Source organism: Agromyces sp. NPDC058104 (assembly GCF_042884835.1).
Classification (GTDB): Bacteria; Actinomycetota; Actinomycetes; order Actinomycetales; family Microbacteriaceae; genus Agromyces.
Genome location: NZ_JBHVTD010000003.1, coordinates 54,122 through 111,792 on the forward strand (window position 1 = coordinate 54,122; position 57,671 = coordinate 111,792).

At 71.9% G+C, this 57,671-nt stretch carries 48 protein-coding genes and 1 pseudogene (1 of these 49 cut by a window edge); 42 read left to right on the forward strand and 7 right to left on the reverse strand.

Annotated features, from left to right (window positions below; all coding sequences use genetic code 11):
- The 3 genes from ACFVTH_RS14045 to ACFVTH_RS14055 form a co-directional block, all read left to right on the forward strand.
- Nucleotides 1–669, forward strand: the 3' portion of a protein-coding gene (locus tag ACFVTH_RS14045; protein ID WP_387092043.1) for an ROK family glucokinase. Its footprint begins 282 nt before the window's first position; the window shows 669 of its 951 coding nt (coding positions 283–951); its start codon lies beyond the left edge, outside the window; it ends in the stop codon at nt 667–669.
- A 49-nt stretch (nt 670–718) separates the two neighbouring features.
- Nucleotides 719–1,408 carry a lysophospholipid acyltransferase family protein gene (locus ACFVTH_RS14050; protein WP_387092046.1) on the forward strand — a complete coding sequence of 230 codons (690 nt, stop codon included), beginning with the start codon at nt 719–721 and terminating at the stop codon, nt 1,406–1,408.
- A gap of 80 nt (nt 1,409–1,488) precedes the next feature.
- Entirely contained in the window at nt 1,489–2,859 is a 1,371-nt protein-coding gene (locus ACFVTH_RS14055; protein ID WP_386941605.1) for a class II 3-deoxy-7-phosphoheptulonate synthase, read from the forward strand.
- A gap of 180 nt (nt 2,860–3,039) precedes the next feature.
- Here ACFVTH_RS14055 and pknB read toward each other — a convergent pair whose 3' ends face one another.
- The gene (gene pknB, locus ACFVTH_RS14060) at nt 3,040–4,962 is read right to left on the reverse strand and encodes a Stk1 family PASTA domain-containing Ser/Thr kinase (RefSeq protein ID WP_387092048.1); all 1,923 of its coding nucleotides are present in this window, start codon (nt 4,960–4,962) and stop codon (nt 3,040–3,042) included.
- An 82-nt stretch (nt 4,963–5,044) separates the two neighbouring features.
- On the reverse strand, nt 5,045–6,280 hold the full coding sequence (locus tag ACFVTH_RS14065) for a LysM peptidoglycan-binding domain-containing protein (RefSeq protein ID WP_387092050.1): 1,236 nt from the start codon (nt 6,278–6,280) through the stop codon (nt 5,045–5,047).
- 197 nt (nt 6,281–6,477) lie between these two features.
- Between ACFVTH_RS14065 and ACFVTH_RS14070 the strand changes: the two genes are divergently transcribed.
- The gene (locus ACFVTH_RS14070) at nt 6,478–6,816 is read left to right on the forward strand and encodes an Rv2175c family DNA-binding protein (RefSeq protein ID WP_386941608.1); all 339 of its coding nucleotides are present in this window, start codon (nt 6,478–6,480) and stop codon (nt 6,814–6,816) included.
- A gap of 38 nt (nt 6,817–6,854) precedes the next feature.
- Here ACFVTH_RS14070 and ACFVTH_RS14075 read toward each other — a convergent pair whose 3' ends face one another.
- The gene (locus tag ACFVTH_RS14075; RefSeq protein ID WP_387092053.1) at nt 6,855–7,967 is read right to left on the reverse strand and encodes a polyprenyl synthetase family protein; all 1,113 of its coding nucleotides are present in this window, start codon (nt 7,965–7,967) and stop codon (nt 6,855–6,857) included.
- 74 nt (nt 7,968–8,041) lie between these two features.
- Here ACFVTH_RS14075 and ACFVTH_RS14080 point away from each other — a divergent pair, with 74 nt between their 5' ends.
- The 24 genes from ACFVTH_RS14080 (at nt 8,042) to ACFVTH_RS14195 (ending at nt 35,140) form a co-directional block, all read left to right on the forward strand.
- Complete coding sequence (locus ACFVTH_RS14080) at nt 8,042–8,425, forward strand: DUF3040 domain-containing protein (RefSeq protein WP_387092055.1); 384 nt, start codon at nt 8,042–8,044, stop codon at nt 8,423–8,425.
- 300 nt (nt 8,426–8,725) lie between these two features.
- The gene (gene mraZ, locus ACFVTH_RS14085) at nt 8,726–9,157 is read left to right on the forward strand and encodes a division/cell wall cluster transcriptional repressor MraZ (protein WP_026378744.1); all 432 of its coding nucleotides are present in this window, start codon (nt 8,726–8,728) and stop codon (nt 9,155–9,157) included.
- A 104-nt stretch (nt 9,158–9,261) separates the two neighbouring features.
- The gene (gene rsmH / locus ACFVTH_RS14090) at nt 9,262–10,215 is read left to right on the forward strand and encodes a 16S rRNA (cytosine(1402)-N(4))-methyltransferase RsmH (RefSeq protein WP_387092058.1); all 954 of its coding nucleotides are present in this window, start codon (nt 9,262–9,264) and stop codon (nt 10,213–10,215) included.
- Nucleotides 10,212–10,805 carry a hypothetical protein gene (locus ACFVTH_RS14095; protein WP_387092061.1) on the forward strand — a complete coding sequence of 198 codons (594 nt, stop codon included), beginning with the start codon at nt 10,212–10,214 and terminating at the stop codon, nt 10,803–10,805. The genes rsmH and ACFVTH_RS14095 overlap by 4 nt, the downstream gene beginning before the upstream one ends.
- A gap of 36 nt (nt 10,806–10,841) precedes the next feature.
- Complete coding sequence (locus tag ACFVTH_RS14100; RefSeq protein WP_387092064.1) at nt 10,842–12,659, forward strand: peptidoglycan D,D-transpeptidase FtsI family protein; 1,818 nt, start codon at nt 10,842–10,844, stop codon at nt 12,657–12,659.
- A gap of 13 nt (nt 12,660–12,672) precedes the next feature.
- Nucleotides 12,673–14,220 (forward strand): Mur ligase family protein, encoded by a 1,548-nt coding sequence (locus tag ACFVTH_RS14105; RefSeq protein ID WP_387092067.1) that lies wholly within the window; start codon nt 12,673–12,675, stop codon nt 14,218–14,220.
- On the forward strand, nt 14,217–15,629 hold the full coding sequence (gene murF, locus ACFVTH_RS14110) for a UDP-N-acetylmuramoyl-tripeptide--D-alanyl-D-alanine ligase (protein WP_387092069.1): 1,413 nt from the start codon (nt 14,217–14,219) through the stop codon (nt 15,627–15,629). The genes ACFVTH_RS14105 and murF overlap by 4 nt, the downstream gene beginning before the upstream one ends.
- 73 nt (nt 15,630–15,702) lie before the next feature.
- On the forward strand, nt 15,703–16,800 hold the full coding sequence (gene mraY, locus ACFVTH_RS14115; protein ID WP_387092071.1) for a phospho-N-acetylmuramoyl-pentapeptide-transferase: 1,098 nt from the start codon (nt 15,703–15,705) through the stop codon (nt 16,798–16,800).
- Nucleotides 16,785–18,341, forward strand: coding sequence for a UDP-N-acetylmuramoyl-L-alanine--D-glutamate ligase (gene murD, locus ACFVTH_RS14120; RefSeq protein ID WP_387092074.1), 1,557 nt, complete (start codon nt 16,785–16,787; stop codon nt 18,339–18,341). The genes mraY and murD overlap by 16 nt, the downstream gene beginning before the upstream one ends.
- Nucleotides 18,301–19,560: a putative lipid II flippase FtsW gene (gene ftsW / locus ACFVTH_RS14125; protein ID WP_387092077.1), complete on the forward strand. Its 1,260-nt coding sequence runs from the start codon at nt 18,301–18,303 to the stop codon at nt 19,558–19,560. Before murD ends, ftsW begins: the two co-directional genes overlap by 41 nt.
- Nucleotides 19,557–20,657, forward strand: a complete 1,101-nt coding sequence (gene murG, locus ACFVTH_RS14130; RefSeq protein WP_387092080.1) for an undecaprenyldiphospho-muramoylpentapeptide beta-N-acetylglucosaminyltransferase — start codon at nt 19,557–19,559, stop codon at nt 20,655–20,657. Before ftsW ends, murG begins: the two co-directional genes overlap by 4 nt.
- A gap of 108 nt (nt 20,658–20,765) precedes the next feature.
- Nucleotides 20,766–22,166 carry a UDP-N-acetylmuramate--L-alanine ligase gene (gene murC, locus ACFVTH_RS14135; protein WP_387092083.1) on the forward strand — a complete coding sequence of 467 codons (1,401 nt, stop codon included), beginning with the start codon at nt 20,766–20,768 and terminating at the stop codon, nt 22,164–22,166.
- Between the two features lie 13 nt (nt 22,167–22,179).
- The gene (locus ACFVTH_RS14140) at nt 22,180–23,295 is read left to right on the forward strand and encodes an FtsQ-type POTRA domain-containing protein (protein WP_387092086.1); all 1,116 of its coding nucleotides are present in this window, start codon (nt 22,180–22,182) and stop codon (nt 23,293–23,295) included.
- A gap of 182 nt (nt 23,296–23,477) precedes the next feature.
- On the forward strand, nt 23,478–24,692 hold the full coding sequence (gene ftsZ, locus ACFVTH_RS14145; RefSeq protein ID WP_387092088.1) for a cell division protein FtsZ: 1,215 nt from the start codon (nt 23,478–23,480) through the stop codon (nt 24,690–24,692).
- Complete coding sequence (locus tag ACFVTH_RS14150; protein ID WP_387092091.1) at nt 24,689–25,360, forward strand: YggS family pyridoxal phosphate-dependent enzyme; 672 nt, start codon at nt 24,689–24,691, stop codon at nt 25,358–25,360. The genes ftsZ and ACFVTH_RS14150 overlap by 4 nt, the downstream gene beginning before the upstream one ends.
- 33 nt (nt 25,361–25,393) lie before the next feature.
- On the forward strand, nt 25,394–25,882 hold the full coding sequence (locus ACFVTH_RS14155; RefSeq protein WP_387092094.1) for a cell division protein SepF: 489 nt from the start codon (nt 25,394–25,396) through the stop codon (nt 25,880–25,882).
- Nucleotides 25,883–25,888: 6 nt separating this feature from the next.
- Nucleotides 25,889–26,203, forward strand: a complete 315-nt coding sequence (locus ACFVTH_RS14160; RefSeq protein WP_387092097.1) for a YggT family protein — start codon at nt 25,889–25,891, stop codon at nt 26,201–26,203.
- Nucleotides 26,204–26,320: 117 nt separating this feature from the next.
- Nucleotides 26,321–26,992 carry a DivIVA domain-containing protein gene (locus ACFVTH_RS14165; protein WP_386941625.1) on the forward strand — a complete coding sequence of 224 codons (672 nt, stop codon included), beginning with the start codon at nt 26,321–26,323 and terminating at the stop codon, nt 26,990–26,992.
- Nucleotides 26,982–27,608 carry a signal peptidase II gene (lspA, locus tag ACFVTH_RS14170; RefSeq protein WP_387092100.1) on the forward strand — a complete coding sequence of 209 codons (627 nt, stop codon included), beginning with the start codon at nt 26,982–26,984 and terminating at the stop codon, nt 27,606–27,608. Before ACFVTH_RS14165 ends, lspA begins: the two co-directional genes overlap by 11 nt.
- Nucleotides 27,608–28,528: an RluA family pseudouridine synthase gene (locus tag ACFVTH_RS14175; protein WP_387092103.1), complete on the forward strand. Its 921-nt coding sequence runs from the start codon at nt 27,608–27,610 to the stop codon at nt 28,526–28,528. Before lspA ends, ACFVTH_RS14175 begins: the two co-directional genes overlap by 1 nt.
- Nucleotides 28,529–28,632: 104 nt before the next feature.
- Nucleotides 28,633–32,148, forward strand: a complete 3,516-nt coding sequence (gene dnaE / locus ACFVTH_RS14180; RefSeq protein ID WP_387092106.1) for a DNA polymerase III subunit alpha — start codon at nt 28,633–28,635, stop codon at nt 32,146–32,148.
- Between the two features lie 47 nt (nt 32,149–32,195).
- A complete protein-coding gene (gene hisD, locus ACFVTH_RS14185; protein WP_387092108.1) occupies nt 32,196–33,503 on the forward strand; it encodes a histidinol dehydrogenase in 1,308 nt (435 codons plus the stop codon).
- Between the two features lie 74 nt (nt 33,504–33,577).
- The gene (gene nrdR, locus ACFVTH_RS14190; protein ID WP_387092112.1) at nt 33,578–34,051 is read left to right on the forward strand and encodes a transcriptional regulator NrdR; all 474 of its coding nucleotides are present in this window, start codon (nt 33,578–33,580) and stop codon (nt 34,049–34,051) included.
- A gap of 36 nt (nt 34,052–34,087) precedes the next feature.
- Nucleotides 34,088–35,140, forward strand: coding sequence for a quinone-dependent dihydroorotate dehydrogenase (locus ACFVTH_RS14195; RefSeq protein ID WP_387092115.1), 1,053 nt, complete (start codon nt 34,088–34,090; stop codon nt 35,138–35,140).
- 73 nt (nt 35,141–35,213) lie between these two features.
- Here the strand turns inward: ACFVTH_RS14195 and ACFVTH_RS14200 are convergent, their stop codons facing one another.
- On the reverse strand, nt 35,214–36,272 hold the full coding sequence (locus ACFVTH_RS14200) for an App1 family protein (protein WP_387092118.1): 1,059 nt from the start codon (nt 36,270–36,272) through the stop codon (nt 35,214–35,216).
- 106 nt (nt 36,273–36,378) lie between these two features.
- On the opposite strand from ACFVTH_RS14200, the gene ACFVTH_RS14205 reads away from it, so the two are divergent.
- The 5 genes from ACFVTH_RS14205 (at nt 36,379) to ACFVTH_RS14225 (ending at nt 40,303) form a co-directional block, all read left to right on the forward strand.
- Entirely contained in the window at nt 36,379–37,041 is a 663-nt protein-coding gene (locus ACFVTH_RS14205) for a TetR family transcriptional regulator (protein WP_387092120.1), read from the forward strand.
- Nucleotides 37,042–37,144: 103 nt separating this feature from the next.
- A complete protein-coding gene (locus ACFVTH_RS14210) occupies nt 37,145–37,957 on the forward strand; it encodes an ABC transporter ATP-binding protein (RefSeq protein ID WP_387092123.1) in 813 nt (270 codons plus the stop codon).
- Nucleotides 37,954–38,640, forward strand: coding sequence for an ABC transporter permease (locus ACFVTH_RS14215; RefSeq protein WP_387092126.1), 687 nt, complete (start codon nt 37,954–37,956; stop codon nt 38,638–38,640). Before ACFVTH_RS14210 ends, ACFVTH_RS14215 begins: the two co-directional genes overlap by 4 nt.
- The gene (locus tag ACFVTH_RS14220) at nt 38,637–39,380 is read left to right on the forward strand and encodes an ABC transporter permease (protein ID WP_387092129.1); all 744 of its coding nucleotides are present in this window, start codon (nt 38,637–38,639) and stop codon (nt 39,378–39,380) included. The genes ACFVTH_RS14215 and ACFVTH_RS14220 overlap by 4 nt, the downstream gene beginning before the upstream one ends.
- Nucleotides 39,377–40,303, forward strand: a complete 927-nt coding sequence (locus ACFVTH_RS14225) for an ABC transporter substrate-binding protein (RefSeq protein ID WP_387092132.1) — start codon at nt 39,377–39,379, stop codon at nt 40,301–40,303. Before ACFVTH_RS14220 ends, ACFVTH_RS14225 begins: the two co-directional genes overlap by 4 nt.
- Before the next feature lie 148 nt (nt 40,304–40,451).
- Here ACFVTH_RS14225 and ACFVTH_RS14230 read toward each other — a convergent pair.
- From ACFVTH_RS14230 to ACFVTH_RS14240, 3 genes and pseudogenes are all read right to left on the reverse strand, one after another.
- Nucleotides 40,452–41,120, reverse strand: a pseudogene (locus tag ACFVTH_RS14230) (DedA family protein); the annotation flags it as partial.
- Between the two features lie 34 nt (nt 41,121–41,154).
- Nucleotides 41,155–42,096, reverse strand: coding sequence for a M56 family metallopeptidase (locus ACFVTH_RS14235; protein ID WP_387092135.1), 942 nt, complete (start codon nt 42,094–42,096; stop codon nt 41,155–41,157).
- A gap of 2 nt (nt 42,097–42,098) precedes the next feature.
- A complete protein-coding gene (locus tag ACFVTH_RS14240) occupies nt 42,099–42,473 on the reverse strand; it encodes a BlaI/MecI/CopY family transcriptional regulator (protein WP_387092138.1) in 375 nt (124 codons plus the stop codon).
- A 90-nt stretch (nt 42,474–42,563) separates the two neighbouring features.
- On the opposite strand from ACFVTH_RS14240, the gene ACFVTH_RS14245 reads away from it, so the two are divergent.
- From ACFVTH_RS14245 to ACFVTH_RS14285, 9 genes are all read left to right on the forward strand, one after another.
- Nucleotides 42,564–43,976: a cytochrome ubiquinol oxidase subunit I gene (locus ACFVTH_RS14245; protein ID WP_387092141.1), complete on the forward strand. Its 1,413-nt coding sequence runs from the start codon at nt 42,564–42,566 to the stop codon at nt 43,974–43,976.
- 14 nt (nt 43,977–43,990) lie between these two features.
- Nucleotides 43,991–44,995 (forward strand): cytochrome d ubiquinol oxidase subunit II, encoded by a 1,005-nt coding sequence (cydB, locus tag ACFVTH_RS14250; protein WP_387092144.1) that lies wholly within the window; start codon nt 43,991–43,993, stop codon nt 44,993–44,995.
- A 10-nt stretch (nt 44,996–45,005) separates the two neighbouring features.
- Nucleotides 45,006–46,673, forward strand: coding sequence for a thiol reductant ABC exporter subunit CydD (cydD, locus tag ACFVTH_RS14255; RefSeq protein WP_387092146.1), 1,668 nt, complete (start codon nt 45,006–45,008; stop codon nt 46,671–46,673).
- Nucleotides 46,666–48,387, forward strand: a complete 1,722-nt coding sequence (gene cydC, locus ACFVTH_RS14260; protein WP_387092149.1) for a thiol reductant ABC exporter subunit CydC — start codon at nt 46,666–46,668, stop codon at nt 48,385–48,387. The genes cydD and cydC overlap by 8 nt, the downstream gene beginning before the upstream one ends.
- Nucleotides 48,388–48,523: 136 nt before the next feature.
- Nucleotides 48,524–49,987: an aminodeoxychorismate synthase component I gene (gene pabB, locus ACFVTH_RS14265; RefSeq protein WP_387092152.1), complete on the forward strand. Its 1,464-nt coding sequence runs from the start codon at nt 48,524–48,526 to the stop codon at nt 49,985–49,987.
- 89 nt (nt 49,988–50,076) lie between these two features.
- A complete protein-coding gene (gene leuS / locus ACFVTH_RS14270) occupies nt 50,077–52,650 on the forward strand; it encodes a leucine--tRNA ligase (RefSeq protein ID WP_387092155.1) in 2,574 nt (857 codons plus the stop codon).
- 148 nt (nt 52,651–52,798) lie between these two features.
- On the forward strand, nt 52,799–54,376 hold the full coding sequence (locus tag ACFVTH_RS14275) for a glycosyltransferase (RefSeq protein WP_387092158.1): 1,578 nt from the start codon (nt 52,799–52,801) through the stop codon (nt 54,374–54,376).
- A 131-nt stretch (nt 54,377–54,507) separates the two neighbouring features.
- Entirely contained in the window at nt 54,508–55,182 is a 675-nt protein-coding gene (locus ACFVTH_RS14280) for a ComEA family DNA-binding protein (protein WP_387092161.1), read from the forward strand.
- The gene (locus tag ACFVTH_RS14285) at nt 55,183–57,627 is read left to right on the forward strand and encodes a ComEC/Rec2 family competence protein (RefSeq protein ID WP_387092164.1); all 2,445 of its coding nucleotides are present in this window, start codon (nt 55,183–55,185) and stop codon (nt 57,625–57,627) included.
- The last annotated feature ends 44 nt before the right edge of the window (nt 57,628–57,671 follow it).

Sequence of the window (57,671 nt, forward strand, 5' to 3'; positions counted from 1 at the left end):
CGCGTCGGCGGCACCGTCGTGGTCGACAACGACGCCAATGCGGCGGGCTGGGCCGAATTCCGGTTCGGCGCGGGGCGTCTCGTCAGCGACATGGTCATGCTCACGATCGGCACGGGCGTCGGCGGTGCGATCGTCGCGAACGACCGGCTGTTCCGCGGCGGGTTCGGCGCGGGCGCCGAGCTCGGTCACCTCCGCGTCGTGCCCGACGGGCTCGCGTGCGGCTGCGGTCAGCGCGGGTGCATCGAGCAGTACGGCTCGGGGCGGGCGCTCCTGCGCATGGCCGGCGAGATCGCCGACGCCGGCGGCATCGGGCAGGCGCTCGCCCGTGCACGCGCCGAGCACGGCGAGCTCGACGGGGCGATCGTCGGCGGACTCATCGCCGAGGGCGACCCCGGCGCCGTCGCGGCGCTGCGCCAGCTCGGACACTGGCTGGGCGAGGCCGCGGCGAGCCTCTCGGCGGTGCTCGACCCGCAGCGTTTCGTGTTCGGCGGGGGCGTCGCGATCGCCGGCGACCTGCTGCTCGACCCCATCCGCGAGTCGTATCTCGAGCACCTCCCGGCGCGCGGTTACCACCCCGAGCCCGATTTCGTCGTCGCCGAGCTCCAGAACGACGCCGGCGTCGTCGGTGCGGCCGATCTCGCCCGCGTGTGGGTCGCCGAGCACGCCTGAGCGGGCCGGCGGTAGGCTGATCGATGCGCCACGAGAAGGGAGCCGCGCGGTGTTCTACTGGATCATGAAGAACCTCGTGATCGGGCCGATCCTCCTCTCGATCTTCAGGCCGTGGGTCGTCGGGCTCGAGAACGTGCCCAAGGAGGGCGCCGTGGTGCTGGCGTCGAACCACCTCTCCTTCATCGACTCGATCTTCCTGCCGCTCGTCGTCGACCGCCCGGTGGTCTTCCTCGCGAAGAGCGACTACTTCACCGGCAAGGGGCTCAAGGGCTGGGCGACCCGCGTGTTCTTCCAGGCCGCCGGTCAGCTGCCGATCGACCGCTCCGGCGGCAAGGCCTCCGAGGCATCCCTCAACACCGGTCTCCGCGTCCTCGCCGAGGGCAGCATCCTCGGCATCTACCCCGAGGGCACCCGCAGCCCCGACGGCAAGCTCTATCGCGGGCGCACCGGTGTCGCGCGCATGGTCCTCGAGTCGGGCGTCCCCGTGATCCCCGTGGCGATGATCGGCACCGAGCACGTCATGCCCATCGGCAAGCGGCTGCCGAAGGTGCGCCGCATCGGGATCATCGTCGGCCAGCCGATCGACTTCTCCCGCTTCGAGGGGCTCGAGGGCGATCGCTTCGTGTTGCGTTCTGTGACGGACGAGCTCGTCTACCGTCTCCGGGCGTTGAGCGGCCAGGAATACGTCGACGTGTACGCGAGTTCCGTGAAGGAGCAGCGGGCCTCCCAATCGCGGTAGGCTCGAGGCGCGGCGGCGCGAACTGCGTCGCCGTTCCGCATCACGGCGCACCAGCGCCCCTCACCCCTCAGGACACACCCGTGGTACAGCTTGTCGAGCCCTTCGTGAACGCAGATCCTTCCGTGATCGCGGGCCTCGACTATTGGCGCGAGCTGCCGATCAAGCAGCAGCCCACCTGGCCCGATGCCGAGGCGGCGCGCGCGGCCTCGGCCGAACTGGCCACGCTGCCGCCGCTCGTCTTCGCGGGCGAGGTCGACACGATGCGCGAGCGACTCGCGGCCGCCTCGCGCGGTGAGGCCTTCCTCCTCCAGGGCGGCGACTGCGCCGAGACCTTCGCCGGTGCGACCGCCGACCAGATCCGCAACCGGGTGAAGACGGTCCTGCAGATGGCCGTGGTGCTCACGTACGGCGCCTCGATGCCGGTCGTGAAGATGGGCCGCATGGCGGGCCAGTTCGCGAAGCCGCGCTCGAGCGACCACGAGACCCGTGGCGACGTGACGCTGCCCGCCTACCGCGGCGACATCGTCAACGGGTACGACTTCACGCCCGAGTCGCGCGCCGCCGATCCCGGTCGCCTGATCCGCGGCTACCACACGGCCGCGTCGACGCTGAACCTCATCCGCGCCTTCACCCAGGGCGGCTTCGCCGACCTGCGCCAGGTGCACTCGTGGAACCAGGGCTTCGCGAAGAACCCCGCGAACTCCCGCTACGAGTCGATGGCGCGCGAGATCGACCGCGCAGTGAAGTTCATGGATGCCTGCGGCGCCGACTTCGAGGCGCTCAAGCACACCGAGTTCTACACCGGCCACGAGGGCCTGCTGATGGACTACGAGCGGCCGATGACGCGCATCGACTCGCGCACCGGCACCCCGTACGTGACGAGCGGCCACTTCATCTGGATCGGTGAGCGCACGCGCGAGCTCGACGGCGCGCACGTCGACTTCCTCTCGCGCGTCCGCAACCCGATCGGGGTGAAGCTCGGCCCGACGACGAGCCCCGAGACGATGCTCGAGCTCATCGAGAAGCTCGATCCCGAGCGCGAGCCGGGCCGTCTCACCTTCATCACGCGCATGGGCGCCGGCAAGATCCGCGAGGCGCTGCCGCCGCTGCTCGAGGCGGTCAAGCAGAGCGACGCGAACCCGCTGTGGGTGACCGACCCGATGCACGGCAACGGCATCACGACGCCCACCGGCTACAAAACCCGTCGTTTCGACGACGTCGTCGACGAGGTCAAGGGCTTCTTCGAGGCGCACCGCGCGGCCGGCACGCACCCGGGCGGCATCCACGTCGAGCTCACCGGCGACGACGTCACCGAGTGCCTCGGCGGCTCCGAGCAGATCGACGAGGCGACCCTCGCGACGCGCTACGAGTCGCTGTGCGACCCCCGCCTGAACCACATGCAGTCGCTCGAGCTCGCGTTCCTCGTGGCCGAGGAGCTCGCGGCGCGATAGCCCGCACGATCAGCGAGTTCGGCGCGGGGCATCTTCATTCTCGGGGGATGCCCCGCGCCGAACTCGTGCTCCCGGGGCGCACGCCGACGACGGGGCGGGCCGGAACGCCGGCCGGCACGGTCGAAGTCGCTGCACGCCGCCACGCCGGACTGACGCGCGGAGCCGAGGCGCCGGTGCCGCTCAGACCGTGAGGGTGGCGACGAGGGTGATCGTGCTTCCGCGGACCGCCTGCGTCTCGGCGGCCGGGTTCTGCTCGTTCACGGTGGCGAAGGCGATGAACGCCTCGGGGAAGCTGTGGGCGACCTTGAACCCCGCCGCCTCGAGCTCGTCGATGGCGTCCTGGAGGGGCTTGCCGACGACGTTCGGCACGGCGACCAGGTCCTGGCCCTTCGACACCGTCAGCTCGACGGTCGACCCCGGGCGCATGGGGTCGCTCAGCCAGTCGGCGGTGACGACGTGGTCCTTCGGGACGTCGTTCGAGAAGACCGGGTCCTTGTAGGTCACCTCGAGCCCGGCGTCCTTCAGCTTCGCCTCGGCATCGGCGACCGCGAGGCCCTCGACGGGCGGCACCGGGCCGACCGAGACGATCAGGGTGACCTCGCCCCGTTCGGGGTAGCTCGACGGAAGCGCCTCGCCGTCGGCGCCCAGGGCGCCGATCACGGAGCCGGGCGGCACGTCGGCCGAGAACTGCTCGACGGGGTCGAGGAGCGTGAACTCGGCGAGGAGCTCGTTCGCCGCGTCGACCGGCTGGCCGACGACGTCGGGCACCTCGAGGATGCGCGGCCCTTCGGAGACGAGGAGGACCACCGTCGAGCCGTTGCGCGCCGAGCTCCCGCCGGCGGGATCGGTGTCGATGACGGAGCCTGCGGCGATCTCGGGATCGGTGCGGGTCTCCTGCTTCACCTGGAACCCGGCGTCGGTGAGCAGCTCGAGCGCCGCCTCGGGCGTCTTCGCGGTCGTGTCGGGGATCGTCACGTACGCGCCGGGGCCGGCGCCGAAGTACCAGCCCGTTCCTGCGGCGAGGCCGGTGACGAGGAGGACGAGCGCGAGGATCCAGTAGCCGCGCCGCTTGCGACGTGCGGCGCTCGTCGAGAGCTCGGCGGCGTCGTCGCCGTCGGACGCCTCGGCCGTCGCGACCGCCGCGGGACCGGCGAGCGCCGCTGCGCCGAGCACGCGCGTCTCGGCCGTGGCGGTGCCCAGCGGCTCGCCGGCGGTGGGCAGCACCATCGTCGCCTGGGTGGTGAGCGGGACGTGCGAGGAGCGCAGCACCGGTTCGGCCTCACGCAGCCGGTCGAGCAGCTCGCGAGCGTCGCGGGGGCGCTCGTCGGGGTCGCGGCGCGTGGCCCAGAGCACGAGTTCGTCGAGCTCCGCCGGCACGGCCGGGTTCTTCGAGCTGGGGGCCGGGACCTCGTCGTTCGCGTGCTGGTACGCGATCGTCATCGGCGCCTCGCCGACGTAGGGCTGCTCGCCCGTCAGCATCTCGAACATCATGATGCCGACGGCGTAGATGTCGCTGCGAGCGTCGGCGACCCCGCGGGTCACGAGCTCGGGGGAGAGGTAGGCGATCGTGCCGAGGAGTGCCTGCCCGGTCGCGGTGTTCGCGCTGGCGGCGCGGGCGAGCCCGAAGTCGCCGAGCTTGATGCGGCCGTCGTCGGCGAGCAGTACGTTCTCGGGCTTGAGATCGCGGTGCACGATGCCGGCCTTGTGCGCAGCGGCGAGACCCGAGAGCACCGCGTCCATGATGTCGACGGTCTGCTCGGGGGTGAGCTTCTTGTAGTCCTTCAGGAGCTCGCGAAGCGTGATGCCGGGCAGGTACTCCATGACGAGGTACGCCATGTCGGCGTCCTGGCCCTGGTCGAAGACGTTCACGACGTTCGGGTGCGCGAGCCGGGCGGCCGAACGGGCCTCCTGCACGAAGCGCGTCTTGAAGGTGTTGTCGTCGGCCAGATGACCGTGCATGATCTTGATCGCGACCCGCCGCTCCAGACGGAGGTCGGTCGCGAGGTAGACGGTCGCCATGCCGCCACGGGCGATCCGGGAGCGCACCTGATAGCGGCCGTCGATGAGACGGCCGATCATCGGGTCAGCGGGCGCGTTGGTCACTGTCCGAGTCTACGAAACGGCATATGCCCCGATCTGAACAAACGCCGCAGACGCGCCGATCGAAACCCCATCGTGATGCGGGTCAGCCGAGCTCGGCGAGCCAGGCCTTCGCCTGCGCCTCCCACTTGGCGTAGTGGTCGGGGTGCGCGCTCCGCTGCACCGATTGCGCCGCCTCGGTGAGCGACATCGATTCCCAACCGGGAATGTCGAGCAGCCCGGCGGTGACGCCGGGGTTGGGATTGGTCGGGCCGCCGTAGAAGGCGGTCGCGGCGCGCACCGGGTCGAGCACCTCCTCGACCGTGCCCCAGCCCTGGCTCGGTCGCTGCTGGAACAGCCCCTGCGAGTCGCGATCGCCGTGGCGGACGTTCTTCAGGCCGGACTCCTGGGCGGCCGCCGCGAGGGCGACGACGATCCCCGAGTCGGGAACGCCGAGCTCGCGGCCCACGTCGACGATGAGCTGGGCGTTGGTGCGCATCTCCTCGGTGAGCACGACGCTCACGGACGCGACGGCGACGACGGGGACCGGCCGGGGGATGGCGAGCCGTTGGCCCGCCCTGATCGTCGCGTTCGCGTCGAGGCCGTTCGCCGCGATGAGCGCGGCGACCTCGACGTCGTTCCGCGCCGCGATGTCCCACACGGTGTCGCCGTCGACGACGAGGTGCGTGTCGGCCGGCGCGGTCGCCCCGGGCTCCGCGGCGGGAGGCGCGGTGATGGGCGGGGGAGCCGACGCCCCCGCCGAGCGATCGTCGGCGTCGGGCGGCAGCACGATCGCCTCGCCGGGGAAGATGAGGGACTGGCGGCTGAGGCCGTTGACCCTGAGCAGCTCGCCCAGCGCGACGCCGTATCGATCGGCGATGCCGCTCATCGTGTCGCCGTCGACGACGAGGTGCTTCGCGATGGCGTCGCGGGCGGGCGGCGCCGCCGCCGCACGGCCGCCGGGCAGTGCGAGGCGCTGGCCGGGGAAGATCAGGCTCGACCAGCCGAGCCCGTTGTGCGCGAGCACCTCCGCGGTCGAGAGGCCGTATCGCTCGGCGATGCCGCTGACCGTGTCGCCCTCCGCGACGACGATCTCCGCCGGGACGGCGCCTGTGGCCGAGGCGGCGCGCACGGCCGCCCCGGCGGTCGACGCCTTCGCCTTCGGCTGGCGCTTGACCGGCTGCGGCGCGGCCTCGGCCGGCTGCGCGATGCCCAGGGTGACGGCCACGGCGCTCACGACGGCGAGCGGCACGGTCAGCAGCCCGCGGATGCCGCGAGCCGGCCCGCGTCCGCCGGGTCGACGCGGTTCGCGCCCGCCGGCGTCGTCGACGTCGTACGCCATGGTTCCCCCTTCGCCGGCCTGATGCTCCGGCTCTCGCCACCGTCGCACAGGCGTCGGGGCGAGTCAAACACCCGGCCGCGAGTCCGCCGACTCGGGGTGGACGCGGGCCTGGGGACGTTCGGCGCCCGTTCCGCCGATCGCCGTCGGCTCCGTGGCCCCACTTCCCGGTCGGCCCCCGGACGTGGCAGGCTTGTGCTGTGACCGATGCCGCCCAGACCACCTGGCTGACCGTTCCCGACCTCGTCGAGCTGCTGGGCGAGAGCCCGAGCCGCGTGCGCCGCATGATCGACGACCGGCATCTGCTGGCCGCTCGGGTCGACGGCGTGCTGAAGGTCCCCGCCGTCTTCATCAAGAACGACGCGCCGATGCCCGAGATCCACGGCACCGCGATCGTGCTCGCCGACGCGGGCTTCAGCGACACCGAGGCGCTCGAGTGGTTCCTCGCCGAGGAGGACAGCCTCGGCACCACTCCGATCGACGCCCTGCGCGCCGGCCGGAAGGCGGAGGTCCGACGGATCGCCCAAGCGCTCGCCTGAGCTGGAGTGCCGGCCGGTACACGTGAGGTCCGCGCCGCTCAGCTCGTACGGCGGGTGACCGTCTTCGCCATCGCGGCGAGCTCGTTGCGGGCCTCGTTCCCGAGCGGTGCGTCGTCGAGGGCCGCGACCGCTCGGGCCGCGTTCCGGGCGATGAGGTCCTCGACCTCGTCGACGGCTCCGCATTCGGTGATCGTGCGCTGCAGCATCCGCACCTGCTCGGCGCTCAGCGACGGGTCGCCGAGGAGTTCGTCGAGCAGTCGCCGCTGTCCGGCCGCGAGCCGTTCGCGCGCGATCGCGATGAGCACGGTCCGCTTGCCCTCCCGCAGGTCGTCGCCGCTCGGCTTGCCGGTGACCCCGGGGTCTCCGAACACCCCGAGCAGGTCGTCGCGCAGCTGGTAGGCGATGCCGAGCGGCAGGCCGAAGTCGCGGAGTGCGCGGAGCTGCGCCTCGTCGGCCCCGGCGATCGAGGCGCCGATCAGGAGTGGCGCCTCGATGCTGTACTTCGCCGACTTGTAGACGATGACGCGTTCGGCGCGGACCCGCTGCTCGTCGTCGGGCTGCACGTTCCAGGCGCGCTCCTCGAGGATGTCGAGGTACTGGCCCGCCGTGACCTCGGTGCGCATCCGCATGAACTCGCGACGCGCCGCGCGGGCGGCCGCGCGGTCGCCGAGGGCGTCGAGCCCCTCGTCGAGGATCTCGTCGCTCCAGCCGAGCAGGAGGTCGCCGAGGAGGATCGCCGAGTCGACGCCGAAGTCGGCGGAGTCCCCGGCCCAGCCGGAATCGGCGTGGAGCCCCTCGAAGAGCCGGTGCGCGGAGGGGAGGCCGCGGCGGGTGTCGGAACGGTCGATGAGGTCGTCGTGCACGAGCGCCGCGGCGTGGAAGAGCTCGAGCGCGGCCGCGGCCGAGACGACCGGGAACCGGTCGGGTCCCCCTGCGGACTCGAAGGGGTCGAAGCCGCGCGTTCGCACGGACTCCCAGCCCCAGTAGCAGAAGAGTGCGCGGAACCGCTTTCCGCCGCTGAGAAAGCGCCGAGAGAAGCCGTCGAGCGGTTCGAGATCGGCGCTGATCGAGCGGAGAATGGAGGTGCGTTCGGCGAGGAATTCCTCGATGCGTTCGTGCACCATATCGACCAGTCGGGAGCTGTGAGCCACCCGCCTAGCCTACCGACGCAACGCAGGGCTAGAATGGACTCGGATGCGTCGATCCCGAGCCTGAGGGGAAAGAGATGCCGCTTTCAGAGCAGGAGCAACGTCTTCTCGAGGAGATGGAGCGGAACCTCTATCGCAACGATGCCGATTTCGTGCACGCCGTCGGCGGCGTGCGCGGTCGGCGACCGAACTACCGCGCCATCGTGCTCGGTGTGCTGCTCGCCGTCGCCGGCGTCGGTGCGCTGATCGTCGGCGTCGCCACCCAGATCCTGATCGTCGGCATCCTGGGCTTCGCGCTCATGTTCGCCGGCGTGCTCGTCGCGATCACGCCGTCGAAGCGCGGTGCCGCGGCGCCCGCTCCGAACGAGCAGTCCTCCGGTGCGGCCAAGCCGCGCTCCGGCTCGGGCTTCATGGACCGCATGAACGAGCGCTGGGACCGTCGCCAGGACGGGCACGAGTAGCCACTCCACTTCGCACCACCTGAACGGGCCGATCGTCTGATCGGCCCGTTTTTCGTGTCTCAGGGGCCGCTCGTCCGGTCGCCCCGGCCCGTCGCCGAGGCATCCGGCCCGTGATCGACCCCATTTCCCCCCTCCGGCGTGTCGATCTCCTCCACCTCCCTCCACCCGCGTAAATCCGCGTGAACACGGGGGTTCCTCGACTGATCCTCAGCGAATTCGAGCGAATGTCGTTGATCGGTGGATGGAGGTGGAGTAAAGTGGGGGCACCTGGATTCTGGCCGGAGGAAAGGGGGTGGTGCGGTGTTCCTCGGGAGTTACGAACCAAAGCTCGATGAGAAGGGTCGCGTCATTCTTCCGGCGAAATTCCGGGAGGAGCTGTCGAACGGGCTCGTGCTGACACGCGGGCAGGAGCGCTGCGTCTACGTGTTCAGCGCTCGCGAGTTCGAGAGCATGAGCGAGAAGATCCGCCAAGCCCCGGTCACGAGCAAGCAGGCACGCGATTACATGCGCGTGTTCCTCTCGGGGGCGTCCGCGGAGACCCCCGACAAGCAGAACCGGGTCACCATCCCCGCCATGCTCCGCAGCTATGCGGGGCTCGACCGGGACCTCACGGTCATCGGCGCCGGCAGCCGGGTGGAGATCTGGGACCAGGCGGCGTGGCAGAGCTACCTCGCCGAGCAGGAGGCGGCCTTCGCGGAGACGGCGGAGGAGGTGATCCCCGGACTCTTCTGATCCACGGGTCCCGACTCCCAGCCGGCCGGGCCTGGTGCACTTCCCCGCATCAGGACGAACGGATGGGGATCAGGGCTCGAAGGCCCGGAAGGCAAGGCGGAATCATGGACATCGAACGCATTCACACCCCGGTCATGCTCGAGCGCACGCTCGAGCTGCTCGCCCCGGCGCTCGAGCAGCGCGGCGCGGTGATGGTCGATGCCACCCTCGGCATGGGCGGCCACACCGCGGCGTTCCTCGAACGCTTCCCCGAGCTCACGGTCATCGGCCTCGACCGCGACACCGACGCGCTCGCCATCGCCCGCGAGCGCCTCGCGAAGTACGGCGACCGCGCCCGCTTCGTGCACACGGTCTACGACGGCATCGCGAAGGCGGTCCGGTCCGAGGGGTTCACCGAGGTGCAGGGCGTGCTCTTCGACCTCGGCGTCTCCTCCTTGCAGCTCGACCGCGCCGAGCGCGGCTTCGCCTACTCGAAGGACGCGCCGCTCGACATGCGGATGGACTTCACGAAGGGGCGCACCGCGGCCGACGTCATCGCGGAGTCGAGCGAGGACGAGCTGCGACGCATCTTCCTCGACTACGGCGAGGAGAAGCTCGCGGCACGCTACGCGCGCGCCATCGTGAGGGCGCGCGAGGAGGCCCCGATCACGCGATCGGCCGAGCTCGTCGCCGTGATCCAGGCGGCGACCCCGGTGGCCGTGCAGCGGCAGGGGCACCCGGCGAAGCGGGTCTTCCAGGCCCTGCGCATCGAGGTGAACGAGGAGCTGTCGGTGCTCGAGCGGGCGATGCCCGCGGCCCTCGACTCGATCGCCGTCGGCGGCCGCATCGTCGTGCTCGCCTACCAGTCGCTCGAGGACCGCATCGTCAAGCGGGTGCTGCAGGCCGCAGCGAGCTCGTCGGCACCCGCAGGGCTGCCGATGGAGCTGCCCGAGCACCGCCCGCAGTGGAAGCTCCTCGTCAGGGGAGCGGAGCTCGCGAGCGAATCCGAGCAGGCGGAGAACCCGCGTGCGAAGCCGGTGCGACTGCGCGCCGCAGAACGAGTGAGGAGGCCGTCATGAGCGCTGTGCCGGCCCAGTCCCTTCCCGCGCCCCGGCGCGCGCCCGAGCGGCCCCGCTGGCTGCGCCCCGCGCCCGAACCCGGCGGCGGTCGTGCGAAGCCCCGGCTCGCGTACGCGATCATCGCGGTCGCCGGAGTCGCGGTCATCGTCGTCGCGCAGCTGCTGCTCTCGATCGCCATCACGCAGGGCGCCTACGACATCGACGCGGTGACGATGCAGCAGTCCACCCTCGATCGCCAGGAGCAGCAGCTCCGCGAGGACCTCGACCGGGTCGAGTCGCCGCAGTACCTCGCCGCGAACGCCGAGGCGCTCGGCATGGTCCCGAACTCCAACCCGGTGCTGCTCCGGCTCTCCGACGGATCCGTGAGCGGCGACCCGTCCGCGGCGACCGGGGGAGCCGCGGCATCCGCGCCGCTCGTCCCGAATGCGCTCATCGACGGCGTGCCGCTCGTGACCGAGCGGCCCGCGGAGGAGACTCCGAAGGGCGAGACCGCAGCGGGGGCGGCGGGCGGAGCGGCGGCCGAGGTCCCCGCTCAGGCTCCGGCACCTCCGCCCGCCGGCGAGGGCCTGCCGACGCCGGCCACCCACTAGCACGAGCACCACGAGCACGAACGAGGACCGCAGCGGATGAACCGAACGAGTCGCCACCCGATGCGCAGGATCCTCGCCTCGGCGGTCGTGCTCCTCGTGCTCGTCGGGGTGTTCGTCGTGAAGCTCGTCGACATCCAGGTGGTGCGCGCCTCCGCGCTGAACGCCAAGTCGCAGGATGCGAGATCCCAGCCGGTGAAGGTGTGGGGCGCCCGCGGCGACATCGTCGACGCGAACGGCACCGTGCTCGCCGACAGCGTGATGCGCTACGACATCGTCATCTCGCCGAAGCAGGCGCAGCTGGCGGTCGTCGAAGAGAAGCAGAAGAAGGATCCGAAGCACAAGGCCGAGGTCACGACCGAGGAGCTCGTCGCCGCGCTCGCGCCGGCGGCGGCGGAACTCGGGCCCCTGCTCGGCCTCACGGCCGACCAGGTGGTCGGGGTGATCACCTCGAAGCTCGCGGAGGACCCCGACTCCGACTACGCCTTCCTCGCGAAGCAGGTCGACACGGAGTCGTACGAAGCGGTCAAGGCGCTCGACGTCCCATGGGTGTACGCCGAGAAGCACCCCAGCCGGACGTATCCGAACGGCGCGGTCGGCGGCAACCTCCTCGGGTTCGTGCAGCCCGACGACGGCACGCCGCTCCAGGGCCTCGAACTCGCCGAGGACCAGTGCCTCGCAGGCACCGACGGCGAGGTCAGCTACCTGCACAGCGCGGCCGACTGGGTGCCCATCCCCGGCAGCGAGATCGTGCACAAGCAGGCGAAGGACGGCGGCACGCTGAAGCTCACGATCGACGCCGACCTGCAGTACTTCGTGCAGCGCGTCGCCGAGGAGCAGCGCCGGGCCGTCGGCGCCGACTGGGCCACGGTGACGGTCATGGAGGTGAAGACCGGGCGCCTGCTGGCGATCGCCGACGTGCCGACGGTCGACCCGAACGACCCGTCGGCGACCGACGCCGACGACCGCGGCTCGCGGGCGTTCACGGCGCCGTTCGAGCCCGGCTCGACCTTCAAGGCGCTCACGGCCGCCTCGGTGCTCGACGCGGGCAAGGCGACGCCGGTCGACCAGATCATCGCGCCGTACCGGTACCTGCCGCCGAACGGCGCGAACATCAACGACAGCGCGTATCACGACGACTCGCGGCTCACGCTCACGGGCGTGCTCGTCGACTCGTCGAACACCGGGATGTCGATGTTCGGCGAGCGGATCAGCGACCGGCAGCGCTACGAGGACATGCTCGACTTCGGGCTCGGCGAGCCGACGGAGGTCGGATTCCCCCAGGAGGCCGCGGGCGACCTGCACGGCGACCCCGACGACTGGGACAACCAGACGAAGTACGCGACCATGTTCGGGCAGGGCCTCACCACGACCGCCGTGCAGATCGCGAGCGTCTACCAGACCCTCGCGAACGGCGGCGTGCGCATGCCGGTCACGCTCGTCGACGGGTGCACGACCGCCGACGGGGAGACGACCTCCCCGCCGGCGCAGGGCAGGAGGGTGGTCTCCGAGAAGGCCGCCGACGAGACGAGCGCCATGCTCGAGCGCGTGTACGCCGAGGGCTGGCTCGCCGACCAGTGGGAGATCCCGGGATACCGCGTCGCCGCGAAGACGGGCACCGCGCAGGTCGCCGGCCCCGACGGGCAGTACCTGCCAGGCTACCTCGTCTCCGTCTCCGGCTTCGCTCCGGCCGACGATCCCGAGTTCGTCGTTTCGGTGAGCTTCCAGAATGCCGTTAAGATGAACTCGTCCGCCGCATCCGCTCCCGTCTTCCAAGAAGTGATGAGCCAGGTGCTGAAGAAGTATCGGACCGTTCCATCCGGCGCCCCGGCGCCCGATCTGCCAGCCACCTGGTGAGAAAGTTGGGTTCGTGACCGGATCGCCTCCAACGGCCCTCCGGCCGCAGCACCCGAGCCCCCGAACGCTCCGCGGCCTCGCCGAGGAGTTCGGGTTCGACGTGCGCGGCGAGCTCGGCGACCTCGAGGTCACGGGCGCGGGCCTCGCCTCCGGCGCCGTGCGCCCCGGCGACCTCTACGTCGGCGTGCCCGGGCGCAACGCCCACGGTGCCGGCTACGCGGTCGCCGCCCGCGACGCGGGTGCCGTCGCCGTGCTGACCGATGAGGCCGGCGCGACGCTCGCCGCCGAGTCCGGCCTGCCGATCCTCGTCACCCCCGACGCCCGTGCCGCGCTCGGCGAGGTCGCCGCGTGGATCCACCGCACGGCCGAGAACCCGGCGACCACGTTCGCGGTCACCGGCACGAACGGCAAGACCAGCGTCGTGTACCTGCTCTACGGCATCCTCCGCCAGCTCGGCGTGACCGCCGGACTCACCTCGACCGCCGAGCGCCGCATCGGCGACGAGGCCGTCACGAGCTCGCTCACCACTCCCGAGGCGAGTGAGCTGCACGCGCTGCTCGCCCGCATGCGCGAGGTCGAGGTGCGCGCCGTCGGCATCGAGGTGTCGGCGCAGGCGCTCTCGCGGCACCGGGTCGACGGGCTCGTCTTCGACGTCGCCGGCTTCACGAACCTCACGCACGACCACCTCGACGACTACGCCGACATGAGCGAGTACTTCGAGGCGAAGCGCGAGCTCTTCCAGCCCGATCGCGCCCGCCGCGGCGTCGTCACGGTCGACTCCGAGTGGGGCCGCCGGCTCGTGGCCGAGTCGCGCATCCCGGTGACGACGCTGACGAGCGACGCCGAGGTTCCGGCCGACTGGCGACTCACGATCCTCGACGAGGCGGCCGCGTACACGGCGTTCGCGCTCGACGCGCCCGACGGGCGCCGGCTCGAGACGCGCGTGCCGCTGCTCGGCTGGTACATGGCGGCGAACGCCGCGCTGGCGATCGTCATGCTCACCGAGGCGGGCTACGACCTCGATCGCATCGCCGCCGCGCTCGAGCGCGACGGCGGCATCGACGCCTACATCCCCGGTCGCGCCGAGCGCATCTCGGGCGATCGCGGTCCGATCGTCTACATCGACTACGGGCACAGCCCCGACGCGTTCCTCCAGACGCTCGGCGCGATCCGCCGCTCGACCTCGGGTCGCGTCATCATGGTCTTCGGCGCCGACGGCGACCGCGACACGACCAAGCGCGCCGAGATGGGCGCGATCGCCGCCCGCGGTGCCGATGTCGTGGTCATCACCGACTTCCACCCTCGATTCGAGGATCCGGCGGCGATCCGCGCCGCGCTGATCGCCGGCGCGCGCGAGGCCGTGCCCGGACGCGAGATCCACGAGATCGCCGACCCGAGGGCGGCGTTCCGCGCGGCCCTCGCCCTCGCCGACGACGGCGACGCCATCCTCTACGCCGGCCCCGGCCACGAGGACTACCACGAAGTGAAAGGCGTGAAGATCCCGTACTCGGCACGCGAAGACTCCAAGCAGGCGCTCCGCGAAGCGGGGTGGCTCGAATGATCGCGCTCACGCTCTCCGAGATCGCGTCGGCCGCGGGCGGCACCCTCCGTCTCGACGGCGCGTCCGCGACCGCCGAGACCGTCGTCTCCGGCGCCGTCACGACCGACTCGCGCGAGATCGACGCGGGCGACGTGTTCGTCGCCAAGCGCGGCGAGTTCGACGACGGCCACCGCTTCGCACCGTCCGCGGTCGAGCGCGGCGCCGCCGTCCTGATCGTCGAGCACGCCCTCGAACTGCCCGTGCCGCAGATCGTTGTCGCCGACTCGATCGACGCGCTCGGCGCCCTCGCGACCGAGGTCGTGCGCCGGGTGCGCTCCCTCGGCAGGCTGCGCATCGTCGGCGTCACCGGCTCGAACGGCAAGACCACGACGAAGAACCTCCTGCGCGCCGTGCTCGAGAAGGTCGGCCCGACCGTCGCCGCGCGCGCCTCCTACAACAACGAGGTCGGCGCGCCCGTCACCATGCTCGAGCTCGCGGAGGACACCGAGTTCCTCGTCGCCGAGATGGGGGCCTCCGGCGTCGGCGAGATCGCCCGCCTCATCCGCATGGCACGCCCCGACGTCGGCATCGTGCTGAAGGTCGGCCTCGCGCACGCCGGCGAGTTCGGCGGCATCGAGAAGACCGTGCAGGCGAAGTCCGAGATGGTCACCGACCTGCTGCCCGGCGACGTGGCGGTGCTCAACGCCGACGATCCGCGCGTCGTTCCGATGGCCGGCCTCACCGACGCCCGCGTCGTCTGGTTCGGACTCGGCGACGCCGCCGAGGTGCGCGCGACCGAGCTCCGCGCCCACTCGCGCGGCACCGACTTCACGGTGACGGTGCCCGGCGGCGAGCAGGCACGGGTGCACTTCGGGGTGCTCGGCGAGCACCACGTCATGAACGCACTGGCCGCGGTTGCGGCATCCATCGAGCTCGGCGTGCCCCTCGCCGACGTGGTCGCCGCCCTCGAGCAGGTGACCCTCGCGGAGCGCTGGCGCATGCAGCTCATGGGCGGCCGCGACGGCATCACCGTCATCAACGACGCGTACAACGCGAGTCCCGACTCGATGTCGGCCGCGCTCAAGACCCTCGCCCAGGTGCGAGAGCCCGGCAGCCGCACGATCGCCGTCCTCGGCGAGATGAGCGAGCTCGGCGAGTTCTCGGGGGAGGAGCACGACCGCATCGGCCTCCTCGCCGTGCGCCTCGGGATCTCGCAGCTCGTCGTCGTCGGCCAGGCCGCGCGTCGACTGCACATCTCCGCGATCAACGAAGGATCGTGGGACGGCGAATCGGCATACGTCGAGTCCGCCGATGAGGCCTTCGAGCTCGTCACCGCGGGCGCCCGCCCCGGTGACACGATTTTGGTGAAATCGTCGAACTCGGCGGGTCTCCGCCTGCTCGGCGACCGACTGGGAGAATGGTTCGCGTGAGCGCAGTGCATCATCTCGGCGAGGCTGGGCAGTCGACCTGCCTGCTCGGCGACCGACTGGGAGAATGGTTCGCGTGAGAGCACTGCTGACCGCCGGAGCGTTGTCGCTCGCCTTCACGCTGTTCCTGACCCCGCTGTTCATCCGCCTGTTCACGCGGATCGGCTGGGGCCAGTTCATCCGTGACGACGGGCCGCAGAGCCATCACGTCAAGCGCGGCACGCCCACCATGGGCGGCATCATCTTCATCCTCGGCGCGCTGTTCGGCTACTTCGTCGCGACGCTGCTCGTCTCGAACGAGAAGCCCACCGCCTCGGGCCTGCTGGTGCTCTTCATGATGGTGGGCCTCGGCCTCGTCGGCTTCGTCGACGACTTCCTGAAGACCCGCAAGAAGCAGAGCCTCGGCCTCGGCGGCTGGGCGAAGGTCGCGGGCCAGGTGATCGTCGCGGCCCTCTTCGCACTGCTCGCGCTGCAGTTCCCGAACGCGCAGGGCGTGACCCCCGCCAACACGAAGATCTCGTTCATCCGCGACCTGCCGCTCGACTTCATGGTCTTCGGCACCTTCTTCGGCATCCTGCTGTACGTCATCTGGATCTGCCTGATCGCGTCCGCGACCTCGAACGGCGTCAACGTGACCGACGGCCTCGACGGCCTCGCCGGCGGCGCCTCGATCCTCGCGATCGGGTCGTTCGTGTTCATCGGCTTCTGGCAGTTCAACCAGGCGTGCGGCGCGGTCGGGCTCAACCCGAGCGACGAGTACCGCTGCTACAACGTGCGCGACCCGCTCGACATCGCGATCGTGTCGGCCGCCATCGTCGGCGGGCTCATCGGATTCCTCTGGTGGAACACGAACCCGGCGAAGATCTACATGGGCGACACCGGCTCGCTCGGCCTCGGCGGTGCCCTGGCCGCCCTCGCGGTCGTCAGCCACACCGAGCTCCTCGTCATCATCATCGGCGGACTCTTCGTCATCGAGACCGGCTCGGTCATCCTGCAGCGGGCCTACTTCAAGGTGACGCACGGCAAGCGCATCTTCCTGATGAGCCCGATCCACCACCACTTCGAACTGAAGGGGTGGGCCGAGGTCACGATCGTCGTGCGCTTCTGGATCATCGCCGGACTCTTCGTCGCCGCGGGCGTCGGCGCGTTCTACTTCGAATGGCTGCAGAGCTGATGGCGGATGCCTCGGCGCCGGAGTCGGACCGTCTCGACACCCTCACGAGCTGGAACGCGGACTGGCGCGGGCTCAGGGTCGCGGTGCTCGGGGTCGGCGTCACCGGCTTCGCCGTGGCCGACACCCTCACCGAACTCGGCGCCGACGTGCTCGTGGTCGCGCCCGAGGTCGACGAGGACCGCGCGCGCATCCTCGAGGTGATCGGCGCGAAGCTCCTCCGCCACGCCCTCGACGTCGTGCCGGCCGAACTCGAGGGGTTCGCGCCCGAGGTCGTCGTGGTCTCGCCCGGGTTCCACCCCGACCACCCGGTGCTCGAGTGGGCGGGGCGCGAGGGCGTCGCCGTCTGGGGCGACATCGAGCTCGCCTGGCGCGTGCGCGACAAGGTGAACGCCGCCGAGTGGATCCTCGTGACGGGCACGAACGGCAAGACGACGACCGTGCAGATGGCGGCGACGTTCCTCGCCGCGAACGGCCTGCGGGCCGCGCCGTGCGGCAACATCGGAGTGCCGGTGCTCGATGCCGTGCGCGATCCGGGCGGTTTCGACGTGCTCGTGGTCGAGCTGTCGAGCTACCAGCTGCACCACCTCCCGACCGCGGGCGTCGGCGCGGTGCACCCGTGGGCGAGCGTCGTCCTCAACATCGCCGACGACCACCTCGACTGGCACGGATCGTTCGAGGCGTACCGCGCGGCGAAGGCGAAGGTGTACGAGAACACGAAGCACGCCTGCGTCTTCAACCGCGCCGACGAGGCGACCCGGCGCATGGTCGAGGACGCCGAGGTCGAAGAGGGCGCCAGGGCGATCGGCTTCGGGCTCGACGTGCCCGGGCCGAGCGACTTCGGCGTGGTCGAGGGCATCCTCGCCGATCGGGCGTACCTCGACGACCGGCGCAACACCGCGCTCGAGATCACGACCCTCGCCGAGCTCGAGCCGCGGGGCCTCGACGCGCCGCACGTGGTCGCGAACATCCTCGCCGCGTCGGCGCTCGTGCGTTCCTTCGGCGTGCCGGTCGTCGTCGTCCACGACGCGCTGAACGACTTCAGGCTCGACGCGCACCGCATCGAGACCGTGGCCGTCGCCGGCGGCGTCCGCTGGATCGACGACTCGAAGGCCACGAACCCGCACGCCGCCGAGGCGTCGCTGCGGGCGTTCGGCCGCGTCGTCTGGATCGTGGGCGGGCTCCTCAAGGGCGTCGACGCGGACGCGCTCGTCGCGGCGCACGTGGGGCGCCTCCGCGCGGCGATCGTGATCGGCGTCGATCGCGAGCTGCTCGTCGCGGCGTTCCGCCGACACGCGCCCGAGCTGCCCCTCTTCGAGGTGATCGCCGACGACACTGAACAGGTGATGCCCGAGGCGGTCGCACTGGCCGCGTCGGTCGCCGCAGAGGGCGACACCGTGCTCCTCGCGCCCGCTGCGGCGTCGATGGACCAGTTCGCCGACTACGGCGATCGCGGCCGGCGGTTCCACGAGGCGGTCAGAACGATGCTGGGAGGTGAGGCGGATGGCGACTCCGCCCCGCTCGACCCGTCGCCAGAAGGCTGACCAGCAGGGCGTCTCGGCCGCCCGCATCCGGCTCGGGCGGGTCTTCCGCGTCGAGTCGGCCGACTACTTCCTGCTGCTCGGGACGACGCTGTTCCTCGTCGTGCTCGGCCTCGTCATGGTGCTCTCCGCGTCGCTCGTCCAGTCGTACCTGGAGGACGGCGGGCTGCTCGACCAGGCCATCCGTCAGGGCGTCTTCGCGATCATCGGCATCCCGGCGATGCTCATCGCGAGCCGCATGCCCGAGCGGTTCTGGATGCGCATCGCCTGGCCCGCGCTCATCATCACCTGCATCCCCCAGCTGCTCGTGGTCGCCACCGACCTCGGCATCGAGGACGGCGGCAACACGAACTGGCTGCGCATCGGCCCCGTGCAGTTCCAGCCCTCCGAGTTCATCAAGGTCGCCCTCGTCATCTGGCTCGGGCTCATCGTCACGAAGAAGCAGGACAAGCTCGGCGACTTCACCCACGGCGTGCTGCCGATCCTGCTCGTCGGCGGCGGGGCGATCGGGCTCGTCCTCCTCGGCGGCGACCTCGGCACCGTGATGATCATGGGGTCGATGCTGCTCGGCGCGCTGTTCCTCATCGGGGTGCGGCTGCGGCTCCTGCTGCTGCCGATCGTGGTCGCGGTCGTGGGCTTCGTGATCGTGGCGTTCTCGAGCGAGAACCGCATGCGACGGATCATGTCGTTCGTCGACTCGAACTGCGACACCGGGTCGGCCGACACGCTGAACTCGTGCTGGCAGGTGATGCACGGCACGTACGCGCTCGCGAACGGCGGGATCTTCGGGGTCGGCCTCGGCAACTCCGCGGCGAAGTGGTCGTGGTTGCCCGCCGCCGACAACGACTTCATCTTCGCCATCATCGGCGAGGAACTCGGCCTCATCGGCGCGATCGTGGTCATCGGGCTCTTCGTGCTGCTCGCGGTCGCGTTCGCCCGGGTGCTCCGCAGCTCGCGCACGATGTTCGCGAAGACGGTCACCGCGGCCGTGATGGTGTGGGTCATCGGTCAGGCCTGTGTCAATATCGGAGTCGTGCTCGGAGTCTTCCCCGTCCTCGGTGTCCCACTGCCGCTCGTCTCGGCCGGCGGCACCGCCCTGTTGACCACCCTCGTCGCGATCGGCGTCGTGCTGTCGGTCGCACGCGATCCCGAGGCGCCGGCGCGCGCTGCGGCGCGCGCGGCGGCCCGCAGGGCCCGTGCATCGGAGCGTGCCGCCCGATGAGCGGGTACCTGCTCGCCGGCGGCGGCACCGCCGGCCACGTGAACCCGCTGCTCGCCGTCGCCGACCGGCTCCGCGAGCGCGATGCCGACGCCGAGGTGCTCGTGCTCGGCACCGCCGAGGGCCTCGAGGCGCGGCTCGTCCCGGCGCGCGGCTACGAGCTCCTGACGATCGCGAAGGTGCCGTTCCCGCGCCGCCCCAACCGGGCCGCCCTGGCGTTCCCGTCGCGGTTCAGCCGCTCGATCGACGACGTCGCGCGGATCATCTCCGAGCGCGGCGTCGAGATCGTCGTCGGGTTCGGCGGCTACGTCTCGACGCCCGCCTACCTCGCCGCCCGTCGCGCGGGCATCCCCGTCGTGATCCACGAGGCGAACGCGAAGCCGGGCCTCGCGAACCGGCTCGGCGCACGCTGGGCCGAACAGGTCGGCGTCGCCTTCGAGGGCACGCCGCTGCCGCACGCCGAGGTGGTCGGCATGCCGCTCCGCCGCGAGATCGAGTCGCTCGACCGAGCGGCGCTCCGCGCCGAGGCCGCCGGGTTCTTCGGTCTCGACCCCGATCGGCCGGTGCTCCTCGCGACCGGCGGCTCGCTCGGGGCGCGTCGCATCAACCGCACCATGGTCGACGGCGCGGCCTCGATCACGGGTGCCGGCTGGCAGGTGCTGCACATCACGGGCGCGAACTCCGAGGTCGACGACCCGGGCGTGGCCGACTACCGCATGGTCGAGTACGCCGACCGCATGGACCTGGCCCTGGCGGCGGCCGACCTCGCCGTCTCCCGAGCGGGTGCGGCGACGGTCAGCGAGCTCGCGGCGCTCGGGCTTCCGGCCGTGTACGTGCCCTACCCCGTCGGCAACGGCGAGCAGCGCTTCAACGCGGCCGGCGTGGTCGACGCGGGCGGTGGCATCCTCGTCGACGATGCGCGATTCGTCCCCGAGTGGGTGGACGCCGAGCTCGTCCCGCTCCTCGCCGACCGCGACCGCGTGGCCGCGATGGCCGCTGCGGCCGCGACCGCGGGCGTCCGCGACGGCACCGCGCGCATGGTCGCGCTCATCGACGCCGCCCTCGGCGGGGGAGCCGCGCACCCGGCCCGAGGCGCGTAACGTTGAACGTGGCGGATGCCACGTGCACCGCCCGCGAACCATCCGCACGCACGTCGTGCGCCGACCCGCCCGACCGCACCGTCGACACCCGAGGAAGAGCACCCGAACGTGACCATCAAGCCCGATCTCTCGATCCAGATCCCCGCCGAGCTCGGCGCCGTGCACTTCGTCGGCATCGGAGGATCGGGCATGAGCGGCATCGCGCGGCTCTTCCTCGACGCCGGGCACCGGGTGACCGGCTCCGACGTGCGCGACTCGGCGAACATCGCCGCCCTGCGCGAGCTCGGCGCCGAGATCGCCATCGGCCACGCCGCCGAGAACCTCGGCGACGCCGAGGCGGTCGTCGTGACCGGCGCGCTGTGGCAGGACAACCCCGAGTACCGGCTGGCGCTCGAGCGCGGCCTCCCGGTGCTGCACCGCTCGCAGGCGCTCGCGTGGCTCATCTCGGGGCAGCGCCTCGTCTCGGTCGCCGGCGCGCACGGCAAGACGACCTCGACCGGCATGATCGTCACCGGGCTCCTCGCCCAGGGCGCCGACCCGAGCTTCGTCAACGGCGGCGTGATCGAGGGCCTCGGCGTCTCCTCCGGCGCGGGCGCCGACGAGCTGTTCGTCGTCGAGGCCGATGAGTCCGACGGGTCCTTCCTGCTCTACGACACCGCGATCGCGCTCATCACGAACGTCGATCCCGACCACCTCGACCACTACGGCTCCCGCGAGGCGTTCGAGCAGGCCTTCGTCGACTTCGCCGACCGGGCGAGCGAGCTCGTCGTCGTCTCCTCCGACGACGCGGGGGCGAAGCGCGTCACCGAACGTCTCGCGCACGAGAACGTCGTCACCTTCGGCGAGGCGGCGGATGCCACGGTGCGCGTGCACTCCATCGAGACCGACGGCCCCGTGGCGTTCTCGATCGCGTACGCCGGCGTCGACCACCGGGCGCAGCTGCTCGTGCCCGGCCGGCACAACGCCATCAACGCGGCCGGCGCCTTCGCCGTGCTCGTGGGGCTCGGCTTCGACCCCGCGGCCTCCCTCGCCGGCATCGCCCGGTTCGCGGGCACCGGCCGCCGCTTCGAACTGCACGGCACCGTCGGCGGCGTGAGCGTCTACGACGACTACGCGCACCACCCGACCGAGGTCGCCGCGGCCCTCGCCGCCGCGCGCACGGTCGTGGGCGAGGGGCGCATCATCGCCGTCCACCAGCCGCACACCTACAGCCGCACCCAGGCGTTCGCGAAGGAGTTCGCCGAGGTGCTCGAGGAGTTCGCCGACGAGACCGTCGTGCTCGACGTCTACGGGGCCCGCGAGGACCCGGTGCCGGGCGTGACCGGCGCGCTGGTGAGCGAGCGGTTCGCCGACTCCTCGCACGTCGCCTTCGTGCCCGACTGGCAGGAGGCGGCCGACCACACCGCCCGCATCGCTCGCGAGGGCGACTTCGTCATCACGCTCGGCTGCGGCGACGTCTACCGCATCGTTCCGCAGCTGCTCGGCTCGCTCGAGCGGGAGCGCGGATGACGGTGGGCCGCCCGTGAAGCGGCCGCAGGGCTTCGAGGCGCGGCCGCCGAGGCGTCCGTCGACGGGCGACCGGGCGCCGTCCGAGCCCGGCCCGACGACCGCTGCCGGCGCGCGTCCGCGGAGCGGCGGCGGGGTCGCCGACCGCGTGAGCACCGAGCCGATCGCGGTCGTGGCCGGGGCCGGCCCTGCCGGCGTCCGGACGCCTCGGGACCTCCAGGAGACGGTGCCGCTCGACGACCTCCGTCGCGGGCTCTCGGGTCCCGGTAGGGCGGGTGAGCGCGGCGTGCGCGACGCCGAGCCGCGCGACGCCGCGCGGGGCGCCCACCCGCACGACGACGCGACCGGCACCGAGCGGCGCGACGACGCGAAGGGTGCGCGGCGGGCCGTGGCCGCGGCGGAGCGCGCCCGGCGCCGCTACGAGAAGCAGGAGGTGCGCCGCTTCACGAAGCGCTCGCGGCGGCGCCGACTCGTCTGGTCGGTCGTCGGCGGGGCGCTCGCGCTGCTCGTGGTGGTCGTCGTGGGCGGGGCGTACTCGCCGCTCATGGCGCTGCGCGAGGTGCGCGTCGAGGGGGCCGCCCGCATTCCGCCGGAGCAGATCGTCGCCGCCTTCGAGGGAGAGCTCGGCACGCCGCTGCCGCTCGTCACGCGCGACGACGTCCACCGGGCCCTCGCGGGGTTCAGCCTCATCGAGACGTACTCGACCGAGACCATCCCGCCCGGGACCCTCGTCGTGCGCATCGTCGAACGGACGCCCGTCGGCGTCATCGAGACGGCCCGCGGCCTCGAGCTCGTCGACGGCGCAGGCGTCGTCATCGACCGCGTCGACGCGCGCCCCGACGGGCAGCCGCTCATCGAGACGCCCGGCGGCACCGCCTCGGACGGCTTCCGCGCCGTCGCGGCGGTCGTGCGCAACCTCCCGGCCGAGGCGCGGACGCAGCTCGTCGGCGCCACGGCCGAGACGGCCGACGACGTGCGCCTCGAGCTCGCCGGGGGAGTGCCGGTGGTGTGGGGCGGGGCCGGCGACTCGGCGACGAAGGCGGCGGTGCTCGCGCGCCTGATGGCGGTCGCGCCGCCCGACACGGTCTCCGGCTACGACGTCTCGTCGCCCGAGAGCGCCGTCACGTACTGACCGCGGGGCCCTCCGGAGGGTGCTCCACGGGGCATTCTGGGGGCCGGATCGCGACACGCCGGGAGCGCCTTTCGCGGGCCGCGCGGTGCGCCTCGTACCGTCATCACAGGAATTGCATACTCAGCAAAACTTTAACCTTCGACTAGAGGTTCAGGGTTCAGAGTTCGCACGGAAGGCCGGACATGTCGACAAACCAGAACTACCTCGCCGTCATCAAGGTGGTCGGTATCGGCGGCGGCGGCGTCAACGCCGTCAACCGCATGATCGAACTCGGCCTCCGCGGAGTCGAATTCATCGCGATCAACACCGACGCGCAGGCGCTGCTCATGAGCGACGCCGACGTCAAGCTCGACGTCGGGCGCGACCTCACCCGGGGACTCGGCGCGGGCGCCGACCCCGAGGTCGGCCGCCGCGCCGCGGAGGACCACGCCGAGGAGATCGAGGAGGCGCTGGCCGGCGCCGACATGGTCTTCGTCACCGCCGGCGAGGGCGGCGGCACGGGCACCGGCGGTGCTCCCGTCGTCGCCCGCATCGCGAAGTCGATCGGCGCGCTGACCATCGGTGTCGTCACGAAGCCGTTCGGCTTCGAGGGCAAGCGCCGTCAGACCCAGGCCGAGCAGGGCGTCGCGCGCCTGAAGGAAGAGGTCGACACCCTCATCGTGGTGCCGAACGACCGCCTGCTCGAGATCAGCGACCGCGGCATCTCGATGCTCGAGGCCTTCGCGACCGCCGACCAGGTACTGCTCGCCGGTGTCCAGGGCATCACCGACCTCATCACGACGCCGGGCCTCATCAACCTCGACTTCGCCGACGTCAAGTCGGTCATGCAGGGCGCGGGCTCCGCCCTCATGGGCATCGGCTCCTCGCGGGGGGCGGATCGCGCGATCAAGGCGGCCGAACTCGCCGTCGCGAGTCCCCTGCTCGAGGCGTCGATCGACGGCGCGCACGGCGTGCTGCTCTCCATCCAGGGCGGCTCGAACCTCGGCATCTTCGAGATCAACGACGCCGCGAGGCTCGTGCAGGAGGCCGTGCACCCCGAGGCCAACATCATCTTCGGCGCCGTCATCGACGACACGCTCGGCGACGAGGTGCGCGTCACCGTCATCGCCGCGGGCTTCGACGGCGGCGAGCCGAACGCGAAGCCGGTCGAGGCGCGTCGCACGAACTTCGTGCCCGCGGCGGCCGCAGCGGTCGGTGCGGGGGTCGGCGGCACGGGCTCGCTCGGCGAGGCCCTCGGCGGCGACGTCGCCGAGGTCATCGCGGAGATCGACATCGACGAGCTCGTCGAGACGGCGAACTGGGGCGAGGCGCAGAGCTCGACCGCGGACCAGATCGTCACCGACCCGGCGTTCGACGACAACGACGACGACCTCGACATCCCCGACTTCCTGAAGTGAGCGGGCTCGGCTACCGCCTCGCGGCCGTCCAGGCGGGCATCGCGGATGCCGCGCGCGAGGCCGGCCGCGAGGCATCCGGGATCACGACCATCGTGGTCACGAAGTTCCACCCGGCGTCGCTCGTGCGCGAGCTCGCCGGGCACGGCGTGCGCGACGTCGGGGAGAACCGGCACCAGGAGGCGCAGGCCAAGGCCGCCGAGCTCGCCGACCTCGGGCTCCGCTGGCACTTCGTCGGGCAGCTGCAGAGCAAGAAGGCGAAGCAGGTGCGCGCGTACGCCTCGGCGATCCACTCGGTCGACCGGCCCGCGCTCGTCGACGCGCTGCGTTCGGACGAGGCATCCGTCGACTGCTTCGTGCAGGTGAACCTGACCGACGACCCCGGACGCGGCGGCGTCGCGCCCGAAGCGCTCGAGGAGCTCGTCGAGCGCGTGCTCGGCACGCCCGGGCTGCGCCTCCGCGGGCTGATGGCCGTCGCTCCGCTCGACGAGCCGGCGCGCCCCGCGTTCGCCCGCGTCCGCGAGCTCTCCGAGCGCGTCGTCCGCCTCGCCCCCGATGCGCGCGACCTGTCCATGGGGATGTCCCACGACTTTCGCGACGCGATTCTGGAGGGTGCGACACACCTCCGGATCGGCAGCGCAATCACCGGGAATCGGCCGGCCGCCGGTTAACCTCGAAGAGACGGAACACAGACGGAGGCATCGATGTCGAACCCGCTCAAGAAGACCATGGTCTACCTCGGACTCGCCGATGAGGAGCTCGAGCACGAGGCGCCCCACGCGCAGCCCCAGGCCGCAGCGGCGCCCGCCCCGGTCGTGCACGCCGCCCCGGCCCCCGTGCAGAAGACCGGCGCATCGGTGACCCCGCTGCGCAAGCACCACGTCCAACCGAGCACCCCGCAGGCGGAGATGAACGAGATCCTGACCGTCCACCCGCGTCAGTACCGTGACGCGCAAGTCATCGCAGAGTCCTTCCGTGAGGGCGTGCCGGTGATCATCAACCTCTCGCAGATGTCCGATGCCGACGCACGGCGTCTCATCGACTTCGCGAGCGGCCTCTCGCAGGGGCTCTACGGCAAGATCGAGCGGGTCACGAGCAAGGTCTTCCTGCTCTCGCCCGCGCACGTGGTCGTCTCGGGGGAGACGGGCGACGCGGAGGGCGACGTCGAGGCGTCGTTCTTCACGCACGCGTAGCCGCCCGTGGGTGCGCTCCTCGTCGTCTGGAACATCCTGTACGCACTCCTCCTCATCTACTTCTTCGTGATGTGGGGGCGTTTCGTCCTCGACCTCGTGCGGACGTTCAACCGTTCATGGCGCCCGAGGGGCTTCTGGCTCGTCGTCGTCGAGCTCGTGTACAGCACCACCGATCCGCCGGTGAAGTTCTTCCGGCGGATCCTTCCGCCGATCCGCATCGGGCAGGTGGCACTCGACCTCGGGTGGAGCCTCGCGATGCTGGTCGTCATCCTCGCCATGACCATCGTGTCGGGGCTGGCCGCGGCGGCGGCCGCAGCCTGAACATCTCCTGCGATCGTGACAGGCCGAGACGATCGGCGCTCACGACTCTCAGGTGGTGTTTGCTACCGTTAGCAGAACGTGATCGAACCGATCGAACAGATTTGAGGGTGGAAAGCCATGGCGCTAACTCCGGAAGATGTGGTCAACAAGCGCTTCCAGGCGACGAAGTTCCGGGAGGGCTACGACCAGGACGAGGTCGATGACTTCCTCGACGAGGTCGTCGTCGAACTGCGTCGTCTGAACCAGGAGAACGACGAGCTGCGCCAGCGCGTCGCGGCGGCCGAAGCCCGTGCCGCGGAGGCCGCGCAGGCGCCCGCCCCCGCTGCGCCGGCACCTGCCGCGGTGTACACCGAGCCGGCCGCCCCGCCGCCCACCGTCGCCGTGCCGACGCAGGCCCCGGCCGTGCAGTCCGAGCTCGACGAGCAGACGTCGACCACCAACCTGCTGCAGCTCGCCCGCCGCCTCCACGAGGAGCACGTGCGCGAGGGCATCGAGAAGCGCGATGCGCTGATCGCCGAGGGGCACGCGACCGCGGCCCGCGTCGTCGCCGAGGCCGAGGCCAAGCAGCGCCAGCAGATGGGCATCCTCGACCAGGAGCGCGTCGCGCTCGAGAAGCGCGTCGACGAGCTCCGCACCTTCGAGCGCGACTACCGCGCGAAGCTGAAGAGCTACATCGAGGGCCAGCTGCGCGACCTCGACACCGCCGCCCCCGTGCAGGTGTCGGGCAACCAGGGCTTCTCGGCCCCCGCCGAGCAGCCGGCACCGACCTTCCAGGGCTTTGGCGGCTGAGCCGGCCGCGAAGGTCGGCACCACCACCGCCCTGCTGGTCCTGGCCGGCGCCGCGATCGCGGCGTACGGCCTCGACCAGTTGAGCAAGTTCCTCGTCGTCTCGAACCTCACCGAAGGTGAGATCGTGCCGGTGCTGGGCTCCGTGCTCCAGTGGCAGTTCGTGCGGAACCCCGGCGCGGCATTCTCCCTCGCGAGCGGCATGACGTGGATCTTCACGATCCTCGCCGCGAGCGTGATCACGTTCATCATCTGGTTCGCCCGGCGCATCCGCTCGGTGGCATGGGCGCTCGTCTTCGGCCTGCTGCTCGGCGGCGTGCTCGGCAACCTGACCGATCGGCTCTTCCGCGAGCCGAGCTTCGGGCTGGGTCACGTGATCGACTTCATCTCCACCCCGTGGATGCTCCCGGCGATCTACAACGTCGCCGACATCGCGATCGTGTCGAGCATGGTGCTGTTCATGATCCTGACGATCCGCGGCATCGGGCTCGACGGCTCGCGCGAGGCGCGACCCGCCAAGACCGCGTCGGATGCCGCGTCGCCGGCCTCGTCCGAGGGCGACGGGCCCGAGGCGCCTCGGTCGCCGGCCGCGGATCCGCTCCGCGCGCACGAGGCCTGATGGAGCATCGCTCGTTCCCGGTTCCCGACGGGCTCGACGGCACTCGGGTCGACGCGGGCCTCGCGAAGCTCCTCGGCTTCTCGCGCACCCTCGCCGCCGAGATCGCCTCGGCCGGAGGCGTCAGCGTCGACGGCGCGACCGTCGACAAGTCCGATCGACTGCGGGCCGGCGGCTGGCTCGAGGTGAGCTGGGAGCCGCCGCGCACGCTCGCGGTCGAGCCGATCGCGGTGCCCGAGCTCGGCATCGTCCACGACGACGACGACCTCGTCGTGGTCGACAAGCCGGCGGGCGTCGCCGCGCACCCCTCGCTCGGCTGGACGGGGCCGACGGTCGTCGGCGCTCTCGCGGCGGCGGGGTTCCGCATCTCGACGTCGGGCGCACCCGAACGGCAGGGTGTCGTGCACCGGCTCGACGCCGGCACCAGCGGCCTCATGGTGGTCGCGAAGTCGGAGCGCGCCTACACCGAGCTCAAGCGGCAGTTCCACGATCGCGAGGTCGAGAAGATCTACCACACCGTCGTCCAGGGTCACCCCGATCCGCTGGCCGGCACGATCGACGCGCCCGTCGGGCGCCACCCGCGCTCCGAGTGGAAGTTCGCGGTGACGGCCGACGGCAAGCACGCCGTCACGCACTACGAGACGCTCGAGGCGTTCCCGTACGCCTCGCTCCTCGAGGTGCACCTCGAGACGGGGCGCACGCACCAGATCCGCGTGCACATGGCCGCGCAGCGGCACCCGTGCGCGGGTGACGCCATGTACGGCGCCGACCCGACCCTCTCGGAGCGGCTCGGGCTCACCCGCCAGTGGCTGCACGCCCACGAGCTCTCGCTCACGCACCCGGGCACCGGCGAGTGGACGACGTTCACGTCCGAGTATCCCGACGACCTCGCCCACGCGCTCGAGCTGCTGCGCGGCGACTGACGCCGGTCGTCCGAGTCGGGTGCGAACCGGCCCCGACGTGGGCGGCTCGCCCTAGACTCGAAGACACCCCCAGAACCACCCCGCAGCATCCGAAGAGGAGCCCCGTGGCCGCCGATTCATTCGTCCACCTGCACGTGCATTCCGAGTACTCGATGCTCGACGGAGCGGCCCGGGTGGGCGAGCTGATCAAGGCCGCGCAGGGCGAGGGCATGCCGGCCGTCGCGGTCACCGACCACGGCAACGTGTTCGGCGCCTACGACTTCTGGAAGCAGGCGACCGACGCCGGCATCAAGCCGATCATCGGCACCGAGGCGTACATCACGCCCGGCACCGCGCGCGGCGACAAGACCCGCGTGCGCTGGGGCAACGGCGGCGGCGACGACGTCTCGGGCTCGGGTGCGTACACCCACATGACCCTGCTCTCCGAGACGACCGAGGGCATGCACAACCTGTTCCGGCTCTCGAGCCGCGCCTCGATCGAGGGCTACTACTTCAAGCCGCGCATGGACCGCGAGCTGCTCTCGACCTACTCGAAGGGGCTCATCGCGACGACCGGCTGCCCGTCGGGCGAGGTGCAGACGAGGCTTAGGCTCGGCCAGTACGACGAGGCGCTGAAGGCGGCCGCCGACTTCCGCGACATCTTCGGCAAGGAGAACTACTTCGCCGAGATCATGGACCACGGCCTCGGCATCGAGCGCCGCATCATGGAGGATCTGCACCGGCTCGCGAAGGAGCTCGGCCTGCCGCTCGTGGCGACGAACGACCTGCACTACACGCACGCCGACGATGCGAAGAGCCACGCGGCGCTGCTGTGCGTGCAGTCGGGCTCGACCCTCGACGACCCCAACCGGTTCAAGTTCGACGCCGACGAGTTCTACCTGAAGACCGCGGCCGAGATGCGCCACGTCTTCCGCGACCACCCCGAGGCGTGCGACAACACGCTGCTGATCGCCGAGCGCTGCGACGTGCAGTTCAACACGAGCGCCAACTACATGCCGCGATTCCCCGTGCCGGCCGGCGAGAGCGAGGAGACCTGGTTCGTGAAGGAGGTCGACCGGGGCCTCGAGCTGCGTTACCCGAACGGCATCCCGGCCGAGGTGCGCAAGCAGGCCGACTACGAGGTCGGCGTCATCCTGCAGATGGGCTTCCCCGGCTACTTCCTCGTCGTCGCCGACTTCATCAACTGGTCGAAGGAGCACGGCATCCGCGTCGGACCGGGGCGTGGCTCGGGTGCCGGCTCGATGGCCGCGTACGCGATGAAGATCACCGACCTCGACCCGCTGCAGCACGGGCTCATCTTCGAGCGCTTCCTGAACCCCGACCGCGTCTCCATGCCCGACTTCGACGTCGACTTCGACGAGCGTCGTCGCGGCGAGGTCATCAAGTACGTGACCGAGAAGTACGGCGAGGAGCGCGTCGCGCAGATCGTCACCTACGGCACCATCAAGGCCAAGCAGGCGCTGAAGGACTCCGGCCGCGTGCTCGGCTTCCCGTTCTCGATGGGCGAGAAGCTCACGAAGGCGATGCCGCCGGCCGTCATGGGCAAGGACATCCCGCTCACCGGCATCTTCGACAAGAACCACCCGCGCTACAAAGAAGCCGGCGACATCCGTGCGATCGTCGAGACCGACCCCGAGGCGCGCACCGTGTTCGACACGGCGCTCGGCCTCGAGAACCTGAAGCGCCAGTGGGGCGTCCACGCGGCGGGCGTCATCATGTCGAGCGACCCGCTGATCGACATCATCCCGATCATGAAGCGCGAGCAGGACGGCCAGATCGTCACGCAGTTCGACTACCCGGCGTGTGAGTCGCTCGGCCTGATCAAGATGGACTTCCTGGGGCTCCGCAACCTCACGATCATCGACGACGCGCTCGACAACATCGAGGCGAACCGCGGGTTCCGCCCGGTGCTCGAGGACCTCGACCTCGACGACCCCGAGGCGTACGCACTGCTCTCGCGGGGCGACACCCTCGGCGTCTTCCAGCTCGACGGCGGGCCGATGCGCGCGCTCCTCAGGCTCATGAAGCCCGACAACTTCGAAGACATCTCGGCCGTCATCGCGCTGTACCGTCCGGGCCCCATGGGCGCGAACTCGCACACCAACTACGCGCTCCGCAAGAACGGGCTGCAGGAGATCACCCCGATCCACGCCGAGTTCGCGGAGTCCCTGAAGGACATCCTCGACACGAGCTACGGCCTGATCATCTACCAGGAGCAGGTCATGGCGATCGCCCAGCGCGTCGCCGGGTTCTCGCTCGGACAGGCCGACATCCTCCGCCGCGCGATGGGCAAGAAGAAGAAGTCCGAGCTCGACAAGCAGTACGAGGGCTTCTCGAACGGCATGAAGGCGAACGGCTACTCCGAGGAGGCGATCGGCAAGCTCTGGGAGATCCTGCTGCCCTTCTCCGACTACGCCTTCAACAAAGCGCACTCCGCGGCCTACGGCGTGCTGAGCTACTGGACGGCGTACCTCAAGGCGCACTTCCCGGCCGAGTACATGGCGGCCCTCCTCACGAGCGTCGGCGACGCCCGCGACAAGCTCGCGCTCTACCTCAACGAGTGCCGCCGCATGGGCATCAAGGTGCTGCCGCCCGACGTGAACGAGTCGATCGGCTTCTTCGCGGCCGTCGGCGACGACATCCGATTCGGGCTCGGCGCCGTGCGCAACGTGGGCTTCAACGTCGTCGACGCGATCCGCGCCGCGCGCGACGAGAAGGGGCGCTTCGAGTCGTTCCACGACTTCCTGAAGAAGTCGCCCCTGCCGGTGGCGAACAAGCGCACCGTCGAGTCGCTCATCAAGGCCGGCGCCTTCGACTCGCTCGGCGCGACCCGGCGCGCCCTCGTCGAGATCCACGAGGGCGCGGTCGAGTCGGCGGTCGGCGAGAAGCGCGTCGAGGCGACCGGCCAGGCGGGCTTCGACTTCGACTCCCTGCTCGCCGAGCACGAGGAGGCGCCGCCGTCGCTCGTGCCCGACCGGCCCGAGTGGGCCAAGCGCGACAAGCTCGCCTTCGAGCGCGAGATGCTGGGGCTCTACGTCTCCGACCATCCGCTCGCCGGGCTCGAGGCCCCGCTCGCCAAGCACGCCTCGACGACGATCACCGACCTCATGGGGTCCGACGCCACGCAGGACGGCGACACCGTGACGATCGCCGGCCTCGTGACGAGCGTGCAGCACCGCGTCGCGAAGGCCTCGGGCAACCAGTACGGCATGATCCAGGTCGAGGACTTCTCGGGCGAGATCACCGTCATGTTCATGGGCAAGGCCTACCAGGAGTTCGCACCGGGTCTCAAGGCCGACTCGATCGCGGTGGTGCGCGGGCGCGTCAGCATGCGCGACGACGGCATGAACCTGCACGCCTACAGCGTGTTCACCCCCGAGCTCGGCCAGGGCGACGAGAGCGGTCCCGTCATGATCTCGCTGCCCGACCAGCGCGCGACGACCGAGACGATCACCGCGCTCGGCGACGTGCTCATCCGGCACCGGGGCGACACCGAGGTGCGGCTGAAGCTCGTGCGCGGGCGGAGCGCCCGGGTGTTCGAGCTGCCGTACCCGGTGAAGGTGAGCGCCGACTTCTACGGCGAGCTGAAGAGCCTGCTCGGCCCGAACTGCCTCGTGTGACGCGGCCCCGCCGGGCGCCGACGCGCGCTCGGTAGGCTGGATGGGCCATGCGTACCATCGACCTCCGCGGAACCCGCCCGTCCACGACCGAGCTGCTCGCCCTCGTCCCTCGCGCCGCAACCGACGTGTCGGCCGCCCTCGAGCCCGCCCGAGCGCTCATCGACGCCGTGCGAGAGCACGGCGGCTCGGCGCTCCTCGACCAGGCCGAGCGGTTCGACCGGGTGCGGCCGCCGCAGGTCCGAGTGCCCGCCGACGAGCTCGACGCCGCACGCGAGGCCCTCGCCCCCGAGATCCGCGACGCGGTCGAGCGCACCATCGAACGCGTCCGCGCCGCGAGCGCCGCCCAGGTGCCCGCGCCCGAGCGCACGGTGCTCGGCGACGGCGCGGTGGTCGAGCAGCGCTGGCAGCCCGTCGCCCGGGTCGGCCTCTACGTGCCGGGCGGGAAGGCCGTCTACCCGTCGAGCGTCGTCATGAACGTGGTGCCCGCCCAGGCCGCAGGCGTGCGCTCGATCGCCCTCGCCTCGCCGCCGCAGGCCGAGTTCGGCGGCCGGGTGCACCCGACGATCGCCGGCGTCGCCGCGCTGCTCGGCATCACCGAGGTCTACGCCATGGGCGGCGCGGGGGCGATCGGCGCCTTCGCCTACGGCGTGCCCGACCTCGGGCTCGAGCCGGTGCAGCGCGTGACGGGCCCCGGCAACGTCTTCGTCGCCGCCGCGAAGCGGCTGGTGCAGGGCGTGACCGGCATCGACGCCGAGGCCGGGCCCACCGACATCCTCGTGATCGCCGACGACGGGGCCGACGCCGACTTCGTGGCCGCCGACCTCGTGAGCCAGGCCGAGCACGACGAGCTCGCCGCCTCGGTGCTCGTCACCGACTCCGCCGAGTTCGCGTCGCGCGTCGTCGCGCGTCTCGAGGCACGAGCCGGTGCGACGAAGCACCGCGAGCGGGTGCGTCAGGCGATCGACGGCGTGCAGTCGGCCGTCGTGCTCGTCGACGACCTCGAGCAGGCTACCGACTTCGCCAACGCCTTCGGCGCCGAGCACCTCGAGATCCAGGTGCGCGACGTCGACGCGGTGCTCGAGCGCATCGAGAACGCCGGCGCCATCTTCGTCGGGCCCTACTCGCCGGTGAGCCTCGGCGACTACGCGGCCGGCTCGAACCACGTGCTGCCGACGGGCGGGCAGTCGCGGTACGCGGCCGGACTCTCCGCCGCGACGTTCCTGCGTCCGCAGCAGGTCGTGCGCTACGACGAGCAGGCGCTCCGCGAGGTCGCCCCGGTCATCGCGGCACTCTCGGCCGAGGAGGACCTGCCCGCGCACGGCGAGGCCGTCACCGCGCGGTTCGACCGCCCCTGACCGCGCCGGCGCCCGACGTCGTCGCGGCGCGCGGCCTCCGGCCGCCTGCCGCGCGCCACTAGGCTGGGGACACCATGTACTGCCCGTTCTGCCGCCACCCCGATTCGCGCGTCATCGACTCCCGCACGAGCGACGACGGGCTCTCGATCCGTCGCCGCCGTCAGTGCCCCGAGTGCGGCCGGCGCTTCTCGACGACCGAGACGGCGAGCCTCGTCGTGATCAAGCGCAGCGGCGTCGTCGAGCCGTTCAGCCGCGAGAAGGTCGTGCTGGGCGTGAAGAAGGCCTGCCAGGGGCGTCCCGTCACCGACTCCGACCTCGCGGTGCTCGCGCAGAAGGTCGAGGAGACGATCCGCTCGACCGGCGCCTCGCAGATCGAGGCGAACGACATCGGGCTCGCCATCCTCCCGCCCCTGCGCGAGCTCGACGAGGTCGCCTACCTGCGCTTCGCGAGCGTCTACCAGGCGTTCGACTCGCTCGACGACTTCGAATCGGCGATCGAGCTGCTGCGCGAGGAGCACGGGCACCTCCCGGCCCGACCGGTCGAGTGACGCGACGGGTGCCGCGACCGGTACCCTGAATCCGGCATGTATCGACTTCTCTTCTCCGCGTTCCTCTCCAAGCTCGACCCCGAAGACGCGCATCACCTCGCATTCCGGGTGATCAAGGCGCTCCCGACGCTCGGCGTCGGCCGGGTCGTCGAGCGCTTCACCGCGCCCGACCCGTCGCTCGCGGTCGAGGCGCTCGGGCTCCGGTTCCCGTCGCCGTTCGGCGTCGCGGCGGGCTTCGACAAGGACGGCCTCGCGGTGCTCGGCCTCGGCAACCTCGGCTTCGGCCACGTCGAGGTCGGCACGATCACCGCGATCGCGCAGCCCGGCAACGAGCGCCCGCGCCTGTTCCGCCTCGTGAAGGACCGCGCGCTCATCAACCGCATGGGCTTCAACAACGGCGGGGCGGATGCCGCGGCCGGCCGCCTCTCGCGGCTGTCGCGCCGCTCGCGGCGCCCGGTGCTCGGCGTCAACATCGGCAAGAGCCGGGTCACCGCGGTCGAGGACGCGGTCGGCGACTACGAGCGCAGCGCGAAACTGCTCGCCCCGTACGCCGACTACCTCGTGGTGAACGTCAGCTCGCCGAACACCCCCGGCCTGCGCGGCCTCCAGGAGCTCGACGCCCTCGCCCCGCTGCTCGAGGCCGTGCGCGCCGCGAGCGGCACCACGCCGTTGCTCGTCAAGATCGCCCCCGATCTCGACGACGCCGAGGTGGTGCGCATCTGCGAGCTCGTGGTGCGTCTCGGCCTCGACGGCCTCATCGCCACGAACACGACGATCTCCCGCGAGGGGCTCCGCACCGAGGCATCCGCCGTCGAGGCGATCGGGGCGGGCGGCCTCTCGGGCGCTCCGCTCGCCGAGCGCTCGCTCGAGGTGCTGAAGCTCGTGCGGCGGCACGTGCCGGCCGAGCTCTGCGTGATCTCCGTCGGCGGCGTCGAGACGGCCGCCGACGTGCAGGACCGGCTCGACGCCGGTGCGACGCTCGTGCAGGGCTACTCGGCGTTCATCTACCTCGGCCCGCTGTGGGCGCGGCAGGTCAACCGCGGGCTCGCGGCGTTCCGTCGTTCGCGCACCGCCGCGGTCTCGGCGTAGTCGCGCCGTCGGGCAGGCCGGCCGGCCGCACCAACGGGCGGGCGCTGCGGCACACGGCGATGCGGCCGACTCGTCAGACGACCCCGACCTCGGCGAGCTGGTCGGCGATGGTCGACCCGTCGCTCGCCGAGACCCAGGGCACCTCGGTGCCGTGCTCCTCGGCCTTCGTGCGGCCGCCGGCGAGCACCGCCTCGCCCGTCGAGAGGCGGCGGATCGCGATCGCCTCCACGCGGTCGGGGTGCTCTGCGGCGAACTGGGCGTAGAGCTCTTCGTCGTGCTGCCCGTCGTCGCCGATGAGCAGCCAGCGCACGTTCGGGAACTCCTCGGCGAGGCGCCGCAGGTTCTCCTGCTTGTGCTCGCGCCCGCTGCGGAACCAGCGGTCGTGCGTGGGGCCCCAGTCGGTGAGGAGCAGCGGGCCGGCGGGGTAGAGGTTGCGCGAGAGGAAGCGCGTGAGGGTCGGGGCGACGTTCCACGCGCCCGTCGACAGGTAGATCACGGGGGAGCCCGGGTGCGAGCGCGCGAGGCGCTCGAAGAGGACGGCCATGCCGGGCGTCGGGATGCGGGCGTGCTCGTCGAGCACGAAGGTGTTCCAGGCGGCGACGAGCGGGCGGGGGAGCGCCGTCACCATCACGGTGTCGTCGACGTCGGAGATGATGCCGAACTCGACGTCGGGGCCGACGATGCGGATCGGCGCCTCGACGGGGTTCGCGCCCTCGGTGGTGAGCGTCGCGCGGTGCCAGCCGGGCTCGAGCGACACCGGCACGGTCGTGTCGACCACGCCGCCGCGGTCGGCGAGCACCTCGATGCGCTGGCCGCCGATCTCGATGACGACGGGCACGTCGCCGACGGGCACGCTCGTGAAGCTGCGCCAGCCGCGGATGCCCTGGTCGCCGCGACGGCGCCGCCGCTTCGAGCCCTGGTCGGGTGCGATCGGCTTGTGCAGCAGGACCCGGCAGAACACGCGGACCCATTCGGTCGAGCCGTAGCCGGTGTAGGGCACCACGGTGGGGATGTGTCCGCGACGGCGCGCCCATCGGGAGCGGACGTCGTGGATCCAGTCTTCGATGCGCGCGGCACGATGCCGGACCTGGCGCTCTCGGGATCCGGCCGGGGTGGGGGAGCTCGCCGGCATCCACTCAGTCTGTCATGCGACCGGCCCGGGTCGCGAAACGGGCCGCGATCGGTCAATCGAGCCGTTCGACGCCCGGTAGAGTGGTCCGAGCAACTGAGGAGGTTCCGTGCCGAACATCGACCTGATCCTCGGGGCCGATCCGAGCCGGAGGCGCTCGGTCCGCACCGAGCCGACGCAGCGTCGCTCGAGCCAGCGTCTCGACGCGCTGCTCGACGCCGCCGCCGAGATCGTCGACGAGTCGGGCTTCGAGCGGCTGACGACCCAGATGGTCGCCGAGCGCGCCGGGGCTTCGATCGGCACGGTGTACCGCTACTTCCCCGACCGCGTCGCGGTGCTCTACGCGCTGCGCGAGCGGTCGGTGCGCCGCTACCGCGAGCGGGTGGCCGACGAGATGGAGCGCGTCGAACTCGAGTCCTGGTGGACGGTGCTCGACGTCGCGCTCGAGGTCTGCGCGACGATGTACCGCGACGAGCCCGGGTTCACCGTCGTGCACGCCGCGCAGCGCGAGCTCGCCGAGGGCGACATCGAGCCCGAGTTCGCCCATCGCATGGCACGGCTCATCGAGGCCGAGTTCGGCGACAGCGACGACCAGGACGAGCTGCGGTTCCGCCTCGGCGTGGCGATGGAGATCGGGGACGCGCTCATCAGCCGTGCGTTCGAGCGCAGCGCCGAGGGCGACGAGCGCTATCTCGCCGAGGCGAAGCGCCTCGTGCACGACTACCTCGCCGAGCACCTCGGCGCGGTGATCGCGGCCTCGAGCGCCGCCTGACCGGGCTCGCGACGCGCGGCGTCAATCCGTTGCCCTGAAGCGCGATCGGTGTTTGGCTTGAGCCTGCACATCGAGCGAACGCCGACGACGGGATGAAGCCAGCATGATCGAGTTCCGCGGCGTTTCGAAGCGCTTCCCCGACGGCACGCTCGCGGTGTCCGGCGTCGACATCGTGATCCCGCCGCGCAAGACGACCGTCCTCGTCGGTTCCTCGGGCTCCGGCAAGACGACGCTCCTGCGCATGATCAACCGGATGGTCGACCCGAGCGACGGCCAGGTGCTCATCGACGGCACCGACGTCGCGACCCTCGAACCCGTCGCGCTGCGCCGCAGCATCGGTTACGTGATGCAGAACTCGGGTCTCCTTCCGCACCGCAAGGTGATCGACAACGTCGCCACGGTCCCGATGCTCCGCGGCACCCGCCGGCGCGAGGCGCACGCCAGGGCGCTCGAGCTGCTCGACACCGTGGGGCTCGACCGCTCGCTCGCCGACAAGTACCCGAGCCAGCTCTCGGGCGGTCAGCAGCAGCGCGTCGGCGTGGCACGCGGCCTCGCGGTCGACCCGAACATCCTGCTCATGGACGAGCCGTTCGGCGCGGTCGACCCCATCGTCCGGTCGGAGCTGCAGCAGGAGCTGCTGCGGTTGCAGGGCGAGCTCGGCAAGACGGTCGTCTTCGTCACCCACGACATCGACGAGGCGTTCCTCCTCGGCGATCAGGTCGTCATCATGCAGCAGGGCGGCCGGATCTCGCAGGCGGCGTCGCCGGCCGAGATCCTCGCCCGCCCGGCCGACGACTTCGTCGCCGACTTCGTGGGCGCGGACCGGGGCAAGCGCGTGCTGCACCTCAGGGAGGTCGACGGGCGCCAGGTGGTCGTCGACGACGACGGGCGTGCGGCGGGAGTGCTCGCCTCGTGACCTGGCTTTGGTCGAATCTCGACCTGGTCGCCGAGCTGAGCCTCGTGCACCTGGCACTGTCGGTACCCGCGATCATACTGAGCTTCGTGGTCTCCGTTCCGATCGGCTGGCTGGCGCACCGCTACCGGTGGTCGCGCGGCGTGCTGCTCACGCTGTGCGGGCTGCTCTACGCGATCCCCTCGCTCGCCCTGCTCATCGCCCTTCCGGTGTTCACCGGGCTGGGCGTGCGCTCGCCCGTGAACCTCGTGGTCGCGCTCACGCTCTACGGCATCGCGGTGATCGTGCGCACGGCCGCCGACGCCTTCGACGCGATCGACCGCGACGTGCGCCAGTCGGCGACCGCGGTCGGCTACTCGGCGTTCGGCCGCTTCCGGTCCGTCGAGCTCCCGCTCGCGGGGCCGGTGCTCCTCTCGGGGCTCCGGGTCGTCATCGTCAGCACCGTCAGCCTCGCGACGATCGGTGCGGTGATCGGCGTGCCGAGCCTCGGCAGCCTCTTCACCGACGGCTTCCAGCGCGGCATCCAGGCCGAGATCGTCACCGGCATCGTCGCGACGATCGCGCTCGCCCTCCTCCTCGACCTGCTCGCCGTGCTCGCGGGGCGGCTCCTCATGCCGTGGACGCGGATCGGGGCGCGCCGCAGGCGCGTCGTCGCCGCACCCGTGCCCGAGGAGGTGCTGCCGTGAACCTCGTCGCCGACGGCATCGCGTGGATCCTCGACCCCGCCAACTGGCAGGGCGCGGGCAGCATCCCCGAGCGCATCGGCCAGCACCTGCTGCTCTCGCTCGTGGTGCTGCTCATCGCCTCCGTGATCGCGCTGCCCACCGGTGCGGTCATCGGCCACACCGGCCGTGGCAAGCAGCTCGTCGTCATGGTCTCGGGCGGGCTGCGCGCCCTGCCGACGCTCGGCGTGCTGACGCTCTTCGGCCTCTGGCTCGGCATCGGGCTCGCGGCGCCGGTGATCTCACTCGTCATCCTCGCGGTGCCGCCGCTGCTCGCCGGCGCGTACGCGGGCTTCGAGGCGGTCGACCGGCGCACGATCGACGCGGCGCGGGCGATGGGCATGCGCGAGCGCGAGATCGTCGGCGGTGTCGAGCTCCCGCTCGGCCTGCCGATCATCGTCGGCGGCGTGCGCTCGGCGGCGCTGCAGATCATCGCGACGGCGACGCTCGCCGCGTACGTGGCCGACGTCGGGCTCGGCCGGCCGATCTTCCAGGGGCTCAAGACCCGTGACTACGGCGAGATGCTCGGCGGCTCGATCCTCGTGATCCTGCTCGCGCTCGTCGTCGACGGGGCGTTCGCGCTCGCGCAGCGCCTCGTCGTGCCCGCCGGCGTGCGGGCGACCCGCACTCGTGAACTCCGCTCGCGGCCGGCCCGGCAGCGAGCGGTCGTGGGGCGACCCATCCATGAAGGGAACAGGCAATGATCACAGCAGGAAAAGGCCGATTCGTCGCGCTGGCGGCGGTCGCGGTCGGGGCGACAGTGGCCCTGGCAGGGTGCGCATCGGGTGATCCGCTCGACAGCGGATCGGGCGAGACCGACGGCGGCGGCGAGACCCTCGTCGTCGGCTCGCAGGACTACTACTCGAACGAGATCATCGCGCAGATCTACGCCCAGGCGCTCGAGGCGAACGGCTTCACCGTCGACCTCCAGCCGCGCATCGGGCAGCGCGAGGTCTACATGCCCGAGCTCGAGAGCGGCGCGATCGACGTCTTCCCCGAGTACACGGGCAACCTCCTCCAGTACTACGTGCCCGACACCACGGCGACGACCGCCGACGACGTCTACGCCGAGCTCGAGGGCGCCCTGCCCGACGGACTGCGCGTCCTCGACCAGTCGCCGGCCACCGACCAGGACTCCTACAATGTCACGAAGGAGTTCTCGGAGACGAACGGCGTCACGAGCCTCGCCGACCTGGCGAAGGTCGAGACGCCGCTGACGCTCGGCGGCAACTCCGAGCTCGCGACGCGGCCCTACGGGCCCGAGGGCCTGAAGTCGGTCTACGGGGTCGACGTCGCGTTCACCCCCATCGAGGACAGTGGCGGGCCGCTCACCATCAAGGCACTCCAAGACGGCGCGGTGCAGCTCGTGAACATCTACAGCGCCAATCCGGCCATCTCCACGAGCGACCTCGTCACCCTCGAGGACCCCGAGGGGCTCTTCCTCGCCTCGAACGTGGTTCCCGTGGTGAGCGAGAAGGTCGACGACGAGGCCGCAGAGGTGATCGACACGGTCAGCGCTGCGCTCGCCGCCGCCGACCTCGTCGCGCTCAACGCGCTCAGCGTCGACGAGCAGCAGTCGGCCGAGCAGATCGCGAGCGACTGGCTGGCCGAGCAGAAGCTGTTCTGATCGGCGCGGCCGCCGGCTAACGGCCGGCGCCGTGCTCGGAGGGGCCGGGTGCCGAGGCATCCGGCCCTTCGTCGTCCCTCGGGACGCGGGCTGCCGTCGGGGGCTCCGGTGCGGCGCGGGTGAAGGCGGCAGGGGTGCTCGCCGCGGTGTCGAGGGCGCCCGAGTCGTCGGCGGCCTCGGCGGCCTCCATGTGCTTGGCCTCGGAGCGCACGATGAGCTTCTTCGCGCCCCACACGAGGAGGAGGAAGAGCACGATCACGGCGACGAAGATGTAGCCGGCCCAGTGCAGCTCGCGGCTGAGCTCGCGGTAGCTGCCCGCGGCCGCCCAGCCGACCGAGACGTACGCGAATGCCCAGATGACGCACGCGGGCGCCGTCCACGCGATGAACCTGCGGTACCGCATCGTGCTCATGCCGACGGTCAGCGGGATGAGCGAGTGCAGCACGGGCAGGAAGCGGGAGATGAAGATGGCCGGTCCGCCGCGACGGTCGAGGTAGCGCTGCGCGCGATGCCAGTTGTCCTCGCCGATCTTCCGACCCAGGCGCGAGTGCAGGATGTGCGGGCCGAACCAGCGCCCCAGGGCGAAGCCGATGCTCTCGCCGATCAGCGCGCCGACGATGACCGTGAAGGTCAGGGCGAGGTACTCGCCGACGCTGTCGACTGCGGTCGCGGCGACCAGCACGATGGTGTCGCCCGGCACGACGAGACCGATGAGCACGCTCGTCTCGAGCATGATGCCGAGTCCGGCGAGGAGGGTGCGGGCGACCGGGTCGACCGCCTGCACGGTGTTGAGGATCCAGTCGAGGATCTCGTTCATCATTCGAGGGTAACCGGGGGCGCGTGGCGGCGCGTCACCCTGCGGGATGATCAGCCAGTACCGCGGTATAAGCCGCGAGCGGTACGAGGAGGAGGAGTGCGGACGCTCCGAGCACGAGCATTCGGGGCATCGCCGCCGACGAGGATGCCGCGGGCACGACGTCGAGCCGGTCGAGCCGCGCGGCGAGCATGTCGGCGTCGGCGATCACGGTGTCGTCGCCGTAGCCGCCCGGGCCGCCCTCGCCGACGACGAGGAGCGCACCGCGGAGGGCGTCGTCGCCGGCGGCGCGTCGTGCGCGGTCGTCGGCGAGCATCTCGGCGAGCAGGATGACGGATCGCTCGGCGCGGTTCGCGATGGGGAACCAGGGGAGCGCGCTGTGCCAGGCGCGGAACGCGAGGAGCACGAGATGGTGGAGCTGGTCGAGATGCGCGCGCTCGTGGGCGATCACCGCGGCGAGCTCGTCGGGCGAGAGCGCGTCGATGAGTCCGTCGGTGAGCACGGTCGCGGTGCGGATTCCGGGCACGCAGTACGCGAGGGGGGCGGGGTGCGCGAGCACGCGCGTGTGCGGCTGCCCCGGCATGGGATCGCCGAGCAGGGCGACGAGCTGGTGCTGGCGTCGCCGCTCGCGTTCGGCGCGCACGGCCGTCAGCGCGAGGTTCAGCGCGAGGTGCGCGGCGAGGCCGGCGGCCAGCGTGAGGGCGGCGAGGTGCACGACCCCGAACTCGGGCGGGATCGGGCCCGTGAACAGGGCGGGGACGAGCGCGTGCCAAGCGCCCACCAGCGACCCCGCGGGGGAGGCGCCGAACACGAGGAGGCAGCCGATCATCGAGACGCCGCCGGCCACGGCGATGGCCTGCCAGAGCGCGAGGGCGACGGCGGGGGAACGCGCGGGCCACGCCGCACGCGAGAGGACGAGCGGGATCGGCCACGCGAGCGTGAGCGCGAGGGCGCCGAGGCCCACGGCGACGGCGATCACGGTCAGCGTTTGACGAGCTCGTCGAGGAGGCGCCGGAGCGTCGCCGCCTCGCCGTCGCTCACGGTGCCCACGAATCGGGCCAGTGCGGCGTCGCGGTCGCTCGAGCGGTCGAGCACCTCGTGCATGAGCTCTGCGGTGTGCTCCTCGCGCGAGAGGAGTGCCTGGTAGCGGTGGGGGCGGTGCTCGCGCGTGCGGCTCACGAAGCCCTTGCGCTCGAGGCGCGAGAGCACGGTGAGCACGGTGGTCGTGGCCGGGACGTGCCCGCCCTCGCCGTCGCGCATCGCGAGCGCGTCGCGCAGTTCGTTGGCCGAGAGCGCGGCGTCGCTCGACCAGAGCACCTCCATCACGGAGCGCTCGAGATCTCCGAGACTCGCCATGCCTCCAGACTACCGTCGATCGCGCATTTGTTCTACGCTTCGTAGAAGAACGTCGCTTCGGCGTTCTTCCCGTGTGAAAGAGGCATCCGTGTGAATGAGTTGCTCGACCCGCTGCTGCTCGCTCGATGGCAATTCGGTCTGACGACCGTCTACCACTTCCTGTTCGTCCCGATCACGATCGGACTCGCGACCACGGTCGCGGTCTTCCAGACGGCCTGGTTCCGCACCGACAAGGTCGAGTACCTGAAGATCACGCGGTTCTTCGGCAACCTCTTCCTGATCAACTTCGCCATGGGCGTCGTGACCGGCATCGTCCAGGAGTTCCAGTTCGGCATGAACTGGTCGGAGTACTCGCGCTTCGTCGGTGACGTGTTCGGGGCGCCGCTCGCGCTCGAGGGCCTGCTCGCCTTCTTCTTCGAGGCGACGTTCATCGGCCTCTGGATCTTCGGCTGGGACAAGCTCCCGAGAGGCATCCACCTCGCGACGATCTGGTGCACCGCGATCGGCACGATCGTGTCGGCGTACTTCATCCTCGCGGCGAACGCGTTCATGCAGAACCCGGTCGGCTACGAGATGAACGCCGAGAAGGGGCGCGCCGAGCTCGTCGACATCGGAGCGCTGCTCACGAACCCGGTGGCCCTCGCCGCCTTCCCGCACACGATCGCCGCGAGCTTCATGGTGACCGCCGGCCTCATCATCTCGGCCGCCGCCTGGCACCTGTCGCGCAACCAGCACCTCGACACGATGCGCCCCGCGCTGAAGTTCGGACTCTGGACGATGGTCGGCGCCGGCATCCTCACGACGATCTTCGGCGATCAGCTCAGCCTCGCCATGGTGGCCACGCAGCCGATGAAGATGGCCGCGGCGGAGGCGACGTACGACACCGTCTGCGGGGCCGACGCCTCGTTCTCGCTCTTCACGCTGGGCACGCCCGACGGCTCGAGCGAGCTCTTCTCGGTGCGCGTCCCGTACCTGCTCTCGCTGCTGTCGACGCATTCGTTCGACGGCTGCGTCGAGGGCATCAACGACCTCCAGGCGCAGTACACCGAGCTCTACGGTCCCGGCGACTACGCGCCCATCATCTGGGTCACCTACTGGGCGTTCCGCTGGATGATCGGCCTCGGCATGCTCCACGTCCTCATCGCGGTCGTCGGCCTCTGGGTCACCCGCAAGGGCCGGATGCCGAAGCAGCGCTGGATCTGGAAGGTCGCGATCTGGAGCTTCCCGCTCTCGCTCGCCGCCATGAGCGTCGGCTGGGTCTTCACCGAGATGGGTCGCCAGCCCTGGATCGTGTTCAGCCTGCTGCCGACCGAGTCGGCCGTGTCGCCGAACGTCACCGGACTCGACGTGCTCATCTCGCTGATCGCGTTCACGCTCGTCTACGGCGCGCTCGCGGTGGTCGAGGTGCGCCTGCTGCTGCGGGCCATCAGGAAGGGCCCGCCCGAGCTCGGCGAACCCGACCCCGAGTCGGGCCGCATCGAACCCGCCACGACGGTCTACTGAAAGGAGGAGGACAAGTGGATCTCCCCACGCTCTGGTTCTGGATCGTCGCGTTCCTCTTCGTCGGCTACTTCGTACTCGACGGCTTCGACTTCGGCGTCGGCATGTCACTGCCGTTCCTCGGCAAGGACGACACCGATCGACGTGTGCTCATCAACACCATCGGCCCCGTCTGGGACCTCAACGAGACCTGGGTGATCGTCGCGGGGGCCTCGCTCTTCGCGGCCTTCCCCGAGTGGTACGCGACGCTCTTCTCGGGCTTCTACCTCGCGCTCCTGCTCATCCTGCTCGCGCTCATCGTGCGCGGCGTCTCGTTCGAGTACCGCCACCAGCGCCCCGAGTCGCAGTGGAAGGGCCGATTCGACCTCATGATCGTCATCGGCTCCGCGGTGCCCGCGCTGCTCTGGGGCGTGGCCTTCGCGAACATCGTGCAGGGCGTGCCGCTCGACGCCGACCACAACTACACGGGCACGCTGTTCGACCTGCTGAACCCGTACGCGCTCCTCGGCGGCCTGACCACGCTCCTCCTGTTCTTCACGCACGGCGTCGTCTTCGTGTCGCTGAAGACCGAGGGCGAGCTGCGCGAGCGGGCACGCCGCCTCGCGGTGCGCTCGGGCGTCGTCACGATCGTCGTCGCCGCGACGTTCCTGCTGTGGACGGGCCTCGCGTTCGGCACCCTCTGGTTCTGGATCCTCGCCGCGGTCGCCGCGGTCGCCCTCATCGGCGGCTGGCTCGCGAACCTGCGGGGCGCGGAGGGGGTCGCGTTCACGCTCATGGCCGCGACGATCGCGGCAGCGGTGTTCGCACTGTTCGCCGCGCTCTTCCCCGAGGTGATGCCCGCGTCGAACGACCCGGCGAACAGCCTCACGATCGAGAACGCCTCGTCGACGACGTACACGCTCACGTTCATGAGCTGGGTGGCGCTGATCTTCCTGCCGCTCATCCTCGCGTACCAGGGGTGGACCTACTGGGTCTTCCGCAAGCGCGTGAGCCGCTCGGCGATCGAAGCCTCGACCCACTGAGCCGGCCGGCGTGAAACCCCTCGATCCCAGACTGGTGCGCCGCTCGCGCGCCGCCCGCGGCTTCCTCGTCGCGGGCGGTGCGCTGGCCGTGGTGCAGGCGGCGGCGATCATCGCGGTGGCGTGGTCGATCGCGACCCTCGTGGTCGGCCTCATCGAGGGCCAGCCGATGACGCAGGCGTGGCCGGCCCTCGCCGTGCTCGTGGTCGCCGCGTGCGTGCGGGCGCTCGCGAGCTGGGCCTGGGAGCTCGTCGGGTCGACGGGCGCCCAGCGCGTCAAGCGCGAGCTGCGCGCGGAGCTGCTCGCGGCCCTCGAGCGCCGGCCCGGCGGCGTCGCGGGGTTCTCGTCGGCGCGCATCGCCACGCTGCTCGGGCCCGGCCTCGATGCACTCGACGACTACTTCGGGCGCTACCTCCCGCAGTTCGTGCTCACGGTGGTCGCGACCCCCGCGTGCATCGCGGCGGCGTGGATCGCCGATCCGCTCTCGGGGCTCGTGCTCGTGATCGTGCTCCCGCTCATCCCCGTGTTCATGGCGCTCATCGGCATGGCGACCGAGGCGGTGCAGCGGCGCCAGTGGGAGAGCCTCTCCGCGCTGTCCCGGGGCTTCCTCGAGGTCGTCGGCGGGCTGTCGACGCTCATCCTCTACGGCCGCGCCGAGCGGCAGGCGCGGCGCATCCGCGAGGTGACCGACGGCTACCGCCGGCACACGATGAAGGTCCTCCGCATCACGTTCCTCTCGGGGTTCACCCTCGAGTTCGCCGCGAGCCTCTCGGTCGCGCTCGTCGCGGTGTCGATCGGCCTGCGGCTCGTCTCGGGCGACATGTCGCTCGCGCCCGGGCTCTTCGTGCTCGTGCTCGCTCCCGAGGTGTTCCTGCCCCTGCGCAACGTCGGTGCGGCGTTCCACGCCTCGGCGGCCGGGGTCACAGCCGCCGCCGACGCCTTCGCCCTGCTCGACGCCGCGGAAGCCGGGTCGGGGGCGACGGATGTGGCGGGCACCGTCGCGCCCCTGGGGCACGGCGTCGGGCACGAGGATGCCCCGGCGCACCCGCCGCACTCGGGCCTCGTCGTCACGGGCCTCGCCGTCGACCGCGGTGACCGTCGTGTGATCGACGGGCTCGACGCCGTCGTCGCGCCGAGCTCGCTCGTCGCCGTCACAGGACCGAGCGGCAGCGGAAAGTCGACCTTCTTCGCCGCGCTCCTCGGCTTCGCACCGGTCGCGGCGGGGGAGCTCTCGTGGGACGGCCGTCCGCTCGGCGACCGCGGTCGCGAGCACATCGCCTGGGCCGGCCAGACACCGATGCTCCTGGCCGGCACCGTCGCCGACAACGTGCGACTCGGCGACGAGGCGGCCGACCCGTCGCTCCTCGGGCGGGCGTTCGCCGTCGCCGGAGTCGATGTGCCCGCCGAGCTCGTGCTCGGCCCGGGCGGCGCGGGCCTGTCGGGCGGGCAGGCGCAGCGGGTCGCGATCGCGCGCGCGGTGCACCGGCTCCTCGCCCGCCGGCTGCCGATCCTCCTCCTCGACGAGCCCACCTCGGCGCAGGATGCCGGCCGCGAGTCGTCCCTCGTCGACGGCCTGCGCGAGCTCGCCGACGGGGGAGTCGCGGTGCTCGTCGCGTCGCACCGTCCGGCGCTTCTCGACGCCGCCGACGGCCTCATCGAACCGGCGGTGTCCCATGTCTGAACCTCGCACCGCCCGCAGCGGGCCCGTCGGCCGCTCGGTGCTCCGCACGAGCATCCCGCCGTTCAGTCGGTTGCTGCCCTCGGTGCTCTTCGGCATCCTCTCCGGAGGTTCGGCCGTCGTGCTCCTCGCCTGCTCGGCGTGGCTCATCGCCCGCGCCGCCGAGCAGCCGCCCGTGCTCTACCTCTCGCTCGCCATCGTCGGGGTGCGTGCGTTCGCGCTCGGTCGCGCGGTGTTCCGCTACCTCGAGCGGCTGAGCGGTCACGATGCCGCGTTCCGCCAGCTCGCCGCGATCCGCAGCGGCATCTTCGAACGGATGCTGCCCGTCGCCCCCGACGGCATCGCGGCGCTTCGCCGCGGTGAGCTGCTGTCGCGATTCGTCGGCGACGTCGACGAGCTGCAGAACGTGCCGCTGCGGGCGGTGCAACCGGTCGTGAGCGCGCTCGTCGTGCTGCTCGGCGCGGTCGTGGGTGTCGCCCTGCTCGCGCCGGGTTCGGCGTTCGCCCTGCTCGGATGCCTCGTGCTCGGCGTCGGCGCGACGCTGCTCGTGCAGCGCGTGGTCGCCGCCCGGGCCGAGACGCGGCTCGCGCCGCTGCGAGGCGAGCTGCAGGCCGCGGTCGTCGACCAGGTGCAGTCGCTCGAGATGCTCGTCGCGTTCGACGCGGCGGCGGCCGGGCGTGCGCGCATCGACGCGCTCGGCGAGCGGTTGGCCCGGCTCACCCGGGCGAGCGCCTCCGCGGCGGGAGCAGCCGCGGCGATCATGTCGGCGATCGGCGGCATCGCGGTCGCCGCGGCCGTCGTCACCGCGCAGCCCCTGCTCGCCGATGGACGCATCGACGGCCCGACCTTCGCCGTGCTCTGCCTTGTGCCGCTCGCGATCGCCGAGGTCGCCGCGGCGATCCCGCCGGCGGCCAGCGCGTGGCGGCTCGGCCGGGTGAGCGCCGAGCGCGTCGCGGGCGCGGTGCCGGGGCAGGTGCCCGTCGAGATCCCCATGGCGCCCGCGAGCCCGGTCGCGGCGCCGACCGCCGTGCCCACGCCGGCCATCTCGCTGCGCGGCGTCACGGCGAGCTGGCCCGGAGCCGCCGCACCGACGCTCGACGGCCTCGACCTCGAGCTGGCGCCCGGCGAGCGGGTGCTCGTGCGCGGCGAGTCGGGTGCGGGCAAGTCGACGCTCGCGCACGTGCTCGTGCGGTTCCTCGAGACGAGCGGCTCGTACCGCATCGGGGGAGTCGAGGCATCCGAGCTCGACCCCCGCGACGTGCGCGGTCTCGTGGGCCTCGTCGAGCAACGGCCGTGGCTCTTCGACGAGGACGTGCGCCAGAACCTCGTCTTCGCGCGCGACACGGCGAGCGACGACGAGCTGCTCGAGGTGCTCGACCGGGTGGGCCTGCGGGAGTGGGTGCTCGAGCGCGGCGGGCTCGGCGCCGGGGTCGGCGAGCGGGGCTCGCTCGTCTCGGGCGGGCAGGCGCAGCGACTCGCGCTCGCCCGGGCGATGCTCGCGGGGTTCCCCGTGCTCGTGCTCGACGAGCCGACCGCGAACGTCGACCGCGACCGAGCCGATGCGCTGCTGCGCGACCTCCTCGGCGCGGCCGAGGGAGACGGGCGCACCGTCGTGCTGATCTCCCACGTGCCCGTCGACCCGTCGCTGGTCGACCGGGTCGTCACGATCGCCGGCGGACGCGCGCACGAGTCGAACCCGGTCGGCGCCCGCGACTGAGTCGTTCGCCGCAGGCCCTGGGTCGCTGGGGGTCCGGTTCCTGCGGTCCTCCGACACTGAGTCGCTGGGCGGGTCAGTGTCGGAACGACGCGTCGGCGAGCGGCCGGGGGCGTGGGACGCGCCCTAGGCTTGGGGGATGCCCCGTCGAATCCGGTCTCGCGTGCTGCCCTTCTGGCGCGACCCAGCCGAGGTGTTCGGGCTCCGCTACGCCGACGCCGAGCACGTCGTCTGGCTCGACGGCGGCGACGACGCGACCGGCATGAGCGTGCTCGGTCGCGCGCACCCCGCGAGCGAGCTCGTGACCGCCGTGCTCGCCGCCGGCGAGGGCGAGGCGCTCGGCACCGGCCGCGTCGAGGTGGTGCGTCCGGCGTCGGATGCCCCGGTCGCCACGGTGCAGGAGGGGGCGGTCTTCGACCTGCTCGCCGAGGCGCTCGCGATGCCCGCGGTCGAGCTCGAGCCCGAGGTCGCCGCACCGGGTCCGCTCGGCTGGTTCGGCTGGTTCGGCTACGAGCTCGGCGCGGCCGCCGACGGGGTGCCGGTAGCGCACGCGGAGACGCCAGATGCGGCGTTCCTCTTCCTCGACCGGGTGCTCGTCTTCGATCACGCCGCGCGCGAGCTGCGGCTCGTCTGGCTCGACTCGGACGACGCTGCGGCGTGGGCCGAGGCGGAGGAGGCGGCGCTCCGCGAGCGGGTGCCGGCCGTCCGCGCGGGGGCGGGCACGGGGCATCCGCACCGCCCGACCTCGTCGGACGGTCGCCCGGCAGGGGCGCGCTGGCGCCACGACGCCGCCCGCTACGCGGAGCTGATCGACGCCTGCCAGGCGGCGATCGTGCGCGGCGACGCCTACCAGCTGTGCCTCACGAACCGCGTCGACGTCGACGCGCACCCCGACCCGGCCGAGGCCTACCTCGCGCTCCGGGCGTCGAGCCCGAGCCACCACGGCGGCTACGTGCGGTTCGGCGAGCACGCCCTGCTCAGCGCCTCGCCCGAGCAGTTCCTGCTCGTCGAGCCATCCGGGCGCGTCTCCACGAAGCCGATGAAGGGCACCCGGCCGCGCGACGCCGACCCGGTCCGCGACGCCGCGCTCCGTGCCGAGCTCCTCGCGAGCGACAAGGAGCGCGCCGAGAACCTCATGATCGTCGACCTCATGCGCAACGACCTCGGGCGCATCGCCGAACTCGGCAGCGTCGGCGTCGAGGAGCTTCTCGAGGTCGAGGAGTACGCGCACGTGCACCAGCTCGTCTCGACGGTGCACGCGCGCATCGCACCGCCGCTCTCGGTGCTCGACGTCGTGCGGGCGGCGTTCCCCGCCGGGTCGATGACGGGCGCGCCCAAGCACAGCGCGATGTCGATCCTGCACGGGCTCGAACAGGGGCCGCGCGGCGTCTACTCGGGCGCGTTCGGCTACCTCGGCGTCGACGGCGGCGCCGATCTCGCCATGGTGATCCGCTCGATCGTGCTCGCCCCGTCGGGTGCGAGCATCGGCACGGGCGGCGGCATCACGGCGCTCTCGGTGGCGGCGGAGGAGATCGAGGAGACCCGCGTGAAGGCCCGCGCCCTGCTCGCCGTGCTCGGCGCGGCATCCACCCCCGGTGAGTGACTAGGCTGGATACCCGAGTGCGCCGTGCTCCGGCGCGCCCTGCAGACCCCGCGGCGCAGCCCGCCGAGCGACAGACGATTGAGAGTCACGTGGCACACGATCACGACCCTGCACACGCCGAATCCGGCGCGTACGACTTCGCCGCCATCCAGGCGAAGTGGCTTCCCGTGTGGGACGAGCTCGAGCCGTTCCGCGCCGGGGCGTCGGGCGACACGCGGCCCCGCAAGTACGTGCTCGACATGTTCCCGTACCCCTCCGGCGACCTGCACATGGGTCACGCCGAGGCGTTCGGCTTCGGCGACATCGCCGCGCGCTACTGGCGCCACCAGGGCTTCGACGTGCTGCACCCGATCGGATGGGACTCGTTCGGGCTGCCCGCCGAGAACGCGGCGATCAAGCGCGGCGCCGATCCCCGCGAGTGGACCTACGCGAACATCGCGCAGCAGAAGGCCTCGTTCCGCCAGTACGCGCCGAGCTTCGACTGGTCGCGCGAGCTGCACACGAGCGACCCCGAGTACTACAAGTGGAACCAGTGGCTGTTCCTGAAGCTCTACGAGAAGGGCATCGCCTACCGCAAGGCGGGCCAGGTCAACTGGTGCCCCAACGACCAGACCGTGCTCGCGAACGAGCAGGTCGTCGACGGCCACTGCGAGCGCTGCGGCGCCGTCGTCACGAAGAAGGCGCTGACGCAGTGGTACTTCCGCGTCACCGACTACGCCGACCGCCTGCTCGACGACCTCAACCAGCTCGAGGGCAGCTGGCCGTCGAAGGTCGTCTCCATGCAGCGCAACTGGATCGGCCGCTCGGCCGGTGCCGACGTCGAGTTCGAGATCGAGGGCCGTGAGGGCCGGGTACCGGTGTTCACGACCCGCCCCGACACCCTCTACGGCGCGACGTTCATGGTCGTCGCGGTCGACTCCGACCTCGCGGCCGAGCTCGCGGGCGGGGCCTCCGCCGAGGTGCGCATGCGCTTCCAGGACTACCTCGACTCGGTGCGCGCCGAGTCCGACATCGAGCGACTCTCGACCGACCGCCCGAAGACCGGCGTCTTCCTCGAGCGGTACGCGATCAACCCGCTGAACGGCGAGCGGCTGCCGATCTGGGCGAGCGACTACGTGCTGGCCGACTACGGCCACGGCGCGATCATGGCCGTGCCCGCGCACGACCAGCGCGACCTCGACTTCGCGCGCGCCTTCGAGCTGCCCGTGCGCGTCGTCGTCGACACCAACGCTCCAGTCACCGGCGTCATCCCCGTCATCCCGCTCGACGAGAACGGCGTCCCGTACCTGCCTGAAGACCTGCCGCCGCTCGACCCGGCCGGCACCGGCGTCGCCCTGACGGGCGAGGGCCGCCTCATCAACTCGGGCCCGCTCGACGGACTCTCGAAGTCGAACGCCATCCGTCGTGCGATCGAGATCCTCGACGAGCGCGGGACCGGGCGTGCCGCGAAGAACTACCGCCTGCGCGACTGGCTGATCTCGCGCCAGCGCTTCTGGGGCACGCCCATCCCGATCGTCCATTGCCCCGACTGCGGCGAGGTGCCGGTGCCCGAGAGCGAGCTCCCGGTGCGCCTGCCCGACGCGGCCGGACTCGACCTGAAGCCGAAGGGCTCGAGCCCGCTCGGCGCGGCCGAGGACTGGGTGAACGTCGCCTGCCCGAACTGCGGCGGCGCGGCCAAGCGCGACTCCGACACGATGGACACCTTCGTCGACAGCTCGTGGTACTACCTGCGGTACCTGAACGCGAACGACGACGGCCGGGCGTTCGACCCGGCCGAGGCCGAGAAGTGGGCGCCCGTCGACCAATACGTCGGCGGCGTCGAGCACGCGATCCTGCACCTGCTCTACTCGCGCTTCATCACGAAGGTGCTGTTCGACCTCGGCTACCTCGGCTTCACCGAGCCGTTCACCTCGCTGCTGAACCAGGGCATGGTCCTCATGGACGGCTCGAAGATGTCGAAGTCGAAGGGCAACCTCGTCGAGTTCGCGTCCGAGCTCGCCGCCCACGGCACCGACGCGCTGCGCGTGACGCTCGCCTTCGCGGGCCCGCCCGAGGACGACATCGATTGGGCCGACCTCTCGCCCGTCGGCTCGGCGAAGTTCCTCGCGCGCGCCTGGCGCATCGCCGGCGAGGTCTCGTCGTCGCCCGAGGTCGACTGGTCGACCGGTGACCGCACGCTGCGCCGCATCACCCACCGACTGCTCGCGGATGCTCCGGGGCTCGCGGAGGCGTACAAGTTCAACGTCATCGTGGCGCGCCTCATGGAGCTCGTGAACGCGACCCGCAAGGCGATCGACTCGGGGCCCGGGGCATCCGATGCCGCGGTGCGCGAGGCGGCCGAGGTCACCGCGATGGTGCTCGACCTGTTCGCGCCGTACACCGCCGAAGACATGTGGCAGCGCCTCGGCTACGAGCCGACGGTCGCGCTCGTGCCGTGGCGCAAGGCCGACCCCGCGCTCCTCATCGAGGAGCAGGTCACCGCGGTCGTGCAGGTCGACGGCAAGGTGCGCGATCGCCTCGAGGTCTCGCCGAAGATCTCGGCCGACGAGCTCGAGCAGCTCGCGCGGGCCTCCGAGGCCGTGATCCGCACGGTCGGCGACCGCGAGGTCGTCAACGTGATCGTGCGCGCACCGCGCCTCGTCAACATCGCCACGCGCGGCTGACGGCTGCCCTGACGACGTGGCCGGCGGCAGCGCCGCCGGCCACGTTCAGCCCCCGCCAAGGCGGCGTCGATAGCGTCGGAGGATGACGTTCGGGGGCGGCATCGCGGGTTCTGGTCGAGTTCGGATGCCACGGGGGAATCACTTCGCGGTGACCTGGTCGATCCCCGACGACTACGGCGGCATGACCGGCGCGCTGCTCGCCCGCTCGTCGTCGTTCGCGCGACTGGGCGGCGTCGAGGTCGACGTGCTCACCTTCGATGCTCGCCCCGACACTCGCGAGCTCGAGCAGCGGCTGCGCGACCGCGGCGCGATCGTCGACGGCGTCGGGATCGTCAACCTCTACGACTGGTTGCGCACGAATCCGCTGCCCGGCGGCAGCCTGCGGCTCGAGCGCGACGCGTTCACGCCGCTCGCCAACCACGAGGCCGACGAGACGACGGCACGGAGCGGCCGCGTGGTCGCGAGGATCCGCCGCGACGCCGACGGCCGGGTGCTGCAGATCGACCACCTGCGCGATGACGGCAGCCTCGTGCTCAGCGACCGCAGAGACACCCGGCGACGCGGCGAGCCCGGCGGACGCTCGCTGGTGCTCTGCGACGAGGCGGGGCGCCCGGTGCGCTCCTGGCGCCGCGCGTGGCCGCTCTACACCGCGTGGCTCGACGCGCTCACGGCGTCCACCCCGAGCTTCATGATCGTCGACAGCAAGACGATCGCCCCCTTCATGCTGGGCTATCGGCGTTCGCACGTCGTGACGGCCCACGTGGTGCACGCCTCGCACCGTGCCGCACCGGGAGGAGGGCACCCCGTGCGCGAGTCACGGCGGGAGGTGTTCGAGCATCTCGACGACTTCGATCTCGTCGCGCTGCTGTCGCGTCGTCAGGCGGCGGAGGTCGCCGAGATCGCCGGGCCGCACGAGCACCTGGCCGTCATCCCCAACGCGCGCCCGCCACGAGACGCCTCCGACGGGCCGGACGCGCCCGGCCGGCGGGCGAGCGATGCGCTCCGGCCGGTCGGAGCGGGTGTCGTGCTCGCCTCGCTGACTTCGCGGAAGCGGGTGTCGGACGCGATCGAGGCGGTCGCCGCGGCGTCCGCGGCGGCGCCGCGCGGGGAAGCGACGCCGCGGGGGCGCCCGTCGCCGCTCACGCTCGACGTCTACGGCGACGGCGAGGAGCGTGAGCCGCTCGAACGGCTGGCCGCCGGCACGCCGGGCGTGCGCCTCCACGGCTTCGCTGCCGATGCGCGTCGGCACCTCGCGGAGCGCTCGTTCCTCGTCCTGACCTCGCGCTCGGAGGGCTTCCCCCTCGTGCTCGTCGAGGCGATGGCGGCCGGCTGCATCCCGATCGCGTACGACATCCGTTACGGCCCGGCCGACCTCATCCGCGACGGGAGGAACGGTCTGCTGGTGCCGAGCGGCGACGTCGAGGCACTCGCCGCCGCGATCCGCTCGCTCCAACGGATGCCGCCGCGCAAGGTCGCGTCCATGCGACGTGCCGCGCGGCGGAGCGCGCGGGCGTTCGACGAGCGCAGGGTGGTCGCGACGTGGGCGCGCGAGCTGTCGTGGGCGCTGGCGCGCCGCGAGCTCCGTCGCTCGCACCGGGTGCCTCGGCTCCGGGCCGTGCTGCAGCGAGTGCCGTTCGGGCCGCGAGTGCGGCGCATCGCCGTGCGGGCGCGGGCGGCGGTCGGCCGTCTCGGGGTCACGGGTCCGCGGTCCCGGCGGGCGCGCTGACCGCGTCGGGCGCGGGCATGGTCCACGCGGCGCGTCGGTGACTCCTCCTCGACAGCCGGAGCGTGCCGCGGACTCTCCGACGCAGCTCGCCGCGCGATGACGCCGGGCGCATTCGCCCGTAGATTTCGGGAATGCCGCCGCCCGACCCGCCCGACCCGCTCGCCGCGCTCGATCCCTCGGCGCGGCGGGCCTCGGCTCGCGTGCGACTCGGTGTCGGTGCGGCCGTCGCCCTCTTCATCGCCGCGGTCGCCGTCGCGGCGATGCTGTCGTTCACGAGCGCGGGCGGCGGGGCCCAGCCGAGCATCTCCTTCGCGGACTCCGGCGGCGGGGGAGCGGCCGGCGCCGACGCGGCGACCCCTGCCGCCGCCTCGCCGTCGGTGGTGCTCGTGCACGTCCTCGGCGCCGTCGCCGAGCCGGGGCTCGTCGAGCTCGACGACGGTGCCCGGGTCGTCGATGCGATCGCCGCCGCCGGCGGACTGGCCGCCGATGCCGATCCCGCCGGGGTGAATCTCGCGCGCGCGGTCGCCGACGGGGAGCAGCTGGTGGTGCCGGTCGTCGGGGCGCCACCGGCGGAGGGTGCGGGCGCGGGCGCCGTCGTCGGCGCGCCCTCCGACGGCAAGGTGCATCTCAACACGGCCGACGTCGCCGAGCTCGACACCCTGCCGCGCATCGGGCCGGCCCTCGCCCAGCGCATCATCGACTGGCGCGAGGCCAACGGGCCGTTCACGAGCACCGAACAACTGCTCGACGTCGCGGGCATCGGCGACGCCGTGTACTCGGGGCTCGCCGATCTGGTCGCACTCTGAATGCGCGACGCGAGGCTGGCCGCACCCGCCGTCTCCGCCTGGGCGGCGGCGTGGGCGGTGGTCGCCGCGCCCGACGCCGGGATTCCGCCCTGGATGCCGCTCTCGGCGCTCTGGGCGCTCGCAGCGATGCTGCTCGTCGTCGCGCTGCTCGGGCGGAGGTCCGGGCGGGAGGGCGGTCGCGGGCTCGACCCGCGAACGTCGCGTCCGCGGCTCGTCGGTGCGGCCGCGACCGCGTCGATCGCCGCCGTCGCGGCCGCGCTCGTCGCGACCTCGGCCGGCATCGCCCTCTCCGCCAGGGATGCCTCACCGCTGGCGGCTGCGGCCGAGGCGCGATCGCCCGTCGACGTCGTCGTGGAGCTCACCGCGGCGCCGCGAGCGATGGCGTCGATGATGCCGGCGTGGGCGGAGCCGGCCGCGTCGGCCGATCAGCGCGGCGACAGTGGGACGCCGCCGCCGGTGCGCTCTTCGATGCGCATCGAGGGCCGTCTCCTGAGCGTCGACGGGGCGCCGGTCTCGCCCGTGCCGGTCGGCGGCGTCGTGGATGCGGTGCCGTCGACGCTCCAACTCGGCGCGAGGGTGTCCTTCACGGCCCGCGCGTCGCCGGAGTCCTCGGTCGAGGCGTCCGCGTTCAGGCTGCGGGCGCAGTCCGAGGTCGAGGTGGCCCCGCCGCCCGCGTGGCTCGCGTGGAGCGCGAGACTCCGGACCGGCTTCGCCGACGCGGCCACCCGACTCGGGGGCGACGGCGGCGCGCTCGTGCCCGGTCTCGCGATCGGCGACACGAGCGCGGTGGGCGAACCGCTCGATGCGGCGATGAAGGCGAGCTCGCTGAGCCACCTCACCGCGGTGTCGGGCGCGAACTGCGCGATCATCACGGCCGTCGCCTTCGCGCTGGCCGCAGCCCTGGGGCTGCGACGGGGCCTCCGCGTGATCGTCGCACTGCTCGCGCTCGGCGCATTCGTCGTGCTGGTGACGCCCGAGTCGAGCGTCGTCAGGGCGGCCGCGATGGCGGTCGTCGTGCTCATCGCGGTCGCGGCCGGGCGACCCGGCGGCGGGCTCGCGGCACTCGCGCTGGCGGTGGTGGTGCTGCTCGTCGTCGACCCCTGGTACTCCCGCGACTACGGATTCGCGCTGTCGGTGTGCGCGACCGCGGGGCTCTTGCTGTTGGCCGGGCCGCTCTCGCAGGCGCTCGCACGGGTGATGCCCGTGCCGCTCGCCGTCGTGCTCGGGGTGCCGCTCGCCGCGCAGCTCGCGTGCCAGCCGGTGCTCGTGCTGCTCGACCCGGCGATCGCGGTCTACGGGGTGCCGGCGAACCTGCTCGCGGCGCCGGCCGCACCGGTAGGCACCGTCGCCGGCCTCATCGGCTGCCTGCTGCTGCCGGTGCTGCCCTCGCTCGGGTACGCCGCCCTGCAGCTCGCGTGGCTGCCTGCGCAGTGGATCGCGGTCATCGCGCACACGACGGCGGCGATGCCGGGCGGGCGCCTGCCCTGGCTTCCGGATGCCCCGGGCGCGCTGCTGCTCGCCGTGTGCACCGCGCTCGCGCTGCGGCTCGCGCTCGGGCGCCCGCTCGCACGCCGCGCGCGGTCGCTCGTCGCCGGCGCCCTCATCGTCGCCGTCGCGGTCCAGGTGGGCGTCGTCGTCGGCGGGCCGGCCGTCACGCGGGCGCTGCGACCGGGCGACTGGGTGGTCGCCGCCTGCGACGTCGGGCAGGGTGATGCCGTGATCCTCCGCTCCGGGGACGCCACCGCGTTGATCGACACCGGGCCCGACCCGACCGCGCTCACCCGGTGCCTCCATCTGCTCGGCATCGAGCGCATCGACCTGCTCGTGCTCACCCACTGGGACGCCGACCACGTCGGCGGTGTCGCCGCGGTCGAGGGCATCGTGTCCACCGTGCTGCACGGACCGCTCGACGGCGAACGCTCATCGCGAGCGCTCGACCCGCTGCTCGCCGAGGGCGCCGAGGCGATTCCGGTGACGGCCGGCGCGCACGGCACCCTCGGCGGCACGCGCTGGCGCACGCTCTGGCCGGCGCCCGACACCCCGCCGGGCAATGACGCGAGCGTCGTGCTCGAGGTCATGGCGCCGAGCTATCACGGGGTGTTCCTCGGTGATCTGGGCGAAGACGCGCAGCGGCGGATGCTCACCGACTCGGGCCTCGGGCACGTCGATCTCGTGAAGGTGGCGCATCATGGCTCGGCCGACCAGCGCGACGCCCTCTACGAGCGGATGGATGCGGAGGTGGGCCTCATCGGCGTCGGCGCCGACAACGGGTACGGCCACCCGACGGGCCGGCTGCTCGAGCTGCTCGACCGCGTCGGCACGGTGCCGCTGCGCACCGACGTGTCGGGCACGATCGCCCTCTCGCCCGCCGAGGGCGGCATGCGGGTGTGGACCGAGCGCGGCGGGGCCGGCGTGTCGGCGCTCCGCGACCCTCGGGGCGGGTGAGCCGACTCCGTCGTCGACGAAGGCGTCGACGAAGGACGCGAGCG

Excerpts from the sequence above, each read along its gene's own strand:
- ACFVTH_RS14210 (WP_387092123.1), top strand. The coding sequence starts at position 37,145 with ATGATCGAGTTCCGCGGCGTTTCGAAGCGCTTCCCCGACGGCACGCTC.
- ACFVTH_RS14065 (WP_387092050.1), bottom strand. The coding sequence starts at position 6,280 with ATGGCGTACGACGTCGACGACGCCGGCGGGCGCGAACCGCGTCGACCC.
- rsmH (WP_387092058.1), top strand. The coding sequence starts at position 9,262 with ATGGACATCGAACGCATTCACACCCCGGTCATGCTCGAGCGCACGCTC.
- pabB (WP_387092152.1), top strand. The coding sequence starts at position 48,524 with ATGCCCCGTCGAATCCGGTCTCGCGTGCTGCCCTTCTGGCGCGACCCA.
- ACFVTH_RS14165 (WP_386941625.1), top strand. The coding sequence starts at position 26,321 with ATGGCGCTAACTCCGGAAGATGTGGTCAACAAGCGCTTCCAGGCGACG.
- ACFVTH_RS14225 (WP_387092132.1), top strand. The coding sequence starts at position 39,377 with ATGATCACAGCAGGAAAAGGCCGATTCGTCGCGCTGGCGGCGGTCGCG.
- ACFVTH_RS14285 (WP_387092164.1), top strand. The coding sequence starts at position 55,183 with ATGCGCGACGCGAGGCTGGCCGCACCCGCCGTCTCCGCCTGGGCGGCG.
- nrdR (WP_387092112.1), top strand. The coding sequence starts at position 33,578 with ATGTACTGCCCGTTCTGCCGCCACCCCGATTCGCGCGTCATCGACTCC.
- ACFVTH_RS14200 (WP_387092118.1), bottom strand. The coding sequence starts at position 36,272 with ATGCCGGCGAGCTCCCCCACCCCGGCCGGATCCCGAGAGCGCCAGGTC.
- ACFVTH_RS14095 (WP_387092061.1), top strand. The coding sequence starts at position 10,212 with ATGAGCGCTGTGCCGGCCCAGTCCCTTCCCGCGCCCCGGCGCGCGCCC.
- murF (WP_387092069.1), top strand. The coding sequence starts at position 14,217 with ATGATCGCGCTCACGCTCTCCGAGATCGCGTCGGCCGCGGGCGGCACC.
- ACFVTH_RS14195 (WP_387092115.1), top strand. The coding sequence starts at position 34,088 with ATGTATCGACTTCTCTTCTCCGCGTTCCTCTCCAAGCTCGACCCCGAA.
- cydC (WP_387092149.1), top strand. The coding sequence starts at position 46,666 with ATGTCTGAACCTCGCACCGCCCGCAGCGGGCCCGTCGGCCGCTCGGTG.
- ACFVTH_RS14240 (WP_387092138.1), bottom strand. The coding sequence starts at position 42,473 with ATGGCGAGTCTCGGAGATCTCGAGCGCTCCGTGATGGAGGTGCTCTGG.
- murG (WP_387092080.1), top strand. The coding sequence starts at position 19,557 with ATGAGCGGGTACCTGCTCGCCGGCGGCGGCACCGCCGGCCACGTGAAC.
- ftsZ (WP_387092088.1), top strand. The coding sequence starts at position 23,478 with ATGTCGACAAACCAGAACTACCTCGCCGTCATCAAGGTGGTCGGTATC.
- ACFVTH_RS14100 (WP_387092064.1), top strand. The coding sequence starts at position 10,842 with ATGAACCGAACGAGTCGCCACCCGATGCGCAGGATCCTCGCCTCGGCG.
- ACFVTH_RS14080 (WP_387092055.1), top strand. The coding sequence starts at position 8,042 with ATGCCGCTTTCAGAGCAGGAGCAACGTCTTCTCGAGGAGATGGAGCGG.
- ACFVTH_RS14175 (WP_387092103.1), top strand. The coding sequence starts at position 27,608 with ATGGAGCATCGCTCGTTCCCGGTTCCCGACGGGCTCGACGGCACTCGG.
- ftsW (WP_387092077.1), top strand. The coding sequence starts at position 18,301 with ATGGCGACTCCGCCCCGCTCGACCCGTCGCCAGAAGGCTGACCAGCAG.
- ACFVTH_RS14155 (WP_387092094.1), top strand. The coding sequence starts at position 25,394 with ATGTCGAACCCGCTCAAGAAGACCATGGTCTACCTCGGACTCGCCGAT.
- hisD (WP_387092108.1), top strand. The coding sequence starts at position 32,196 with ATGCGTACCATCGACCTCCGCGGAACCCGCCCGTCCACGACCGAGCTG.
- murD (WP_387092074.1), top strand. The coding sequence starts at position 16,785 with ATGGCTGCAGAGCTGATGGCGGATGCCTCGGCGCCGGAGTCGGACCGT.
- ACFVTH_RS14280 (WP_387092161.1), top strand. The coding sequence starts at position 54,508 with ATGCCGCCGCCCGACCCGCCCGACCCGCTCGCCGCGCTCGATCCCTCG.